Annotated in this window: 48 protein-coding genes, 1 rRNA gene and 1 riboswitch (1 of these 50 running past the window's edge); of the genes, 6 read left to right on the top strand and 43 right to left on the bottom strand. The window is 35.0% G+C overall.

The features are described from left to right. Nucleotides 1-542: ribosomal RNA gene (locus tag FNW38_RS01685) — 16S ribosomal RNA — on the bottom strand; the annotation flags it as partial. Between the two features lie 959 nt (nt 543-1,501). Next, nucleotides 1,502-2,737 (bottom strand): ABC transporter permease, encoded by a 1,236-nt coding sequence (locus FNW38_RS01690; protein WP_143386783.1) that lies wholly within the window; start codon nt 2,735-2,737, stop codon nt 1,502-1,504. A 112-nt stretch (nt 2,738-2,849) separates the two neighbouring features. Between FNW38_RS01690 and FNW38_RS01695 the strand changes: the two genes are divergently transcribed. Next, the gene (locus FNW38_RS01695) at nt 2,850-4,067 is read left to right on the top strand and encodes an exo-beta-N-acetylmuramidase NamZ family protein (protein WP_143386784.1); all 1,218 of its coding nucleotides are present in this window, start codon (nt 2,850-2,852) and stop codon (nt 4,065-4,067) included. 97 nt (nt 4,068-4,164) lie between these two features. Here the strand turns inward: FNW38_RS01695 and FNW38_RS01700 are convergent, their stop codons facing one another. Beyond that, nucleotides 4,165-4,662 (bottom strand): YkgJ family cysteine cluster protein, encoded by a 498-nt coding sequence (locus FNW38_RS01700; protein WP_143386785.1) that lies wholly within the window; start codon nt 4,660-4,662, stop codon nt 4,165-4,167. A gap of 72 nt (nt 4,663-4,734) precedes the next feature. On the opposite strand from FNW38_RS01700, the gene FNW38_RS01705 reads away from it, so the two are divergent. Together FNW38_RS01705 and FNW38_RS01710 are read left to right on the top strand one after the other, a co-directional pair. After that, nucleotides 4,735-5,466 (top strand): class I SAM-dependent methyltransferase, encoded by a 732-nt coding sequence (locus tag FNW38_RS01705; protein ID WP_143386786.1) that lies wholly within the window; start codon nt 4,735-4,737, stop codon nt 5,464-5,466. 32 nt (nt 5,467-5,498) lie between these two features. Then, entirely contained in the window at nt 5,499-6,041 is a 543-nt protein-coding gene (locus tag FNW38_RS01710; RefSeq protein ID WP_143386787.1) for a YfiT family bacillithiol transferase, read from the top strand. 255 nt (nt 6,042-6,296) lie between these two features. On the opposite strand, the gene FNW38_RS01715 is transcribed toward FNW38_RS01710, so the two are convergent. The 7 genes from FNW38_RS01715 to FNW38_RS01750 form a co-directional block, all read right to left on the bottom strand. Then, complete coding sequence (locus FNW38_RS01715) at nt 6,297-6,929, bottom strand: 7-carboxy-7-deazaguanine synthase QueE (RefSeq protein WP_143386788.1); 633 nt, start codon at nt 6,927-6,929, stop codon at nt 6,297-6,299. Between the two features lie 304 nt (nt 6,930-7,233). After that, the gene (locus FNW38_RS01720) at nt 7,234-8,898 is read right to left on the bottom strand and encodes a tetratricopeptide repeat protein (protein ID WP_143386789.1); all 1,665 of its coding nucleotides are present in this window, start codon (nt 8,896-8,898) and stop codon (nt 7,234-7,236) included. Nucleotides 8,899-8,914: 16 nt separating this feature from the next. Continuing rightward, complete coding sequence (locus FNW38_RS01725) at nt 8,915-9,838, bottom strand: PstS family phosphate ABC transporter substrate-binding protein (RefSeq protein WP_143386790.1); 924 nt, start codon at nt 9,836-9,838, stop codon at nt 8,915-8,917. 233 nt (nt 9,839-10,071) lie between these two features. Then, nucleotides 10,072-10,866: an energy transducer TonB gene (locus tag FNW38_RS01735; RefSeq protein WP_143386792.1), complete on the bottom strand. Its 795-nt coding sequence runs from the start codon at nt 10,864-10,866 to the stop codon at nt 10,072-10,074. A gap of 39 nt (nt 10,867-10,905) precedes the next feature. Continuing rightward, nucleotides 10,906-11,454, bottom strand: a complete 549-nt coding sequence (locus FNW38_RS01740; RefSeq protein WP_143386793.1) for an ExbD/TolR family protein — start codon at nt 11,452-11,454, stop codon at nt 10,906-10,908. A gap of 19 nt (nt 11,455-11,473) precedes the next feature. After that, nucleotides 11,474-12,082: an ExbD/TolR family protein gene (locus FNW38_RS01745; protein WP_143386794.1), complete on the bottom strand. Its 609-nt coding sequence runs from the start codon at nt 12,080-12,082 to the stop codon at nt 11,474-11,476. Between the two features lie 72 nt (nt 12,083-12,154). Next, the gene (locus FNW38_RS01750) at nt 12,155-12,973 is read right to left on the bottom strand and encodes a MotA/TolQ/ExbB proton channel family protein (RefSeq protein ID WP_143386795.1); all 819 of its coding nucleotides are present in this window, start codon (nt 12,971-12,973) and stop codon (nt 12,155-12,157) included. Between the two features lie 376 nt (nt 12,974-13,349). Between FNW38_RS01750 and FNW38_RS01755 the strand changes: the two genes are divergently transcribed. Continuing rightward, nucleotides 13,350-14,870 (top strand): helicase HerA-like domain-containing protein, encoded by a 1,521-nt coding sequence (locus FNW38_RS01755; protein ID WP_143386796.1) that lies wholly within the window; start codon nt 13,350-13,352, stop codon nt 14,868-14,870. 60 nt (nt 14,871-14,930) lie between these two features. After that, entirely contained in the window at nt 14,931-15,293 is a 363-nt protein-coding gene (locus FNW38_RS01760) for a cupin domain-containing protein (RefSeq protein WP_143386797.1), read from the top strand. An 83-nt stretch (nt 15,294-15,376) separates the two neighbouring features. On the opposite strand, the gene FNW38_RS01765 is transcribed toward FNW38_RS01760, so the two are convergent. From FNW38_RS01765 to FNW38_RS01840, 16 genes are all read right to left on the bottom strand, one after another. Then, nucleotides 15,377-16,714: an FAD-dependent oxidoreductase gene (locus FNW38_RS01765; RefSeq protein WP_144064591.1), complete on the bottom strand. Its 1,338-nt coding sequence runs from the start codon at nt 16,712-16,714 to the stop codon at nt 15,377-15,379. A 62-nt stretch (nt 16,715-16,776) separates the two neighbouring features. Beyond that, complete coding sequence (locus FNW38_RS01770) at nt 16,777-19,167, bottom strand: penicillin acylase family protein (RefSeq protein WP_144064590.1); 2,391 nt, start codon at nt 19,165-19,167, stop codon at nt 16,777-16,779. 58 nt (nt 19,168-19,225) lie between these two features. Then, nucleotides 19,226-20,512: a kynureninase gene (kynU, locus tag FNW38_RS01775; RefSeq protein WP_143386800.1), complete on the bottom strand. Its 1,287-nt coding sequence runs from the start codon at nt 20,510-20,512 to the stop codon at nt 19,226-19,228. An 804-nt stretch (nt 20,513-21,316) separates the two neighbouring features. Beyond that, on the bottom strand, nt 21,317-22,366 hold the full coding sequence (queA, locus tag FNW38_RS01780) for a tRNA preQ1(34) S-adenosylmethionine ribosyltransferase-isomerase QueA (RefSeq protein ID WP_143386801.1): 1,050 nt from the start codon (nt 22,364-22,366) through the stop codon (nt 21,317-21,319). Nucleotides 22,367-22,527: 161 nt separating this feature from the next. Further along, nucleotides 22,528-23,757: a 3-phosphoshikimate 1-carboxyvinyltransferase gene (aroA, locus tag FNW38_RS01785; RefSeq protein WP_143386802.1), complete on the bottom strand. Its 1,230-nt coding sequence runs from the start codon at nt 23,755-23,757 to the stop codon at nt 22,528-22,530. A 99-nt stretch (nt 23,758-23,856) separates the two neighbouring features. After that, the gene (locus FNW38_RS01790; RefSeq protein ID WP_143386803.1) at nt 23,857-24,183 is read right to left on the bottom strand and encodes a nucleotide pyrophosphohydrolase; all 327 of its coding nucleotides are present in this window, start codon (nt 24,181-24,183) and stop codon (nt 23,857-23,859) included. Nucleotides 24,184-24,531: 348 nt separating this feature from the next. Continuing rightward, entirely contained in the window at nt 24,532-26,034 is a 1,503-nt protein-coding gene (locus FNW38_RS01795; protein ID WP_144064589.1) for an ATP-binding protein, read from the bottom strand. 66 nt (nt 26,035-26,100) lie between these two features. Continuing rightward, the gene (locus tag FNW38_RS01800; protein WP_144064588.1) at nt 26,101-26,517 is read right to left on the bottom strand and encodes a DUF7793 family protein; all 417 of its coding nucleotides are present in this window, start codon (nt 26,515-26,517) and stop codon (nt 26,101-26,103) included. A 4-nt stretch (nt 26,518-26,521) separates the two neighbouring features. After that, complete coding sequence (locus FNW38_RS01805) at nt 26,522-28,927, bottom strand: aminotransferase class I/II-fold pyridoxal phosphate-dependent enzyme (protein WP_144064587.1); 2,406 nt, start codon at nt 28,925-28,927, stop codon at nt 26,522-26,524. A 185-nt stretch (nt 28,928-29,112) separates the two neighbouring features. Then, nucleotides 29,113-29,565, bottom strand: coding sequence for a D-aminoacyl-tRNA deacylase (dtd, locus tag FNW38_RS01810; RefSeq protein WP_144064586.1), 453 nt, complete (start codon nt 29,563-29,565; stop codon nt 29,113-29,115). Nucleotides 29,566-29,640: 75 nt separating this feature from the next. Then, a complete protein-coding gene (rsgA, locus tag FNW38_RS01815) occupies nt 29,641-30,618 on the bottom strand; it encodes a ribosome small subunit-dependent GTPase A (RefSeq protein ID WP_144064585.1) in 978 nt (325 codons plus the stop codon). Nucleotides 30,619-30,826: 208 nt separating this feature from the next. Next, entirely contained in the window at nt 30,827-31,909 is a 1,083-nt protein-coding gene (locus FNW38_RS01820) for a bifunctional 3-deoxy-7-phosphoheptulonate synthase/chorismate mutase type II (RefSeq protein ID WP_144064584.1), read from the bottom strand. Between the two features lie 143 nt (nt 31,910-32,052). Next, nucleotides 32,053-32,967, bottom strand: a complete 915-nt coding sequence (locus FNW38_RS01825; protein ID WP_144064583.1) for a prephenate dehydrogenase — start codon at nt 32,965-32,967, stop codon at nt 32,053-32,055. A 10-nt stretch (nt 32,968-32,977) separates the two neighbouring features. Continuing rightward, a complete protein-coding gene (locus FNW38_RS01830; protein WP_143386813.1) occupies nt 32,978-34,159 on the bottom strand; it encodes an aminotransferase class I/II-fold pyridoxal phosphate-dependent enzyme in 1,182 nt (393 codons plus the stop codon). 120 nt (nt 34,160-34,279) lie between these two features. Next, nucleotides 34,280-35,107 carry a prephenate dehydratase gene (locus FNW38_RS01835; RefSeq protein WP_144064582.1) on the bottom strand — a complete coding sequence of 276 codons (828 nt, stop codon included), beginning with the start codon at nt 35,105-35,107 and terminating at the stop codon, nt 34,280-34,282. Nucleotides 35,108-35,450: 343 nt separating this feature from the next. Next, nucleotides 35,451-36,704 carry a dicarboxylate/amino acid:cation symporter gene (locus FNW38_RS01840; protein ID WP_144064581.1) on the bottom strand — a complete coding sequence of 418 codons (1,254 nt, stop codon included), beginning with the start codon at nt 36,702-36,704 and terminating at the stop codon, nt 35,451-35,453. A gap of 148 nt (nt 36,705-36,852) precedes the next feature. Here FNW38_RS01840 and gldA point away from each other — a divergent pair, with 148 nt between their 5' ends. After that, nucleotides 36,853-37,749, top strand: a complete 897-nt coding sequence (gene gldA / locus FNW38_RS01845; RefSeq protein ID WP_144064580.1) for a gliding motility-associated ABC transporter ATP-binding subunit GldA — start codon at nt 36,853-36,855, stop codon at nt 37,747-37,749. A gap of 193 nt (nt 37,750-37,942) precedes the next feature. On the opposite strand, the gene FNW38_RS01850 is transcribed toward gldA, so the two are convergent. From FNW38_RS01850 to thrA, 17 genes are all read right to left on the bottom strand, one after another. Continuing rightward, on the bottom strand, nt 37,943-39,355 hold the full coding sequence (locus tag FNW38_RS01850; RefSeq protein WP_144064579.1) for a pyridoxal phosphate-dependent decarboxylase family protein: 1,413 nt from the start codon (nt 39,353-39,355) through the stop codon (nt 37,943-37,945). 307 nt (nt 39,356-39,662) lie between these two features. Then, on the bottom strand, nt 39,663-40,619 hold the full coding sequence (gene metF / locus FNW38_RS01855) for a methylenetetrahydrofolate reductase [NAD(P)H] (RefSeq protein ID WP_143386818.1): 957 nt from the start codon (nt 40,617-40,619) through the stop codon (nt 39,663-39,665). Nucleotides 40,620-40,729: 110 nt separating this feature from the next. Continuing rightward, nucleotides 40,730-43,408: a methionine synthase gene (gene metH / locus FNW38_RS01860; protein ID WP_143386819.1), complete on the bottom strand. Its 2,679-nt coding sequence runs from the start codon at nt 43,406-43,408 to the stop codon at nt 40,730-40,732. Nucleotides 43,409-43,509: 101 nt separating this feature from the next. Beyond that, on the bottom strand, nt 43,510-44,511 hold the full coding sequence (locus tag FNW38_RS01865) for a homocysteine S-methyltransferase family protein (RefSeq protein ID WP_143386820.1): 1,002 nt from the start codon (nt 44,509-44,511) through the stop codon (nt 43,510-43,512). Between the two features lie 221 nt (nt 44,512-44,732). Beyond that, a riboswitch (SAM riboswitch) is annotated at nt 44,733-44,851 on the bottom strand. Nucleotides 44,852-44,932: 81 nt separating this feature from the next. Beyond that, a complete protein-coding gene (locus FNW38_RS01870) occupies nt 44,933-45,985 on the bottom strand; it encodes an NAD(P)/FAD-dependent oxidoreductase (RefSeq protein WP_143386821.1) in 1,053 nt (350 codons plus the stop codon). A gap of 133 nt (nt 45,986-46,118) precedes the next feature. Beyond that, the gene (locus FNW38_RS01875; protein WP_143386822.1) at nt 46,119-46,751 is read right to left on the bottom strand and encodes a precorrin-2 dehydrogenase/sirohydrochlorin ferrochelatase family protein; all 633 of its coding nucleotides are present in this window, start codon (nt 46,749-46,751) and stop codon (nt 46,119-46,121) included. Nucleotides 46,752-46,821: 70 nt separating this feature from the next. Next, nucleotides 46,822-47,595 (bottom strand): uroporphyrinogen-III C-methyltransferase, encoded by a 774-nt coding sequence (cobA, locus tag FNW38_RS01880; RefSeq protein WP_143386823.1) that lies wholly within the window; start codon nt 47,593-47,595, stop codon nt 46,822-46,824. Further along, nucleotides 47,588-49,678, bottom strand: a complete 2,091-nt coding sequence (locus tag FNW38_RS01885) for a HEPN domain-containing protein (RefSeq protein WP_143386824.1) — start codon at nt 49,676-49,678, stop codon at nt 47,588-47,590. Before FNW38_RS01885 ends, cobA begins: the two co-directional genes overlap by 8 nt. A 200-nt stretch (nt 49,679-49,878) precedes the next feature. After that, on the bottom strand, nt 49,879-51,123 hold the full coding sequence (locus FNW38_RS01890) for a sulfate adenylyltransferase subunit 1 (protein ID WP_035668363.1): 1,245 nt from the start codon (nt 51,121-51,123) through the stop codon (nt 49,879-49,881). Nucleotides 51,124-51,268: 145 nt separating this feature from the next. Continuing rightward, nucleotides 51,269-52,168, bottom strand: coding sequence for a sulfate adenylyltransferase subunit CysD (gene cysD / locus FNW38_RS01895; protein ID WP_143386825.1), 900 nt, complete (start codon nt 52,166-52,168; stop codon nt 51,269-51,271). 119 nt (nt 52,169-52,287) lie between these two features. Continuing rightward, nucleotides 52,288-52,989, bottom strand: coding sequence for a phosphoadenylyl-sulfate reductase (locus FNW38_RS01900; protein WP_143386826.1), 702 nt, complete (start codon nt 52,987-52,989; stop codon nt 52,288-52,290). A gap of 15 nt (nt 52,990-53,004) precedes the next feature. Next, nucleotides 53,005-53,904: a sulfite exporter TauE/SafE family protein gene (locus tag FNW38_RS01905; protein ID WP_143386827.1), complete on the bottom strand. Its 900-nt coding sequence runs from the start codon at nt 53,902-53,904 to the stop codon at nt 53,005-53,007. A 119-nt stretch (nt 53,905-54,023) separates the two neighbouring features. Further along, on the bottom strand, nt 54,024-54,434 hold the full coding sequence (locus tag FNW38_RS01910) for an RrF2 family transcriptional regulator (RefSeq protein ID WP_143386828.1): 411 nt from the start codon (nt 54,432-54,434) through the stop codon (nt 54,024-54,026). A gap of 189 nt (nt 54,435-54,623) precedes the next feature. Continuing rightward, the gene (locus FNW38_RS01915) at nt 54,624-55,796 is read right to left on the bottom strand and encodes a trans-sulfuration enzyme family protein (RefSeq protein ID WP_143386829.1); all 1,173 of its coding nucleotides are present in this window, start codon (nt 55,794-55,796) and stop codon (nt 54,624-54,626) included. 71 nt (nt 55,797-55,867) lie between these two features. Then, entirely contained in the window at nt 55,868-56,293 is a 426-nt protein-coding gene (locus tag FNW38_RS01920; RefSeq protein ID WP_143386830.1) for an OsmC family protein, read from the bottom strand. 77 nt (nt 56,294-56,370) lie between these two features. After that, complete coding sequence (locus FNW38_RS01925; RefSeq protein ID WP_143386831.1) at nt 56,371-56,727, bottom strand: hypothetical protein; 357 nt, start codon at nt 56,725-56,727, stop codon at nt 56,371-56,373. A 51-nt stretch (nt 56,728-56,778) separates the two neighbouring features. After that, nucleotides 56,779-57,671, bottom strand: the final stretch of a protein-coding gene (thrA, locus tag FNW38_RS01930; protein WP_143386832.1) for a bifunctional aspartate kinase/homoserine dehydrogenase I. It continues 1,522 nt past the right edge of the window; the window shows 893 of its 2,415 coding nt (coding positions 1,523-2,415); its start codon lies beyond the right edge, outside the window; the stop codon is at nt 56,779-56,781.

Raw genomic sequence — 57,671 nt, forward strand, 5'->3', positions numbered from 1 at the left:
ATAACGCTTGGATCCTCCGTATTACCGCGGCTGCTGGCACGGAGTTAGCCGATCCTTATTCTTACAGTACCGTCAAGCTCCCTCACGAGGGAGTGTTTCTTCCTGTATAAAAGCAGTTTACAATCCATAGGACCGTCATCCTGCACGCGGCATGGCTGGATCAGGCTTGCGCCCATTGTCCAATATTCCTCACTGCTGCCTCCCGTAGGAGTCTGGTCCGTGTCTCAGTACCAGTGTGGGGGATCTCCCTCTCAGGACCCCTACCCATCGTTGCCATGGTAAGCCGTTACCTTACCATCTAGCTAATGGGACGCATGCTCATCTTTCACCGATAAATCTTTAAATACATCTTGATGCCAAGTCGTATTACTATAAGGTATTAATCCAAATTTCTCTGGGCTATCCCTTTGTGAAAGGTAGATTGCATACGCGTTACGCACCCGTGCGCCGGTCTCTAGTTCCGAAGAACTATACCCCTCGACTTGCATGTGTTAAGCCTGCCGCTAGCGTTCATCCTGAGCCAGGATCAAACTCTTCATCGTATATTGTGCGAATTCAAATTAATTTGAACTCTTTTTTATATTCGACTAAATTCTCTAGTGGTTTTTTCAAATCTTCCGATTCTATTACTCTTATTCTTTTGTCTTGAAATCTCTTTCAAAACGGCTGTCAATTCAATATGTCTAGGAACGTGTTCTGCTTGTTTTTTCGTCTCGTTTGACTCACATTATGTGTCTCTGGAAGCGGGTGCAAAAGTACAACTTCTTTTTTAACTGGCAAGAAATTTTTGAAGTTTTTTTGAAAATTTTTATTTTCGTTTGCTTCTCGCTTTCTTAGCAGTTTGTCAAGGAACTTCGCTTGTTTTGCGGGGTGCAAATGTAACAAGCGTTTTCTAATCTCACAAGCTTTTTTGAATCTTTTTTTGAAAATAAATTTTCTCCCTTAATTCGTTTTACTTGTCAGTTTATTAAAGAACGTCTGCGCTATTGCGGGTGCAAAAGTACACACTAAATCCGCTTTCACAAGCTTTTTAAACACTTTTTTTTGATGTTTTTTGCACTTTTATTTTAACTCGCTGGAAACTTGCGTTTTGGACACAAAAGTTTTTTTCCTCTCCCCGACCCTCTCCAAAGGAGAGGGTGACTTTACGGGTAAAAAACTGTGGATATCATTACATATAAGCAATCTTATCGTTACCTTCTTTATTTATGGAATTCTTCTGAATAATGGGGATTTATTACTGTTTTGAAGGTTTGTTCCTTTCTGTAGCATCCATAAATAGCATTGATGAATGCTACCTATTATATAAGGTATACCGAATTTTATGAATTTATCAACTGCCCGCGTTAGGGATAGCAGCGAAAAGCCCGCAAGAAAGTGGAGTGAAACGCAACTTGATGAGGACTTGCAGCACATAGCCCGACCCATTATAAAAAAAGAGGCAACTACCCTCGAAGATAATTGCCTCTTTTTTTATAATGGGAAACGCACAAATTATTTTTTAATCGAAACGGATGGCTTTGACTGGTGAAATTTTGGTTATTATATAGGAAGGAATTAATAATACCAAGAAACAAATGGTGACCGTGAGTAGATTTAATAAAAGGATATATCCCCAATTTAGATATACTGGCGCTTGATTGACATAGTAGTTTTCAGGATTCAATTGGATTATGCCGAACTGTTGCTGGATTAGCAATAATAAGATACCGATTAGGTTTCCCCAGAATAGTCCTCTTACTATTAGATAAAAGGCATTGTAGAGAAATATTTTTCTGACTGACCAATTATTGGCTCCTAAAGCTTTTAATATTCCTATCATTTGGGTTCGCTCGAGGATAAGTACTAATAGTGCTACTACCATATTGATCGTGGCAACAAGTATCATGACTACTAATATGACTATAATATTGAAATCGAATAATTGAAGCCACTCAAATATGTAGCTGTATTTTTCGATTATGGTTTTTGTGCCCAGTGTTGATGATGTTTGTTCGTAGACTTGCTCTCCTATTGATTTTATATTATTGAAATCATTTACAAAAACTTCGAAAGCACCTACCTGATCTGGAGCCCATTTATTTATGCGTTGTATGTGGCGAATATCGCCTATAATATATGTAGCGTCGAATTCTTGAAAACCAGAGTTGAAAATCCCTGCTATTTTAAATCTTCGGATGTTGGGCAATTGATTTTGATTTTCTTTGATAAAAAAAGTATTGAAGAAATCACCAACTTTTAGATTGAGTCTGTTAGCCAAAAATTGCGATATCAATACTTCTTGGTTGACATTTTTTGAAAAATCAGGAAGCTTTCCTGAAACAAGATACTCCTTTATATTATCCCATCTATAATCGCTCCCAACTCCCTTGAAGATGATTCCCTCGAAAGCAGTTTCGGTTCTGATAATTCCAGCCTTACTGGCGATAGCTTGAATATGACTCACTCCGGGAACAACCGTGAATTTTGGATAAAAATCCTGTTTTTTAGAAATTGGAACTAATGTAACTTCGGATTGATTGTTATCGTAATTCGAAATAATGATATGTCCGTTAAAAGCCGAAACCTTTTCTCGGATTTTTTGTTGCAACCCAATTCCCGTTGCTACCGAAACTATCATCATAATCATACCAATGGCAATTGCCGAAATTGCAATTTTTATAATTGGCGCAGATATGCTACTTTTATAATCTTTAGCAGTTATGAGTCGTTTGGCTATGAAATATTCTAAATTCAATTTGATTCGATTTCTAATTTGGATTTGCTTCGCCAGTTCGCGTCGCTTGTGCCAAAAATACAGCTAAAACACGAATTACACTAATTGGCATTAATTTTATTTGAACCTATATATGATACCATTCTTCAAGACATTTCTTTACCTTACCTTCTTAATAATCATTTCGACTTCTTGTTCGGCTAGAAAAACAGATTTAAGAGAAAATGTAAAATCAGATTTAGAAAAAGATAATAACAATTCTTCCGCAACAATAAAGACTGGAGCTGACAATTATGAAAACAATCTCCCATTATTACAGAACAAGAAAATTGGAATTGTAACCAACCAGACTGGAATTCTCTCCAATAAAACGCATTTGGTAGATTTTCTATTAGAAAAAAATATTGCTATCCAAAAAATATTTGCACCGGAGCACGGTTTTCGTGGAACGGCTGATGCAGGCGAACATGTAATTGATGGTAAAGATTCTAAAACTGGACTCCCAATTATTTCGCTTTATGGGGACAATAAAAAACCGAAACCTGAACAATTAGCTGGGATCGATATACTAGTTTTTGATTTGCAAGATGTGGGTGCTCGATTTTATACTTATATCTCCTCTTTACATTATATTATGGAAGTTTGTGCCGAAAATAACATTCGGCTATTAATTCTTGACCGACCAAATCCTAACGGAAGTATTGTTGACGGACCCATTTTAGAAACAGCATTTTCAAGTTTTGTGGGCATGCACCCGATTCCTTTGCTTCACGGAATGACAATTGGCGAATATGCACAAATGATTAATGGCGAGAAATGGTTGAAGAATGGCGAACAATGCAAACTGACGGTTATACCATGTCTTTATTACAACCGAAAAATGAATTATAGTTTACCTGTAAAACCTTCACCAAATCTTCCCAATGATCAAGCCGTGAATCTTTACGCTAGTTTGTGCCTTTTTGAAGGCACGAATGTAAGTGTGGGACGTGGTACCGAAAAGCAATTTCAAATTTATGGCTCTCCTTATTTACCGAAAGGCAGTTATAGTTTTATTCCGAAACCAAATTTCGGCGCTCAAAATCCAGTTTACAATGGTATAGAATGTTACGGAGAAGATTTATCAACACATACAAGAGTAAATCGACTGGAATTAAAATGGTTAATTAAAGCCTATCAGACCACATCAGATAAATCAAAATTCTTCAATCCCTTTTTTACAAAATTAGCAGGAACTAAAAAACTGCAACAGCAAATAGAAAATGGAATACCCGAAAAGGAAATCAGACAAAGCTGGGAGAAAGAGTTAATTGAATTTAAAGAAATGAGAGCCAAATATTTGATATATTAGTCGAAAGTTTTAAAGTCAAAAGTCCTAAGGTCGCTTGAAAATCGGATTCAACTTTCAAACTATTGTCTTTACAACTTTAAGACTTTCGACTTTCTGACTAAAAAAGAGGCAATTTCTTCTTCATTTCTTCTACAATATTATAAGCTGCCGGACAAATAGCTACATTTTTCAACGTTAGATCCGTAATTTGCTGAAACTTTTTTCTATCCGTATGCGGGAATTCTCTGCACGCTTTTGGACGGACATCATAAATCATACAAGCATTTTCATTATCCAGAAAAGTACATGGCACACTTTGCAACACATAATCCCTGTCTTCATCGATTCTCAAATATTGCTCGATAAACTGTTGTGGCTTTTGTCGTAAATATTTTGAAACACGCTCAATGTCGGCATCCGTAAATAAGGGCCCCGTAGTTTTACAACAATTGGCACACTTTAAACAATCCGTTTTCTTGAATTCAGCATCATGCAAATCCTGCATCACGTAATCCAAATTCTTTGGTGTCTTCTTTTTCAGCTTATCGAAATACTTTTTGTTTTCGATATGCTTATCTTTGGCTTCTTTAGAAAGATTGTTTACAATTTGTTTCAAGTTTAAAGTTTAAAGTTGAGGCACAAAAGTAACAAACTTAAAACCTGAAACCTGAAACTTTAAACAAAAAAGATGAAAGACCTTTTTGGCAAAGCCATACTTGATTTTCAAACTAATAATTCCCCGGAAGATTTAATCACGGAAACCTCCATTTCTGAAGAGGATGAAATGAGCGTTGCCTATTTATTTCGTTCTTATGATGAAATGCCAAAACTGGAACAAAAAGCCTTACAACTTGCTAAAGGTAAAATTCTGGATGTAGGTTGTGGCGCAGGAAGTCATAGTTTGTATTTACAAGACCAAAGAAATCTTGATGTCCATTCGATTGATATTTCTAAAAATACAATTGAAGCCTGTCAACTAAGAGGTTTAAAAAATGTTCAAGTTCAAAATATTCTTGAAATGGACTCTGATAATCCTGAAAATAAATTTGACACCATTTTATTATTAATGAATGGCACCGGTATTTTTGGTACACTAAAAGACACAGGCAACTATTTACAAAAGCTAAAAAATTTACTCAACCCAAACGGACAAATTCTTATAGATTCTTCTGATATTATTTATATGTTTGATGATGATGAAGATGGTGGAAAATGGATACCCAGTAACGGCTATTATGGCGAATTGACTTTTACAATACGTTATAAAAACCAAGTCGAAGACAAATTCCCTTGGCTTTATCTCGATTATAATACTTTGCAAAATGCGGCTTTCGCCAATGGATTGTACAGCGAATTAATTCTTGAGGGGGAGAATTACGATTATTTAGCCAAACTTTCCATTAAGAAATCTGCAATTTAAAATAAAAATTAAGAAAGAAAAAAACAGTAAACATGGAAAATTCAGCATTGGAAAAATTACGATATCCTATTGGTAAATTTATAGCTCCTGAAGCCTATTCTAGCGAATACCTAACTAATAAAATAGCAGAAATAGCAAGTTTCCCAGAACGATTGAAAAAAGAAGTGATTCGTTTAACCGAGGAGCAACTCGAAACACCATACCGTCAGGACGGCTGGACGATTCGTCAAGTGATTCACCATTGCGCCGACAGTCACATGAATTGTTTCATTAGAATCAAATGGACACTGACCGAAGACAAACCTGTAATAAAATTTTATCACGAAGATCGTTGGGCAGAATTACATGATAATTTAACTATGCCCATCCAGCCTACTCTTTCTTTTCTGGAAGGTTTGCACTTTCGTTTAGCTTATTTAATGAACAGTCTTTCTGAAACTGATTTAGAAAAATCCTTTATTCATCCGGAGCATAACGTCGCATTTCAATTGAAGGAAATAATCGGAACTTATGCTTGGCATGGAAACCATCACTTAGCACATATCACCCAATTGAAAAAACAAAAAGGTTGGTAATTTTAGGAGCTATTTACTTCGTCAGTTCACTTCGTTCGTGTCCGGCTATTTGCTATATCTTTTTTGTCTCATTAAAGAAAAGAGACAAAAAAGGGCAAATGAAATTCACTGAACTCATATAAAAATAAGAATTATGTGAAGTAATCTGGGCTAGGCAATCGGATTGCAAGAAGTAAGCGTTCCGAAAATTAGTTAGCAAATTATATTATCAATTTAAAACCCCAAACAGCAATTGTTGTTTGGGGTTTTAAAGTTTTAAGGGATATTCAAATATTTGTGTGTTTGTAGAGAGACACGCCATTTTGGATTATTCATAACATAATCTACAATTAACGGAGTCATTTCTTCTTTTTTACTCCATTCTGGCTGAAGAAATAAAATGGCATTATCATTAACCTTTTCAGCTTGCTCTTCGGCAAAAATAAAATCGTGTTTATTGTAAATGATTACTTTCAACTCATGTGCATTATCATAAACGGTTTGAGTTGGCAATTTATTTTTCTTTGGAGATAAACAAATCCAATCCCAAATTCCCGTTAATGGATATGCCCCCGAGGTTTCTATATGAACTTTTCTGTTATTTTCTTTTAGTTTTTGCGTAAGTAAACTCATGTCCCACATTAAAGGTTCGCCACCAGTGACTACAACGGTTTCTGAATATTTACTAGCATTTGTAACTATTAAATCAATACCTGTTGGAGGATGTAATTCGGCATTCCAGCTCTCTTTAACATCACACCAATGACACCCCACATCACATCCGCCAATTCTAATAAAGTATGCGGCTGTTCCTGTATGAAATCCTTCACCTTGAATAGTGTAGAATTCTTCCATCAACGGAAGCATGGCGCCTTTATTAACTTCTAATTGTATTTCTTTTGATAACATTATTTAATTTTAAAGTGCAAAGATAGTTAATTAGAAAGGGAGTTAATTTGAAATTTTGAAAATGCTTTTTGAAAACTACTAAACTTAATCACTGTTCCGATTACATCATTATTTTTCATTTTCATTTGGGGTCAATGAAACGGTGTTTAAATTGATGCCCCATTCCGTCTGGTTCTCAAAACGAGATAAAATGAATACTGCGAATAACAGGACTGAGCATAAAATAAATTCTAATGTTTATGGTCCAAAAAAAACGATAGTTCAGTAGAACTATCGTTTTTTATAAATGTAGAAATATTTAAAGTTATTTCAATGATTTCAATGCGTCTAATGCATATTGATTAGCAGGGTCAATAGCAAGTGTTTTATTTAAATATTCTTTTGCTTTTACTTTATCCGTTTTAGAATAGATTACGGCAATATTATTATAGGCTTCTATAAATTTAGTTTTTACTGCTGGTTTAGCTACTTCTTCAGCCCCTTTTTCTGTTGTTTTATCTATATAATCTTGATATGATTTAACCATTACATCATCATTTTCAAGCAATCTATTTGTTCTGGCTCTATACAAATATGCTTCTTGATATCCTGGAGATGCGGCAATTACATTAGCAAAAGCGGCATCGGCTTTTTGTAGAGCAATAGGATCTGCTTTTACGTCTTTTCTGTTGTTATCATAATATAACGATAAGCCATAATAAACATTATCATCTAAATAATTTCTAGAATCTTTATTAGAAGAACTAAGCTCAAAAATCGAAGCGGCTTCTTTGAATAATTTTTGAGTAAAGAATTTTTTACCCACTTCATTCAATTCTTCTGCTGCTATAGGTAAAAGTTCAATTCCCTTTTTGATGATAGCCAACCCTTCCTTAAAAGCAATTGGATCTACAGATAGTCCGTCAGCGCTAGTTCCTTTTTTAATTTTTACCAAACCTAAGGTAATATAATCTTTAGCAATAATCTTGTTTGCTGGATTTGATATAAAACTTTCTAAAGATGTCTTTGCTAAATCAAGATTCCCATTTTCATATGCTGCATATCCTAAATAGCGTAAAATTCTTGGGTTAACATTATCCAATTGTTTCATTTTATTAGCTTCTATTTCTAGTGCTTTGTAATCGCCCACAAGAACAAGAAAATCAGCATGACGCATACGAGAAGTAATAGAATAATCCGTTAAACTCATGTATTTATCATAAAAATCAATGGCAGATTTCATACTCTCCACAGATTTTGAAGGTTTGTTTCTACCAATATTATAATAGGTTTCGGCAAGCTCTCTGTATACAGGCCCGTAATTTGGGTTTACAGCAATTACTTCATTAAATGCTTTGATTGCTTCATCATATGATTTAGCTCCTTTAAGCAAAACACCCAATTGCATTTTAGCTCTTATCAAAGTAGGATCAGCTTGAAAAGCACCACGATATGCCACGTAAGCCTCATTTTGGTTTTTATCTCCATAAAAAGCATTACCCAGTTCAAGTAAAACTTGAGCATCTTGAGAATTGTTAATTTTGGCTCTGCTTAAAATAGCAAGAGCACTTTTATAATCAGGTTTATTAGCAGCCATATAAGCTTTACCTATATAAACAAATTCCTCAACATCTTTCTTTTTCACATCTTTTGAAGCCAATGCAAAATTAGTTTGTGCCGCTGCAATATTCCCGTTGTCTAATTCTAATTGTCCTAAACCAATATAATTAAGTTTAGCTCCTTCGCCAGCGCTTAATCCTTTTTGAAAATAGATTTTAGCACTATCCGCTATATTTTGTGTAAGATACACGTTACCCAAAAGAAACGAGGCTCTTCCTGATGGTTTTGTATTTATAATCGATTTTAAAATCGACTTTGCATTTTCAAATTGCTCTGCGTCAATTGCTTTTTTTGCCTGATTTAAATCTTGAGCCTGACTTACGGTTACCGAAGCCAATAAAGCAACACTAAAAATTTTAAATTTATTCATCTTTATTATAGTTAATTTATTTTTTATCATTTCCACTTTTATTTCTTATTGTAATATTCCTTCCTGGAATACGAATAGGAAGTAATCCCGATTTTAAAATTATCCTTTGTCCTATATCTCCCGCAACGAATGAAGCAAAGCCCATTCCCAAGCCAGAATATCCTTGACAATTTATTACATACAAATCACGTGCCAAAGGATATTTCCTTTCCGCTATATTATTTTGTGATGGCGTAAAGGAATTATCACCTGTAAGTCCTTTTACACTTAAAGTATTCACACTATCAACATACTTTTGCATGGCCGGTAACGGCTGAGAAAGCCAATTAACTCCTACTACTCCAATCATCCCATCATTTTCTGATACATATTTTATAACCTCATCATTAGTTTTAAATGAAAAAACGCCTTTCTCAGGTATAGCTTTTATACCTGCCAGAGAATTCATGTATCTTACTGTACTCGAGTTTGGGTTGTCAAAGACTAATCCTTTAATGGATGCAACTGACTTTCCTTGCATAAAACTAATCACATCTTTTAACGCTACAATAGTATCATTATTATTTTTATTAGAGATAAAAGCAACTGCATCTGTAGCAAAAACTGTTATTTTAGGGGTAATTTTTCTTTGTTCAAAAATTTTCAATTCCTCCATTGTTAAATTTCTAGACAAAATAGCAATTGCTGATTCTTCCTTGAACAAAGAATTAACAGTTTCGGATTCTGATTTTGGAATAAGTTTAATCTTAGCCTCATATTTACTTTCAAATACTGCCACTTGATCCTCAATAATAGGGGTTAAGGTTTCATCCACATAAATAGATGCAGAACCTTTTAGAATAGTTTCTTTGTTCTTTGGACTTTTAGATTGATTACAAGCAAAGAACATTACAATTACTGAAATAAAAATAAAATACGGAAGTTTAGCATAATTTTTCATAATCTAGTGTTTGTTATCATTAATAATTCGAAAAAACCTAAAAGAAGAATACACAATAAGCAATACCCCAAAAGCAATTCTATAATTAGGATGAATTGCAAGAGGAAAATTCTTCATAAAGATAATCAATAAACCTAAGACAAGATAAACTAGAAAAAACAAAATCCCCAAAACGAGAAGAAATCGCTCTTTGAGCGATTTCTTCTGAATATTAATAAGTATGCGCTTTAACATTATTCTGCTGATTGGATAGTAATAGGCAAAGAATAAAGAACCCTTACTTTTTTACCATTTTGTTCACCAGGTGTCCATTTAGGACATTTTTTTAAAACACGAATAGCTTCTTTTCCAGTACCATAACCGATATCTCTAATTACTTTAATATCAGTTAAAGAACCGTCTTTTTCTACTACAAAAGTAACATAAACTTTACCTTTTAATCCTTCTTCTTCAGGAGTTTGATAATTACTACCAACAAATTTATAAAATTTCTCCATTCCTCCAGGAAAATCAGGTTTTACCTCGATACCTGCTGTGTTATAAATTTGAGTATCCTCTTCTACAACTGCACTAGGTCCGCTACCAACTGGTTCAACAGTTAATTCAGCATCAGGATCTCCTTTTATAGTTTCTGCACCTAATTTTTTGTCTTTTATTTCAACAATTTTTGGCGGTTCTTCTGTAACCTCTTCTGCTTTAGCCACAACTGGCTTAACAAATTTTACCTGATCTACTTTTGGAGGAGGAGGAGGAGGTGGTGGAAGATCTTTTTTAACTTCTTCTTTCTTGGGTGGCAACTTTACCGTAGTAATTTTAGTGTCTAATGTTTCAGATTCATCCGAAGAATTAGGAATAAGACTCATGATAAGTGGAGCACTAACAGCAAGAGCGAAAACAATTGCGCCAAGCACAAGAGCTTTAACCGTAGTCTTCGTATTTGTTTTTCTAAGTTCATAAGCGCCATAGGCCTTATTACGACCTTCGAATACAATATCAAGCCATTGGTTTGTGAATATATCTAATTTCATTTTTCTTAGTTATTAGGTTATTGAGTAATAAGATAAACCTTATTTACCTTCTAACAATTTTTGTTCCTCAGGAGTAAAATCATTTACAATCGCATACGTTGGAACGTCAACAATTGCCATTTCATCTAGAATATCTACTAAATTGCGGTAATTTGATTTTTTACTTGGTTTGATAATTACAATCATCCCTTTATCTTTCTTACCTGTGTATTCTAAAACTGATTTTTTTCTCTTCAATAATTCTTTACGAATCCCTTCTTTACCATAAGAAATCTCCTTAGGACCAGCAATTGGAGTTGCCAATAAACCCATATAATATGTCATTTTATTATTATCTCCTAATAATATTGTCATAGTTCGGTTTTCATCAACTTTTATTGGCTTATCCTTATTTTTATCATCTTCCTTATCTGGCAAACCCAAACTCATCGATTGCGGTTTAGACAACGTAGTAGTAAGCATAAAGAACGTGATTAATAAGAAAGCTAAATCCACCATAGCAGTTAAATCTACTTTTGCGTTCGATTTTTTACTTCTTACTTTTCCACCTTTTTTGCCACCACCGTCGCCGGTATTTAATTCAGCCATTTTAGTGTATTTTTTTTAGTTATTTATCTTTTGCTCTCAAACCAGTAACTAGATTGAAGCTATTGATTTTTTGCTCTTGTAAAATATCCATTACTTGCTTAATAGCCGGATATTCTTCTTTTGCGTCACCTTTTATGGCAATTTGCAATTCTTTGTCAGCCACTTCAATATTTGCAATACGAGCATTGTAAATCCACTCTTTCAGTTGATTGTCAAGTGAATCTTTAGGAACACCCGGTTGACCCGCTTTAGCTCTATCAGCAGCTTTCATATCTATAATTTGCTTTAGACTTTGTATTGGTACACCAAAACCATCCATTAATGCAAATTTATTCGAATCATCTTCAGTAAAAGTTACGCCATACTTTTGACCCATTAACTCAAGGGTTCTTTTTCTAACCTCTCTACCTTTTAAGTCAAAGAATACTTTTCCTCCTCCAACAGTAATAGTAGCTAAATCAGTTTCCGGCAACTTCGTTTGAACTGTTGATGCAGGCGTATCTACTGGCAATGCTTCTGGAATCTTAGCTGTAGCAGTTAAAATAAAGAAAGTAAGCAAAAGAAAAGCCACATCACACATAGCCGTCATATCAATAGACGCTGCTTTTTTGGACATTTTTATAGCCATTAATATATTTTTTAATATTTATAAGAAAATAGCACTTTAAATAAGATTGCTATTTTCTTATAAAATAATTAATTATTTTTGTGTACTTCTGTAGTGTCTGTAAGTATTTACAATTGTATTACCCGCCTCATCAATAGAATAAGTCAAAGTATCAATTTTAGAAGTAAAAAAGTTATAAGCTACAATAGCTAACGCTGAAGTCGCGATTCCTGTAGCAGTATTGATAAGTGCTTCAGAGATACCGTTTGCAAGTGCAGCTTGATCTGGAGTACCAGCAGCAGCCAAAGCACCAAATGCTTTAATCATCCCTGTTACTGTCCCTAACAAACCTGCAAGAGTTCCTAATGATACTAATGTAGAAAGAATAGTCATATGTTTTTCTAACATTGGCATTTCTAATGAAGTAGCTTCTTCAATTTCTTTATGGATAGTTTCAGCAGCTGCTTCGCTATCTAATCCTTCTTTTTTAACATCTTGGTATTTCAACAAAGCTGATTTTATTGCATTAGCAACAGAACCTTTTTGTTTATCACAAGTATTTATTGCTCCTTCGATATCACCAGTAGTGATACTTGTTTGTACATTTTTCATAAATTGATCAAGATTTCCTTTACCAGCTGCTTTTGAAATTACTGCAAAACGCTCAAATGAAAACACAATAACCATTAATAAACATCCTAATAAAATAGGTACAATAGGACCTCCTTTATATACCATCGCTAAGTAATTTCCAGGGATTGGGTGACCTGTATTAACACCACCTTCGAAGTTAGCACCATTACCCATTATAAAATTCCATATTATCCATCCAACAAAAACACATGCTACAATAATGATTCCTGAAATCATTCCTCCTCCTTTTGAACCGTTTTCTTTTTTAACGTTTGCCATTTTTTTTTAATTTTAATAGTTTTAAATAATTTATTCTTTAGTTATAATAAACTTGTAGTGGAGCAAATTTATATTTTTAGTTTAAATAAAAAAACTTTTTTTAATTTTATTCTAATTAATTTTATTCGAAAAAAAATATTCGTTAATTTTTAATTTGCATTTATGTCAAAATTCCTAAGCAAATCAGTTATTTTACAAAAAAAAACATGTCTTTTTATGATTTATTGATACAATATTTCAACAACTAGATCGAAATAGTTAAAAATATTTTTTTCCATTATTAACAATAAAAAAGCAAGAAAACTGCAGTTAACACTTTAATTACACGTATTAAAAAAAATAATCCCTTAAAAAACGACTTTAATTCAAACATTTTATGAGCAGAAAAAACGATTTCATACAGGATATTACTAACGGTTATATTTCAAAAGGAGAAAGCATTATTTTAGGTGGAGCGATATTAGACGGCGAGGCTTTGGCTGACGCACATGTAAAAATACCATTAAAAACCTTGAATCGACATGGGTTGATTGCAGGAGCAACCGGGACTGGAAAAACCAAAACCATTCAAGTACTTTCGGAACAATTATCTACTTTTGGAATCCCAGTACTCATGATGGATATAAAAGGAGATTTTAGTGGCATCGCCAAAGAGGGGGAAGAAAAACCCTTTATTACCGAACGTCATGCTAAAATAAAGATTCCGTATAGCGTATCAAGTTTTCCAGTTGAGCTATTGACCTTATCCGAACAGAATGGAGTACGCCTTCGTGCAACAATATCAGAGTTTGGCCCAGTGTTATTCTCTAGAATATTAGGCTTGAATGATACGCAAGCCGGCGTAGTATCAGTGATTTTCAAATACTGCGATGATAATAAAATGCCTCTGTTAGATCTTAAAGACATCAAAAAAGTAATCAATTACATTACAGAAGAGGGAAAAAACGAAATCGAGGAACACTATGGTCAAATCTCTACTTCAACAACTGGCACTATTCTCAGAAAAATAATTGAATTGGAACAGCAAGGAGCTGATCTGTTTTTTGGAGAAATGTCTTTTGATGTAGAGGATTTAATGCGCATTGACGAAAATGGTAAAGGATATATCAACATCTTAAGATTGACTGATATTCAAGATAAACCAAAATTATTTTCGACATTTATGTTGAGTTTATTAGCCGAAATCTACCAACAAATGCCTGAAAAAGGAGATTCAGACCAACCAGAATTAGTTATTTTTATTGACGAAGCCCATTTGATTTTTAATGAAGCCAGCAAAACCTTATTGGAACAAATAGAAACTATTGTAAAACTAATTCGTTCTAAGGGGATTGGAATTTACTTTATAACCCAAAATCCAATGGATATTCCTAGTGGTGTTTTGGCGCAATTGGGTTTAAAAATCCAACATGCTTTGAGAGCTTTTACTGCTAATGATCGAAAAGCTATCAAACAAACGGCCGATAATTATCCTACATCTGAGTATTACAAAACCGATGAAGTTTTGACCAGCCTTGGAATTGGAGAAGCATTGGTCACCGCATTGAACGAAAAAGGAATACCAACACCCCTTGCAGCAACCATGATGCGCGCACCAATGAGCAGAATGGATATTTTAACTGAAAGTGAAATTCAGGAAATCAATAACAAATCAAAACTGGTAAAAAAATATAGTGAACTTATTGACCGTGAAAGTGCTTACGAAATGCTTAATAAAAAAATTACTTCTATTGAACAAGAAGTTGCAGCACAAGAACAAGAAAAAGCAACTGAGAAAGAACAAAACAGTGGACCAAGTACGGCAAGTGTTGTAGGGAAATCGGTTTTAAAAGTATTGACTAGTGCAACTTTTATAAGAGGCGCTTTTGGCATTTTAACAAAAATATTCAAAAAATAAATTCTCCACACCCTTTTAGAATTAAATTTCTTTAAGGGTTTTCAAAAATTAGTTCGAAAAATGAAAAAATATTTTATTCAAAAAACACCATTCGTAATTCCAACAACCGACGGTAAATTGATTGAAGAGCACCACGGAATTGCAACCACAAACAATCCGGAAATTTCGATTGCACACATGATTGCGCCACCCAAATGGAGCGAACCCTATCAAACGCCAGAATTTGAAGAATATACTTATATCATAAAAGGAAAAAAGCAATTTATCATTGCCGATGAAATTGTGATTCTTGAAGCTGGCCAATCCATAAAAATTGAGAAAAACACTCGAGTGCAATATTCTAATCCTTTTGATGAACCTTGTGAATATATTGCCATTTGTAAACCCGCTTTCAATTTTACAAAAGTACACCGTGAGGAATAAATAGCCGGGATAACTGCGGAAATCCCATCTCGTTTTTTTAACGAGATGGATTGAAGCGAATAGCTGGAAAAGCTCCAAAAGAATTATTGTAACAACTCCAATATTTTATTCTCTACCGCTTCGCTATTCCAAATATTTTCAATGTTTTCCATTCTTAAAACTTGCTCCATAATGGCATTTTGATAATCCCCAATCGCTAAAGCTTCAGCGTAAGGACGATCACTAAAAGTTACTCTGCTATAAAGCGGAATCCATTTATCAGGATGTTTATCAGAAAATGATTTTTCAATTTTCTTTTGTAATAGGAATTTTTCGTCAGCTGTTTTGGAACTCATTTCCATAAAATTGCGATAGGAAAGTTCCGCAATTGCATCCGCATTTGGTTTACGAGATTTTTGATATTCAGAAAAAATGGTTTTCCAGTCGTCACCGTACTTTTCAATCATTTCATAAAGTATAGAAATATCTTCAAAGCCTGCATTCATTCCTTGTCCATAGAAAGGAACAATCGCATGACAGGCATCGCCAATTAAGGCAATTTTATCTTCATAAGTCCAAGGATAACATTTCATTGTTACCAACGTACTCGTTGGATTTTTGAAAAAATCTTCAGTCAATTTTGGAATTACATCGATAGTATCCGGTAAATTCTTTTCAAAAAAAGCTTCCACCTCTTTTTGATTTTTCAATGATGCAAAAGAATTTTCTCCTTCAAATGGCATGAACAAAGTACATGTAAAACTACCGTCTAAATTAGGTAATGCAATCAACATATATTCGCCTCTTGGCCAAATATGAAACGAATTCTTGTCTAATTTATGTGTTGCATCGGGATTTGCAGGAATATTCAATTCCTTATATCCAATGGGTAAAAATTCTTGTGAATAATCAAACATACTTTGACGTTGCATGCGGTGGCGAATTCTAGAAAAAGCACCATCGGCACCAAAAACCATATCGTATTTTTTGTCCTGCCAAGCACCTCTTTCGGTTTCACCAATATGTAGCGTCGCATCGTCTAAGGTTACATCCCAAATTTTATGTTCAAAAAAGAATTCTGCTCCTGCGGCTTCCGCCAAATCAATCATTTTTCTATTTAAAGTTCCTCTCGAAATCGAATAAATAGATTCCCCTTCTTGTCCGTAATTTTGAAAATTAAGTTTGTCTACAAGATGAATGGCACGTTTGTCCATAGGAATTGCAATCTCACGTACCGCATCTCCCACTCCAACACCATCAAGCGCTTTCCAGCCTCGGTTAGACATGGCTAAATTGATAGAACGACCGGAAAACTGAATTTGTCTAATATCTGGGCTTCTATCATAAACATGAACCGCATGGCCTGCTTTTCGAAGGTAAATAGCTAATAAAGATCCGACTAATCCGGAACCTACAACCGCTATTTTTTTGGGAGTTTGCATTAATTTTTCATAAAAAGTTAGGCAAAATTACTGATTTATTATTTTAAGGACTTTAAAAACCATTACTTTTTATACGGAATAAAGACCAATTTTGTTGAAGTTCTAACAATCTCCTCCTTGTTCAGTTTCATTCTTCTAAATTTCCCTGCGTTGTAAAGCTCAGCTTGATCGCTATAATGCGAACTTAATGGATTTCCGGATTGTCCCGTTGGCAAGATACTCCAACTGTTTTCTATGTCAGAAAAATCAATAATTCTTCTAGTTGACGGACCACCTTTTACAAGATAATTTCCATCATCCGTAAAATCAAAGAACAAGTTATTAATAACTTCAGTAGAGCCTGAAACTTCGAAAGGCCCCACATTGAAAATTTTTCTTAGCGCCGCCACTTTCCCTAATGGATGCTGGTGTTCTAATGTATGTACTTTATTCCAAGTCCAAGCCGGAACAGAATTTCCCAATTGTTTTTCTAAGGCTGTAATAGCCTCTTTAAAAGATTTTGATAGAATTTGACTTCTGGTTTCTTTTCTATTTTTACTGGCAATATTGTCCCACCAAAGCGACGCTGCATTTGCCATTTGTTTTGCAATTATCTGCTTCATAATATGTGTTCCCAGAAATTGTTTGAAATTAACTTCTCCGAGTTCGTCTTCAAAAGTATTTTTTAAATACAAATAAACCCATTTGTTATAAATCGTTGGTGCTACATCTCCAAGATTATTGGATCCACTCCAAACTTTCAAAATGTCTATAGCTTCTTTTTCATTTTGAGAAAGCACATTATAATTGGCACTCGAAATTAAAGTTGCAACCACTTCTGGAGCAACTGATGACGTATTATCGAAAATCATTTTACTTACCGCTTCTTTGTCCCAATTGGATTTTGGATTTAATAATTGCGTGATTCTTTTGGCTCTGTCTTCAGGAAGATAATATCCAGGATATAAAAACCCGTCTATTGGTTCTGGCTGATTATTGGCAGAATAAACGTAATTCCAATTTGGATTCTCCGCCGAAGGGTTTTTGGAGAAATCCAAATATTCGGTAATATCGTCTTTACCGCTGGCTCCATCAAGAATAAAATTAGTGTTCACGCCCTCATTGTGTTTGTATAATTTCCCTGTTGCCCACCAAGCCACATTTCCTTTGGCATCACCATACATCACATTCAATCCTGGGGCAGCAATTAAAGCCACTCCTTTGTGAAAATCCGCTTTGCTTTTAGCGTGTGAAAGCATGTAAACGGCATCGAGAATCTGAATCGGTTGTTGCGTATAAATCCATGACATCGCAACGGGCTTGTTTTTATTTAAACCATCAATCAAGTCATTCATAATAGGACCGTGACGACTCACTTTTAAATTCAGAACCACATCAGCAGTATCTTTTACTTTTATGATTTTTTTGCTAATTTCATACGCACTGAAACCGTTTGGTGTTTTGTATGCATTGGTATCAGTTGGGTTATTCTCTTCTTGGTACAAATCAATATCATCATTTTCAAACATGGTCAAACCATATGCATATTCGCGGTTGTGTCCCAACAAAGGATAGGGAGTTCCAGCCAAATAACAGCCGTACAATTCGAAATCTGGGGTTACCAAATGTGCTTCGTACCAAGTTCCGGGTTGTGAAAACCCAATATGAGGATCATTGGCAAAAATAACTTTACCGTTTTTGGTTTTCTTTGGAGCTATAACCCAACTGTTGCTTCCTACAAATGGAGGAATTGGCGATTGATCTAAAAGTGAAGCTATTGATTTTGCAATATCGATATATTCCTGCGGAGTTTCTTTGGCATTTTTAATTCGGGTAGTATTGAAAGAGCCATCAATTCCAAAATCTTTAAGATACTCCATTCCGTATTTGTTTCGAATATCAGTCAATAATGGATCTGATTTTTGAGCCATCGCAAAACTAAAAGACATATATCCAAAAATATTATAAACGTCTTTTATGGTGAATTTCTCTTTCTTAACCCCAACTAAACTGAACTCTATAGGAGTTTTTCCTTCTTCTAAATATTGATTAATTCCATCCAAATAAGCCATTGTCAATTGGTAACTTGAACTGTTTTCATCCAAAGCAGCAATCGCTTTTGCAGAAGCTTCTTCGATTCCGAGTCCCGCAAAAAAGGTATCATTTTTCAATGCGACCGAACCAAAAATCTCCGATAATCGTCCCGGAGCAATACGTCGCATCAATTCCATTTGCCACAATCGGTCTTGCGCATGCACATAACCCAAAGCTTCCATCGCGTCCTTTGAATTATTGGCATAAATATGAGGCACTCCAAATTCATCAAAATAAACCGTAGTTTCTTTCTGGATATTTTTTAGTTGTACTTCGCCATCATATTTTGGTTTTAGATAAAATCCGTAACCAATTAAAGCTATTGTTATAATCACTACTAACGAAAGTAAAACGAGAAGGAGTTTTTTAAGTTTTTTCATTTAAAATAAATTACATTTATAAACCCAAATAATTTGAAAGATTAAACAAAAGCATTGGCTATCCAACTATCCCCGATTTCAAGATTTGTCCAAAGTGATACATGTCCTCAAAAGACGTATATAATGGAACTGGAGCTAAACGAATAACATTTGGTTCCCGCCAATCCGTTATTACTCCATTTTCCATAAGATAGTCAAACAAACTGCGTCCTTCTCCATGAAGCAATACTGATAATTGTGACGCTCTTTCAGATGGATTCGATGGTGTAATGATTTCGAAGCTGCTATCCACTTCTTTGTCTATTTCGTGCAGAATAAATTCTAAATACGAAGTGATTTTATCTCTTTTTTGGATTAACGCCTCCATTCCAATTTCATCAAACATTTCTACTGAAGCCAAATAAGGTGCTAAAGAAAGAACCGGTAAATTACTGATTTGCCAACCATCTGCACCATGAATGGGATTGAAAGTTTGTTCCATCTTGAAACGACGCTCTTTATTGTGTCCCCACCAACCGGCGAATCTTGGCAACTCCGGATTATTGTGGTGTTTTTCATGAATGAAACATCCCGAAGCATTTCCCGGTCCTGAATTCATATATTTGTAACTGCACCAAGCAGCAAAATCCACATCCCAATCGTGTAATTCCAATTTTACATTTCCTGCAGCGTGGGCCAAATCCCAACCTACATAAGCTCCCGCTTTATGACCTGCGGCTGTTATGGTTTTCATATCAAAAACTTGTCCTGTGTAATAGTTGACACCACCAATTAAAACCAAAGCCAACTCCTCACCAACTTCTTCAATTTTTGCCAAAACATCTTCTAAACGTATGTTGTGTTCGCCTTCGCGGCGCTTAATCTCAACAATAGCCTCTTCTGGTTTTATCCCGATGTTTCGGGAATGAAAATGCACTTGACTTTGAAACATATATTGATCCGATGGAAATGCTTTTTCCTCACAAATAATTTTATATCTGGTTTTTGTAGGTCGGTAAAAGGAAACCATTAACAAATGAAGATTGACCGTTAACGTATTCATCACCGTAATTTCGCTTGGCAAAGCGCCAACAATTTTACTCAACGGATTAGCAAATCGTTCTTGGTAATCCCACCAAGGTTTTTCTGCATAAAAATGACCTTCTACAGCCAAATTTGCCCAGTCATTCATCACCTCATCTACATACCCTTTAGTACGTTTGGGTTGTAATCCTAGTGAATTTCCTGTAAAATAAATTACCTTTTTTCTATTTACCTGCGGAAAAATAAATTCATCTTGGTATTTATTTAATGGATCTTGTGAATCGAGTTGTTTTGCAAATTCAAGGGTATTTTCGAAAGTCATTGTTTGTATTTTGTTTCGTAAAAGTAGAGAAAAAAGAAGAAAGAGAAAAGAAGAAAGATAAAATGGCTAAGAACATGATTTTCTTCTGATCAATTAGAATATGCTCAAAATAACGGGTGTTGAATATTGAAAAACTCACTGTGTGAGGGCAATGTCATTAAGTTAAGGATTCGTCAGTTCGAGTTAAGTAAAAATTTGCGATAGAAAATTTTTAAGAAGTATCGAGAACCTTTTGATATTAAAGACTTCTCGATACTATTTTGAATAGTAAAGCTATCGCATTACTATTCAAAATCACTACCATTGACGTTTTTTCAAAACTAATATAAAACCTATCGTATGGACACAAATAGTAAAGGTTAAATTTGAACACGAATTCCACTAATTTTCACAAATCTATGCGGCTAATACAGTTCGTGTAATTAATTTCACGAATGAATTCGTGGCAATTCGTGGAATTCGTGTTTATTTTTAGACTTATGTCCAGACGATAGGTATAATACGTCATTTTATATTGCTTTTTTTGTAAAAAAATTAAACCTCGAAGTGACTTGCAAAACCTCTTAACTTAATGACATTGTGTGAGGGATAGTAGCGAAAATCCTTTTTTTCCGCTCCTTTAGCGGAAAAAAGATTACCTCATTTTACTTTTATTTTAATTGGAATTCGGTGAATTTCATTTGTAGCGAATAGCCCGACCCGCTTTTTCAGCGGGACACACCCTTCTTCGACTGCGCTCAGGATAAAAAAAATCTCGCCATTGCTGACGAGATTTTGTTATTTAGAATCTGAAATAAATTCAGATTATATGATCAACATGGCATCACCGTAAGAATAGAATTTGTATCCTTCTTTGATTGCTTCTGCATAGGCCCTTTTCATTAAATCATGTCCGCAGAATGCTGAAACCATCATTAATAAAGTAGATTTTGGCGTGTGGAAATTTGTAATCATACACGTTGGAATCGTAAATTCATGTGGAGGAAAAACGAATTTATTTGTCCATCCATCAAAAGGATTCAATGTGTTTTGTGAAGACACTGAACTTTCAACGGCACGCATAGAAGTAGTTCCTACAGTACAAATACGTTTCTTTTTAGCTTTGGCTTCATTAACAATATCACAGGCTTCTTGAGTAATTTTTAATTCCTCCGAATCCATTTTGTGTTTTGATAAATCCTCAACCTCAACTGGATTAAAAGTTCCTAAACCTACGTGAAGCGTTACTTCGGCAAATTTTATCCCTTTGATTTCTAATTTTTTTAATAAATGTTTCGAGAAGTGCAATCCTGCAGTTGGCGCCGCAACAGCTCCTTCTTCTTTAGCATAAATCGTTTGATAACGTTCCGCATCTTCCGGAGTTACGTCTCTAGAAATGTATTTTGGGATTGGAGTTTCTCCAAGTTCCGTTAATTTATTTCTGAATTCTTCATAAGAACCGTCGTAAAGAAAACGCAATGTTCTACCACGAGAAGTAGTATTGTCGATAACCTCAGCTACTAATGAGTCGTCATCTCCAAAATATAATTTGTTTCCAATTCTGATTTTACGGGCCGGATCAACCAAAACATCCCAAAGTCTTTGCTCAGAGTTTAATTCTCTAAGTAAAAAAACTTCGATTCTTGCTCCTGTTTTTTCCTTGTTTCCATACAAACGTGCTGGAAAAACCTTGGTGTTATTCAGAATTAAAACATCTCCGTCATCAAAATAATCGATAACATCTTTGAACATTTTGTGTTCTATGGTTTGCTTCTTACGATCAATAACCATTAGACGTGATTCGTCTCTGTTTTCAGCTGGATATTCGGCAAGAAGTTCTTTTGGTAAATCGAATTGAAAATGTGATAATTTCATTTGATAAAGTTATGAGTTATGGATTATGAATTATGTCCTTCGTCTGCGCTCAGGATGACAATCTTAATCCGAGTGTGCAAATATACGATTGTGAGATAGGCGTTGTCAAGTGTTTTGCTGTTTATTTTCAAAAGCGGCTGATTGACTACCCTTTACAACTCTTATTTTTCTGAAATTTCGAAGCCTAAACTTTTTAAATCATTCCAAAAATCAGGATATGATTTGGAGACTACTTCCGCATTTTCAATGATTATTGGCACTTTTAAAGCTAAAGGTGCAAATGCCATTGCCATTCTGTGATCGTTATACGTAGCGATTGGTATATTATGATTGATGTCGCTTGAAGCCACAAGCGTCAAGCTATCATTGGTAACTGATATATTCGCCCCTAGTTTTGTCATCTCAATTCGTAGTGCTTCCAGTCTATCCGTTTCTTTAATTTTCAACGTATGAAGACCTGTAAGATGACAACCAATTCCTAACCCAAGACAAGTAACTACTATCGTTTGGGCAATATCAGGTGTATTATTAAGTTCAAAATTTACAGTATGAGGAACAAAGCCAGCTTGTTTTATAAGCGTCATTTTGTTTCCTTCAAAATGCGTTTCAACTCCCATCTCTTTGTAGATTTCAACCAAAGCGGAATCGCCCTGCAAACTGGTTTCTTTATAACTGGTCAATGAAATGGTAGCATTTTCAGCTAAAGCAGCCAAACTAAAAAAGTACGAAGCAGAACTCCAATCGGATTCCACGGTCATTACTTTAGATTCCACTTCTTGTTTCGGATAAACAGTAATCACATTTCCTTCGAAACTGGTTTTGATGTCTAAATCATTCAACAAAGCCAATGTCATTTTAATGTAAGGAACAGAAGTTATTTCTCCTACTAAGGTGATTTCGATACCGTTTTGTAGTTTTGGTGCCACTAATGACAATGCTGATATGTATTGACTGCTTACATTAGCAGGAATATTAACCTTAGAAGCAGTGATTTTTTGTCCTTTGATTCGAATAGGCGGATAACCTACTTCATTTTCATAAGAGATTTGCGCACCCAATTGTTGCAATGCTTCAACCAAAACTTTTATTGGACGCTCTGTCATTCTTTGCGAACCAGTCAAGACCACTTCACGACCTTCGTTTACTGCAAAATAAGCCGTTAGAAAACGCATCGCCGTTCCCGCATGATGAATATCTACTATTTCCTCGTTTCCTTTCAACGCTTTTTGCATTACTTCACTGTCATCTGAGTTTGAAGTATTGGCCAAAGTAATATTGGGAAACAACGCTTGCAACAATAATAGTCGGTTGGTTTCACTTTTTGAGCCGGTAATATTTAATTGGGAATTGTCAATTGTGAATTGTGAATTCGTGCTTAATTTTAAATTCATGTTTTTAATAATGAGTTATGAATTATGAATTATTGTCAAAATAATTCAGGCGTGCAATTTACTACTCCTCATTCACAATTCATAATTTACAATTCACAATTATTTTAGTTTATCGTTGTTTTTGTGACGGTCTTTGTCTCTGATAGATTTCAAATCCATTTTCTTATCGAAAGCAGCTTGCAAATCAATTCCTGTTTGATTCGCCAGACATAAAACCACAAAAACCACATCAGCTAATTCTTCACCAAGATCTTTGTTTTTATCGCTTTCTTTTTCGGATTGTTCTCCGTAACGACGAGCAATGATTCGGGCGACTTCACCTACTTCTTCAGTAAGTTGCGCCATATTGGTCAATTCATTAAAATAACGAACACCATGTTCTTTTATCCAAGTATCTACCTCTAGTTGGGAATTTTTTAAGTTCATTGTTCTCTATTTTTACTTCTATCATTATGGTAACTAACCATCACTTATAATAAGCTAACTTTCATACCAGCATCAAAGATACCAGTTTATATCTTTTAACGAATCCATCTTCTACTTTTGGGACAATTATTCTACTGTAAATGCTAATTTCTGGATCCGTAAAATTTTTGAAACAAAATAAATCGCAAACAAGTGTCTTCGAGTTAAACATCAAAACCGCTTACATAAAACAACTTAGATGTATCTTAAAAATTTAGATATAAAAGTTAAAATCTATATTAATCCAAATTGAAAAAATTATGCATTATGATTTTTTTCAAACTCAAATAACAGCCGCTAAATAGCGCCTTATTTACTAACTAATTCAATTATAACATTATACAACTCTTCTGACTCGAAAGGTTTGGATAAATGCCTATCTATTCCTACAGAAGAACAAGCTTCGATAACAGAACCTGTCACAACTGCGGTTAATGCTACAATTGGAATGTTTTTCTTAGTCTTATCTTCCAAGTTACGAATAATCGAAGTAGCTTCATATCCATTCATTATTGGCATCATAATATCCATCAAAATAATATCAAAATTTTCATTAATAACTGCCTCAACTGCTAAGACCCCATTATCTACAGTAACACAATCGAAATTAAATTTTGAAAGCACTTTTTGCACCAAAATTTGATTGATCCGATTATCTTCCGCTAAAAGAACTTTTATTCTTTCATCTCTTTTAATAGGAATGACTAATTTGTCTTTTTTTGCAATTGATTTTGAAGCTCCTAAATTAGTATTCCCTTTAGCAAAAGGCAAGTTTACTATAAATTTTGTACCAACACCAAGTTTACTTTCCACCTGAATATCGCCTTTCATAATAGTGATAATCTTCTTGATGATAGTCAATCCTAATCCTGTACCTCCGTATTTCCTAGCCGTATCATTGCTTACCTGAATAAATGGATCAAAAATAGTGTCTATACTATCTGAAGGAATTCCAATTCCTGAATCTTTTACTGTCACTTTTATATAATGAAAACCTGCTTCTTCTTTATCAAACTTAATTTTCAATCTGATTTTCCCTTTTACTGGAGTGAATTTTACGGCATTACTAATCAAATTAAATAATATCTGGGAAACTCGAATAGAATCGCCATTAAGTATTACAGGAACTTTTTTATCGATTGCGATTTTAAAATCTATCGCTTTTTCCTGTACCTTAGTAGAAAAGGTATCGTAAATCAGCTGGGTAAGTTTTGGTAAATCGAAGGGTTTTTCATAAAGTGCAATTTGTCCCGATTCAATTTTTGCTAAATCCAAAATATCATTAATAATCACGAGAAGAATATCTCCTGACATCTTTATATAATCCAATTGCTTTTTACTATCAGCGTCTAAAGAAGGATTTTTTAACAATAAATCCGTAAATCCCAAAATACCATTAAGTGGTGTACGAATTTCATGACTCATACTGGACAAGAATTCATCTCTTGCCATGGCTAATTGTTCAGAACGTTCCTTTTCCTCGACTAATTTTTTATTGCTAGTTTCTAATAAATTTTCAGAAACCATAACTGCTTTTAATTCTTCAATATAGGTATTAAATCCCATACAGAAAACATCTAATTCATCCTGAGCATCTGAAATGGGCAAATAATTAAAAAAATCTCCAGCATAACAATTTGAAATATGTTCAATGATAACATCAGTCCTTTTCTTTTTAGATTCAATTTTTTCAGCCAAAAAAAGCAATTCTTTATGAACATCATCTAAACTATCTCCATTTGTAAGTTGTTCTTGAAACTCATCTGCATTGATTGAACGAACCAAAGCTAATATTTCTTCTAGTTTAGTCATTTAATTTCTTCTCATTTATGTTTCATCTAATCTAACTAATTTACAGCTTTTTTTAGGAAAAAATTTTCAAAAAGAAACATTTTTTAAAACGATTAATCTTGCCTCTTTTTTTGCTTTTATTTCCAGTAGCCATTCAATAGCTTTTTCTTTTTTTGTAAAAAACAAAAAAGGAATTTCTGGTTTTTTTAATATCATAAACGCATTAAAAATAGCCTTGGTAAGATGAGAATTGATTATGGCCGCATTAGCGTAAATAAAATCTTGGCCATATTTAGCCGCATAATCTCTAGCTTCTTTATTGACAGACAAAACTTTTGTACCATCCATACACCAATATTGATGTTTATTATTTGAAATTTGATGTCTTAATTCAATTAACTCAACCATAACTTCCAAGGTAATATGAACAGGTTTTTTAAGTTCATTTATTAACACTCCATTTTCAAACCAATATTTTACATATTCATTTTCAATCTCTTCCATTTTTTTACATGTTTGAATAAGCATTAATTATCTCAGAATTAAATGTATCTTGAATTTTTAAATACGAAAATGTAGGAATGGCAACCGCTCCATATTTTTGTTTCTCAAAATCAGCAGAAAAGCCGCAGAAAATAGTTTCTTTATCTAATTGCCTTGCCCTTTTATTAATTTGATATACAATTTGCTGGTAAATTCTATGTGTTTTTATGTAATTATCATCTAGTCCTACAATCATAGGCGAGGAATGTGAAGAACCATTATAAATCCATGCCGAAGCAATTATTTTCTCGTGGTTTTTTAACCGAATAAGTATAAATTCATACCCTTCGAATCGAGATAAAACGGTAGTAATTTTTGAAGGATAATTAAAAAAGTTAAGTCCAAAATTTCTAGATTTCACATTTGAAAACAACTCATAGCATCTTTTAGATTCATCATCCGTCAATGTTGATTTAATAGTAATATCAAATAACGACTCATTTCGTAAGGCATAGTATCTAATTCCTTCTCTTTTTTTACTTGATGGAATCGAAGCCAACATTTCTTCCTGAGTTTTCCAAGTCACATTTTTCAATTGTAAAGAATTAGGCATACTCACTTTTACATAGCCTTCTTCCTCAAAACATTCATGATATTGAAAATCTGATTGAAAATCTCTCAGAATAACGACTGTTGAATCAGTGACTTTTTTAAATTTTTCTACCTCAATAAAAAACTGATTAAAGGCTTGATTCACTAAGGAATGGTTTCCTTTAACATACAAATGTTCGCCTTCTGTGAACAATGAACCCATTGCCAAAGTTTTTGAACATAAATAATAGGGTTCTTCTTCCCTTTGCTTTTCAATTTTTCGAGAAATATTTTCTAAGGCTAACATATCATCTTTATAAAGCGCACTCGTAAAAAATGTAGCTAATATTATTTCATTATTTTCATCTTTAATGATTAAATAATGAAATCCCCAATTTTCTTCTACTCTTTCATTATTTGAAAAAATTTCTTCAATACATCGCAAACCGTTATGCGAATAGTTCCCATTATCCTTAAAAAGACCATCCCATAATTGGGAATCTATTTCATTGATACTGTTATAGGTTTCTACAAAAACATTTCCTGAATCAACTGGTTTTATAGTGTTTTTCCCTTTAAAAGGAATATTAAATGTCTTATAGATTTTCTCTAAATCTTCATTTTCTTCATCTACTGCTAAATGAAAATTTTTACCTATTGAATTTACTAATTGATCAATATGCGCTTTTGTATTATGCCTCGTGAGCGTGAATCGCAATCCTGTTTTATCATTTGGAACAACTGGATACGTTGCGGTATTGACATATAGACCATCAGCCAAAACACGCTGAATTAAATTATGCGTTACCTTGACAGATCCCGCACCTATAAAATAAATTGGAGTTTCATTTGAAGAAGTGTTGGTCAAATTAAGTTCATCTAATTTCGTATTCAAATACTCCATCAACTCTTTTAACTCATTTTGATACGCATGAATGGTATCTGAAAGCAAAATCTCTGCAGATCCTATTGCTGCTCCAACATTTGACGGAGATAAAGGATGGGTATAAGAGAGAATCCCTCCATAAATATCAATTTTTCGATGCATTTCTAAGTCATTAAAGATGGCAATTCCTCCAATACTTCCAAAACCTTTAGCCAAAGTACTGATTAAAACTACCTTTTCACTATGCTTAAAATATTCAAACACACTACCACATCCATTTATACCGGTCCATCCCACACCATGAGCATCATCAAAATACAAATGAAATTTCGGATATTTTTCTAATAAATAAAGGAGCTCTTTTTTATGAGGCAAATCACCATACATAGAATAAACTCCGTCAGCCATATACCAAATCTTATCATATTGATTATAGCCTCTTTTAATAAAATCTTCCAACATTTCCATACTATTATGACGTATCATTTTCACCATAGTACCTTGCAATTTTGTAAATTGACAAGGATATTGTACGCTATAATGTACTTGTTGGTCCAGAATAATTAAATCATTAGGTTCTATAATAGTCCCTATCACCGATTGATGGGCAACCGATGTTGAAGTATATACTACTACGGGATGATTATCGAATATTTTACTTATTAGATTTTCTAACTCTTCTAGATAAGGCGCTTTAACAAAAGCTCTTGAAATGGAGAAATGAGAACCATATCTATCTAATAACTCATGGCTTTTGGCTAAAATATCCGGATGCTTTTCTAATCCCAAATAGCCACAAGTACCAAAGTTGATTAATTCTTCATTATTTATTTTTAAAAATTCTCCATTAAATTCTTCTTCCTGAGAAGAGAGATGCATTATTTTCTTTTTTTTCGCTGTCGTTACTACATGATCAACTACATCATAAGCACTAGTGTGTTTTATCTTTGCCAAAATTTGAGGTTATTAAATTAATAGATTGGGGGAATCTTACTTCAATTACTCCAAAAGTAAACAATAAATCACAATTTAAAAAGTTGGCATTCTTTTTAAAAACAAATAAAGTTGAGTGAAAGGTGAATCGACAATACTTTTAAATAGAAAATTCCCTCAGAAATAGTCGTATTAAACTAAAACAATTATTCTCTGTTTTTACTATCAATAATTATCGTTACAGGACCATCATTTAACAAAAGTACCTTCATATCCGCACCAAAAATTCCTGTCTGAACTTTCTTGCCCAACTCTAATTCTAGACGTTTTACAAAATTTGCATATAAAGGAATGGCAACTTCTGGTTTTGAGGCTTTGATATAGGAAGGACGATTCCCTTTTTTGGTTGAAGCATGAAGTGTAAATTGGCTCACAACAATAATATCGCCCTGAATATCTTTAACGGATAAATTCATCACCTCATTTTCATCATCAAAAATACGGAGATTAGCAATTTTACCAACCAGCCAACTACTGTCTTCCTGTGTATCGGCGTCTTCAACACCAACTAAAGCCAATAATCCTTTTTGAATATCGGCTACAATTTTTTCATCAATGGTTACGGAGGCGGAGGAAACTCTTTGAATAACAACTTTCATTATTTAAGTCTTAACGTTTGAAAGTCGAAAATCAAAAGCCTTTTCTCATTTGACTTTATGACTTTAGACATTTGACTACTCCCTCGTTTTATCACTAATTATTCTGTCTTCATTATGAATATCAGTACGATAATGTTCATCGTCACCTTCGAGAATTTTGAGATAACTTCTATAACGGGACCACGCAATTTCATCTCTTTCTAAAGCTGCTTTAATGGCGCAATGCGGTTCCTCTTTGTGCAAACAATTATTGAATTTACACTGGTCTTTTAATTTAAAAAACTCAGGAAAATAACCGCTCACTTCTTCTTTTTCCATATCCACGATTCCAAAACCTTTGATACCGGGTGTATCAATAATTCTGGCATCAAAAGACAAATCATACATTTCAGCAAAAGTCGTCGTATGTTGTCCTTGCTTACTTGCTTCAGAAATCGTCTTTGTTTTTAAATGTAAAGAAGGTTCCATAGCATTCACCAAGGTTGATTTTCCCACACCTGAATGACCTGAAAACATACTTACTTTACCAATCATCATTTCTTTCAACTCCTCGACTCCTTTCATTTCGGTAGAAGAAACGCGCAAACATTTGTATCCAATTTCCTGGTACACATGCTGCATGTACAATTGTTCGTCAAGCGTAGCTTCGTCAAAAGTATCAATTTTATTAAAAACCAATATCGTTTCAATTCCGTAGGCTTCGGCAGTAACCAGAAAACGGTCAATGAAATTAAAGGTAGTTGGCGGATTATTTATGGTAACTAACAAGAAAACTCTATCGATATTTGAAGCAATAATATGCATCTGGTGCGATAAGTTCACTGATTTTCGAACGATATAATTCTTCCTGTCGTGAATTTTATGAATGGTTCCCGTAACGGTGTCCGATGTTTCTTCGAGTTCATAATCCACAACATCGCCTACAGCAATAGGATTGGTACTTTTGATTCCTTTAATTCGGAATTTACCTTTCATACGGCATTCGATAAAATCCCCTTGTTCGGATTTTACAGTGTACCAACTTCCTGTAGATTTGTATACTAGTCCTGTCATTTTTTAATTTACAATTTACGAATTCGGCTTTTTGATTTAAAACCTTAGACTTTGCAAAGGTAATTCTTTGTTTCCCGTTTATCCCGAAGCTTCGGGATAAAGTTTAAAGTTTTTCACTTTGAATAGCATTGCTCCTAATTACAAATAGAAAATCCCCACAACTTTTTGACAAAAGCCGTGGAGATTTATTTTTGAAAAAAAATACTAATTATGCGTTTAATACTTTTTCTTGGTGACCAATACTTTCTTGGTGAATTGCTTTGAACATTTTAAGAACAAACTCTTCAGTCAATCCTTTTTTCTCCCCTTCTAAAATCATTTTCCCTAGAATTTCGTTCCAACGATTGTTTTGCAATACAGCAACGTTAGCGTCTTTTTTCACTTGACCAATTTCGTCAGCTACTTTCATACGTTTCCCTAATAAATCCAACAAACTAGCATCTAGAATATCGATATTCGCTCTTAATTTAGACATTTTTTGAGTAAACTCATCAGAAACATCGTTTTGTTTTCTTACTTTCAAATCAATAAAGATTTGCTTCAAAGCATCTGGAGTAACTTGTTGTGCAGCATCACTCCATGCATTATCTGGATCAAAATGCGTTTCGATGATCATACCATCATAATTCAAGTCCAAAGCTTCTTGAGTCACTTCAAGAATCATGTTACGATCTCCTGTAATATGGGATGGATCGATGATTAAAGGTAAATCAGGGAATTTATTTTGCAAATCGATCGCAATTTGCCATTCTGGAATGTTTCTGTATTTTGTTTTTTCGTAAGTAGAAAAACCTCTGTGAATCACACCTAATTTTTCGATACCAGCCATGTACAAACGCTCAACACCACCTAACCATAAAGACAAATCTGGGTTTACCGGATTTTTTACCAATACGATTTTTTTAGTTCCTGCTAAAGCATCTGCAATTTCTTGCATTGCAAATGGGTTTACGGTAGTTCTCGCACCAATCCACAATACATCGATATCATATTCCAAAGCCAATTTTACGTGAGCAGCATTGGCCACTTCCGTTCCCATTAGCAATCCAGTTTCTTCTTTGGCTTTTTTCAACCATTTCAAACCTATTTCTCCTACTCCTTCAAATCCTCCTGGACGCGTTCTTGGTTTCCAGATTCCTGCTCTAAAAACACTCACATCTGAATCTTTCAATTCATGTGCAATTTTCAATACTTGTTCTTCTGTTTCAGCACTACAAGGCCCTGCGATCACAAATGGATGAGTCAAATTGAATTCATTCAACCAATTTCTCATTTCTTTCTTGTTTTCCATTTTTTCTAATTTTTTCCCCACCCCAGCCCTCCCCGAAGGGGAGGGAGCCGTAAATGGATGATTGTTGTTAATTATTTATTTATTTTTTCTTATTATTATTTTTAACTGCAAACTGCGACTGAACACTAAATACTGACCACTGCTTACTTTTTCATTCCGTTTAATATTTCTTTTATTTTATTCACACTTTGCATTTCATTGTAAATCGCCTCGTAATCTTCATTTTCCAATAATTCCTTAAATTTTGATAAATTAGAAATGTATTCATCCAATGTTTTTACTACCTGTTTTCTATTTTGTTTAAAAATAGGCGTCCACATTGCCGGAGAACTTTTGGCCAATCGAACCGTACTTTCAAAACCAGAACCAGCCATATCAAAAATATCCTGTTCGTCTTTCTCTTTATTGATTACCGTTTTTCCCAACATGAATGCACTTATATGGGACAAATGCGATACATAAGCAATGTGCTTGTCATGCGATTTCGGATCCATATAACGAATTCTCATTCCCATGTCGGTAAAAAGTTGCAATGCTTTTTCCTGTAATTTGAAAGTCGTTTTTTCCACCTCACAAATAATATTCGTCTTTCCTTGAAACAGTCCTTTTATCGCTGCCGAAGGTCCTGAAAACTCCGTTCCTGCAATAGGATGCGTTGCTATAAAATTCCTTCTTTTAGGATGATTGGCAACCGCTTCGCAAATAGGTGTTTTGGTAGAACCCACTTCAAAAACAATCGTATTGTCACCAATAACATCCAATACTTTTGGCAATACAGTCAGCGCTACATCAACAGGAACAGAAACGATTACAAAATCGGCATGTATTAAATCTTCAAAAGTAGCGCCCGCATCAACAACTCCTAAAGCAATTGCTTCCTGCAAATGACTTTCGTTAGTGTCAATTCCATAAATTTTGGCTTCCGGATGCAGTGATTTAATGTCCAATACCATCGAACCGCCTATCAATCCTATTCCTATTACGTAAATCCTCTCCCCAGCCCTCTCCAAAGGAGAGGGAGCCGAAGCTTGAAATGTATCTATATTACTTTTCGTCATAGTTATTCTGTTAGTTGCTCAAAGCCCCTCCTTCGGAGGGGTTGGGGAGGAATCTTTCTATAGCCTCTTGTACTTTTTCTTCTTTTACACAAAGTGCAAACCGTATGTAACCTTCACCATTACTACCAAAAATTGTTCCCGGCGTAATGAAAATAGATTTATCATATAAAATTTCATCAATAAATTTCTCCGCCGATATAATTCCATCAGGCAATTTTGCCCAAACAAATAATCCAACACCTTCCTTATATACTTTACATCCTAATTTCTCAGCCAGTTGTTCAGTAAGAATTCTGCGTTTTCTATAAATCGCATTCATCGATTCAAACCAAGTCTTGTCACTTTTCAAAGCTTCAATTGCTCCTTTTTGAATCCCGTAAAACATACCGCTGTCCATGTTGCTTTTTACTTTTAGTACTGCATCAATACAAGCTGCATTTCCTAAAACCATTCCAACTCTCCAGCCCGCCATGTTAAAAGTCTTGCTCAAAGAATTCAATTCTAAAGCCACGTCTTTTGCGCCTTCTACTTGCAACAAACTCATCGGATTGTCATTCAAAACAAAACTATACGGATTGTCATTGACTAATAATATCTGATGTTTTTTGGCGAAAGCCACCAATTTTTCAAATAACTGCAAACTTCCTCTCGCTCCTGTTGGCATGTGCGGATAACCGATCCACATGATTTTTACTTTCGCTAAATCTAATTTTTCCAAAGCTTCAAAATCCGGCTCCCAATTATTCGCTTCTTTTAAGTCATAATAAACGGGTACAGCCCCTACTAAATTCGTCACCGAAGTATACGTTGGATATCCTGGATTTGGAATCAAAACGTGATCACCTTCATTCAAGAAAGCCAGCGAAATATGCATAATCCCTTCTTTCGAACCCATCAAAGGCAAAATCTCAGTATTTGGATTCAACTCAACATTGAAGTTGTTTTGATAAAAATCGGCCATGCCTTTTCTTAATTCCGGCAACCCTTGGTAACTTTGATACTGGTGTGCATTTTCTTCTTGCATTGCTAGAACTACTGCATCAATCACCGCTTGTGAAGGCTGCAAATCCGGACTTCCAATTCCCATATTGATAATTGGTTTCCCTTCAGAAGCCAGTTGTCTTACTTCTCTCAATTTTGAGGAGAAATAGTATTCTTCAATTATATCCAGACGTTTCGCTGTAGTAATCATAGTTTTGTGTTTTTCCTCCCCCCAGCCCCCTCCGAAGGAGGGGGAGCCGATACCGAACTAGGGGACTTAATATTTTTTCCTTTTTTGGAATTTGAAATTTGTTTTTTCCTTTTTCGGAGCTTACGGTTTTGTATTTTTATATTCGCCTAAAACTTTAAAGTATTCTGCCATAATGGTCAGTAATGCTTTTGCCTTGGCATAATCTTCGTATTTATCGAAAGTAACATCCACAAAAAAAGAATATTTCCAAGGTGTTTCTATTTTTGGCAACGATTGTATTTTGGTTAAATTCAATTTACAATCGCTCATTACATTCAGAACTGCTGCTAAACTTCCGCGTTTGTGATCCAATTCAAATTTGATAGAAGCCCTGTTTATTTCGTTCTCTTCAACAAATGAATTCTCCTTTTTAATAATCACAAAACGAGTCATATTATTATTTATCGTCTGAATTTCCGGAGCTAAAATTTCTAAATCATACATTTCAGAAGCCGTTTTGCTCGCAATCGCCGCAATTCCTTTCAACTGATTTTGATGAATTCTTCTGGCTGTTTCAGCGGTGTCTTTATCTTCAACCAATTTTATGTTTGGATATTTTTTCAAGAACTCCATACATTGCAATAATGCCATTGGATGCGAATGTACTTCTAGAATATCTTCAATTTTTTGACCTCTCAACGCCATTAAATTTTGGTGAATATCCAAATAATGTTCTCCAATGATGTGCAAATTATTTTTGTCAATCAAGGCGTAATTCGGAATAATTGGTCCCGCAATAGAATTTTCTATAGCCATAACCGCTTGGTCTGATTTTCCGGACAGCAAACTATCCACCAATTCTTCAAAAGACAAACACTCATCTACCTCAACATTCTGATAGTAATATTCTTGTGCTACCTGATGATGGAAACAGCCTTTTATACCTTGTATTGCAATTTTTGTTCTCATATACTCAAAAAAAAATCCTGATTTTCATCAGGATTGTATATTAGTTTTATTTGTTTTTGTTTTTTCAAATAACCATAGCACAATCCCTTACTTCCTAAAGAAGAAATAATAAGTGTTGCTAAAGTAAAAACGGTTATTATTAGACATTGTATGCTCTGTTTTTTAATATTTTCTATGCAAATGTATAAATTATTTCAAGTCAACCAAAAAAAATATTTCATTTTATATAACAAAAAAAGAATTCTTTGTTAAAACTACTTTATATTGCAAAATACATAAAAAAACGACTGCTTTTTACCGATTTCAAAATACCTTTTCAATCAATTCCAGTACGAAAAACAATTTAAGCAGCTATTTTCACCGAAAGCCATTTTTTTCCATCCGCAATTCGGGTTACCAGCATCGCCGAAACTAAGTCACCATTGGCATTCAATAAGGTCGCCATTGGATCTACCAGGGTCCCGACAATCATCGCCGCCGGCAAAGCCTGTTCCATTGGAAATCCATAAACGGTTATCGCCAAAATTTCTCCTATATAACCACCATTTGGAATTCCGCCTTCAACTACCGAAACAATTACCGTGATTCCAATAGCCGTAAGCAGTGTATAAGGATCCGTAAAATCTTTGCCAAACATGGCAAAAATAACCGCAATTTTTATAATTGACGACATACTCGAACCATCTTTATGCAAAGGCGCACCCAATGGAATAACTACATTTCTGATATGACTTGGAATATTCATGTGTTCCGCTCCTTCCAGATTGGCAGGAATTGTCGCAATACTGCTGCAGGTTCCCAATGCGGTTAATGATGGAGTGATATTATTTTTCCAAAACACATTCAATCCTTTTCTTCCTCCAGCGATAAAAGCGTACAAACTAAAAAATACGACAAAGTAAAAAGCGCAAACTGCATAATAAAGTCCCAAAGGTTTTGCATAAGCGCCAAATAATTGCGGTCCAAAAATCCCAACCTGATACGCAAAATAAGCCCCCAAACCTATTGGAGCCGTTTTCATAATCATGTGTAGCAATTGCTTCATCACTTCATTTCCAGAATTTAGGAATCGACTGAAATCTTTCCCTTTTTCACCCGAATGCAAGCTGGAAAATCCAATTAAAAAAGAGAATATGATGAGCGCCAACATATTCTTACGAGATAATAATTCGAAAAAATCATTAGCGGTAAGCAATTGTGTAATTTGAGAACCCGCTGAACTTGCCTGAATAGATTCTAAAGGAATTTTTGAAATGATAATGTCTTGCTGAATAGGAAATAACAATACGCCAACAATCATCAAAATAGCCGAAATCAATACGGTACTTAAAAATACACCTATAACAATCCCAAACAATTTTCCGAGTTTCTCTGACTTTTCTAAACTGGCAATTGAGGATGAAATGGTAAAAAATATCAACGGAATAATTGCCGTAAACAATAAATTCAGAAATATATCGCCCAAAGGTTTAATCACTTCTACTCCTTTTCCAAAAACTAAACCCAATATACTTCCTGCCAGAATTCCGCCAAGTAGTAATAAAATACTTTTGTAGTTTTTCAAGAAACTGCCCGATTGTGTATTTTTTAAATTCATATCCATATAGTTTATGGTAAATATATAAATCTAAAAGAGAATATCATCCCGCTTTGTAAAACTTTGACAAAGGTCTTTTTACCTATTGAACTACAAAAAACAATAAATCAATGATTATTCTGTTTACTTTTGCAACAAATAAAACCCCATGTCAATAGAAGTAAATAATATATCCAAAAGTTATGGTGCCCAAAAAGCACTGGATAACATTTCATTTTCTGTAAATAAAGGAGAAATCGTTGGTTTTTTAGGTCCAAATGGTGCCGGAAAATCGACTTTAATGAAGATATTGACAACGTACATCAATGCCGATGAAGGTTCAGCACTGGTAAATGGACACGATGTAAACACCCAACAAAAAGCGGTGCAACTTTCTATTGGCTATTTACCGGAACACAATCCGTTGTATTTGGATTTGTATGTGAGAGAATATTTAGCTTTTAATGCAGATGTCTATAAAGTAGCCAAATCCCGAATCGAAGAAGTAATTCAACTGACTGGTTTAAGCACCGAAAGTCATAAAATAATAGGGCAATTATCCAAAGGATACCGCCAACGTGTAGGATTGGCTAATGCTTTGTTACATAATCCCGATGTTTTGATTCTTGATGAACCAACAACAGGTTTAGACCCGAATCAATTAATCGAAATTCGTAATGTGATTAAAAACGTAGGAAAAGACAAAACTGTTTTCCTTTCTACGCACATTATGCAGGAAGTTGAAGCCATTTGTGACCGCGTCATCATCATCAATAATGGTAAAATCGTTGCCGATAAAAAACTGGACCACTTAATTTCCGAAGATAAGGAACAAGTTATCGAAGTGGAATTTGACTATAAAATAGAAGAACAACTAATTGCCAAAATTGAAAATCTTACTTCTTATAAAAACACCCACGACATGATTTGGGAATTAACCTTTACAACCGATAAAGACATGCGCCCAGCCGTTTTTGATTTTGCGAATGCAAACGGTTTGAAAACCCTTCAACTCAATCAGAAGAATAAAAATTTAGAAACTGTGTTTAGAGAGATTACTAAATAAGTGATCAGTGTTCAGTTCAGTTTTTAGTTTTCAGTGCAGTTTTCAGATAAAAAAGAGAACTCGTTTAAATACAAAACCCTTAACTTTTTCAACGCTCTTTTGTCATTCCGACGAAGGAGGAATCCCACATGCTGAGATTCCTCCTTCGTCGGAATGACAAGTTGGTCGGGAAATTGACACGGACATTTAAAATTTACTCAATTCCCAACTCTAAAACACTCGCTTTCATTTCTTCAATTGCAATGCGAATATCATTTTCATTCGTGCGCCAGTTTACAAACGAAGCCCGAATTCCTTTTCGGTTTTCGTAAACCGTTGGTGTCATAAATACTTTGCCTTTATCGTTGAGATGCGTTAAAAATAAATTTACTTTATCCTGATTGTGGTCTCCCACCAAAGTAAAACAAACATTATTCAAACGAGTTGGAGCCAACAATTCGAAGTCTTCATTTTGAGTAATGAAATCGTCAAATTGCAACGCCATCGCAACACTATTTTCTATAATATCCTGAAAACCTTGTTTGCCATACGCTAATAACGAAAACCAAACCGGTAAAGCCTTTAAACGTCGAGAGTTTTCAGGTAGAAAATTGAGATAACTAAAATTTTCCAATGGATTTCCTAAATACGGCGCATTCGAATTTTGAAAGGTTTCAATTTGCAAGTTTTTATGTTGTTCTTTTACCAAATAAAAAGCGCTTTCATAAGGCACATTTAGCCATTTATGACAATCAATAGTAATGCTGTCGGCGTTTTTCCAACCATCAACTAAATGGTTGTATTTTGGCAAACAAGCGGCAAAGCCACCAAATGCAGCGTCAATATGCCACCAGAAATTATACTTTTCTTTTAGTTTGGTAATTGCATTGAAATCATCAAAATCGGCAGTATTGACTGTTCCTGCGCTGGAAATTAAAATGAATGGCTTTCCGTTTAGGCTTTCAATATTTTTTTCTAAATCTGCAATGTCTATCGCTTCACGGTTTCCTTCGTTAGTTTTTATCTTGATAAAATTCTGGCTTCCAATCCCTAACATCGCCAAACATTTTACCGACGATGAATGTGGCGTAGCGGTTAGAATATGGATTGGTTCTGAAATTCCATTTTTAGCAAAATCTTTTCCCAATTGATTTCCGAACCATTGTCTCGCCACCGCCAAACAGGTAAAATTAGACATCGTAGCTCCAGTCACAAATCCTCCTAAAAATGATTTTGGTAAATCTAACAATTGCAACAACAGATTAATCGTTTCAATTTCTATTAAAGCCGAAACGCCACCTTGTGCTTTTGTGGCTTGTGCATTTGGATCGTAAATGGTAGTCAGCCAATCCCCAACAATCGATGCTGGAGTTGCTCCACCAGTTACAAAGCCCCAATATCTTGGTCCCGCTTGCGAAACCATTAAAGGTGCTAACCGTTTATTGAACTCTTCCAAAGTAGATAATGCTCCCAAACCGGAATCGTTTAGATTTCTATCTGTAGTTATCGAGTTTTTGGTTGAAGTGGGAATAGTATCAATTGAATGTAGAAAATCAATTCCTTGTCGTTTTACTTTTTCAAGGATCTTTTCAATATCGTTTAAGTCTTGTTGGAGGATTGGGTTCATTTTGGTTAGTTATTAAAACGATTAACAATTTTTATCCTTCTTATTGATTCTTGAGTTAGAACATAGCCCTTATATACGACGAAGGAGAAACCTCTATCGTGTTGAGATTCCTCCTTCGTCGGAATTGACAAATTAGTGGTAACTTAAACTATAAATAGTGTAATAACCACTAAATCCCTAGCCCAGATTACTTCACTTTACTTTTATTTTCATTGGAGTTCAGTGAACTTCGTTTGCAGTGAAAATCCTTTTCTTGTATCGTTGTTTGAGACAAGAAAAGATTGTAACGAATAGCTGGAAATAGCTCCTAGAAAACCTTACTCGCTATTTGCCTAATATTTTCTGATTTTCCCATAGAATAATAGTGCAACACAGGAACACCGGCAGCTTTCAATTCTAAAGATTGTTGAATCGCCCATTCGATTCCCACTTGTCTGATGTCAGCATTGTTTTTGCATTGATCAACTGCGTGAATCAAATCTTCAGGCAAATCGATTCTGAAAATTTGTGGTAATACTTGTAAGTGCCTTTGCACTGCAATAGGTTTAATCCCCGGAATAATGGGCACTGTAATTCCCATTTCTCTGGCTTTGGCAACAAACTCGAAATATTTTGCATTATCAAAAAACATTTGGGTAACTACATAATCAGCACCTGCATCTACCTTTTCTTTCAGTCTTTTTAAATCTGAGATTAATGAAGGAGATTCCAAATGTTTTTCCGGATAACCTGCAACTCCAATGCAAAAATTGGCTTTGTTATCAATATCCATCACATCATGCAAGTACTTTCCGCAATTCAATTGGTTAATTTGTTTGACCAAATCAACAGCAAAATCATTCCCTCCTTCTTTCGGCACAAAAGACTGCTCGTGTTTCATCGCATCACCACGCAATGCCATCACATTATCAATTCCTAAATAATGACAATCCACTAACATATACTCGGTTTCTTCCTTGGTAAAACCACCGCAAAGCAAGTGTGGCACGGTGTCAACATTGTATTTATGCTTAATGGAAGCACAAATCCCTAGTGTTCCAGGACGCATTCTGGTTAGTTTTTTGTCTAATAAACCATTGCCTTTATCGATATAAATATACTCCTCGCGAGAAGTGGTTACATCTATAAATGGCGGTTTAAACTCCATCAATGGATCAATATTATCGTATAATTCCTGAATGCTTTTGCCTTTTTGAGGCGGAATAATTTCAAAAGAAAATAATGTTTCTCCTTTTGCGTCTTCTATATGTTGTGTTACTTTCATGATCCTCCCCCGACCCCTCCAAAGGAGGGGAGAACTCGGGTAATTTTAATTGAACAATATTTTTTATACTCTTTTCGGCTCCTCCCCTTCGGGGAGGCTGGGTGGGGATTTTAGTCTGCTATATTTGGATTCAACCATTTCATCGCCACTTCGGTTGGAATATTTCTTCGTTTGGCATAATCAATTACTTGATCTTCTTTTATTTTTCCGAGTCCAAAATACTTGCTTTCCGGATTTCCAAAATAATATCCTGATACCGAAGAAGCCGGCCACATCGCCATGCTTTCCGTCAAAGTCACTCCTATTTCTTCTGCTACATTAAGCAATTTCCAAATCGTTGGTTTTTCTAAATGGTCAGGACAAGCCGGATAACCTGGTGCCGGGCGGATTCCTTTGTAATCTTCGGCAATCATTGCCTCAGTACTCAAAGCTTCATCTGACGAGTACCCCCAAATTTCTTTACGGATTTTTTCGTGCAAATATTCGGCAAAAGCTTCCGCAAAACGATCCGCCAATGCTTTCACCATTATCGAATTGTAATCGTCTAAATCTCTTTCGAATTCTGCCGCCCATTCATCAACACCAAAACCGGTAGTTACACAAAACGCTCCCATATAATCCGTTTTACCGCTGTCTTTCGGAGCAATAAAGTCCGCTAAAGCGATATTTGGAGCGCCTTTTGTTTTTTGTGATTGCTGACGTAAAGTCAAGAATTTATCTAATACTTTTCCGCTTTCATCACGCAATTCAATATCATCATCGTTCACTTGATTTGCTGGAAAAATTCCGTAGATTCCTTTGGCTGTCAGTTTCTTTTCTCTCAAAATGACTTCCAACATTTCCTGAGCATCTTTAAAAACCGATTGCGCTTGTTCTCCCACAACTTCATCGGTTAAAATAGCCGGATATTTCCCGAACAATTCCCATGTTCTAAAAAATGGTGTCCAGTCAATATAAGGAACCAAAACATCCAAATCTACCTCTATTGTTTTTACTCCAATAAAATTAGGCTTCATTGGGTTGTAATTTTCCCAATCTAATTTCAGTTTATTGACACGAGCTTGCTCAATAGTCAAGAAATTTTTGTCTCGCGAACGGTTCAAAAACGTCTCTCTAAAAGCATCATATTCTGCTCTAATATCACTTGCATATATTTTTTTATCACTGTTTAATAAATTTCCAGCAACCGTTACGGCTCTTGAAGCATCATTGACGTGAATCACTGTTTCTCTGTATTGTGGCGCAATTTTCACGGCAGTATGCGCTCGTGAAGTGGTTGCTCCACCAATCATCACTGGAATTTTTATGTTTCTTTTGTCTAATTCTTTAGCCAAATAAACCATTTCATCAAGTGACGGTGTTATTAATCCGCTTAATCCAATAATATCAACGTTGTGTTCTATGGCTGCAGCGATGATTTTCTCCGGAGCGACCATCACACCTAAATCTATGATTTCGTAATTATTACAAGCCAAAACAACCGAAACAATATTTTTTCCAATATCGTGTACGTCCCCTTTTACAGTTGCCATTAATATACGGCCTGCAAAACTCGAAACACCATCTTTTTCAGCTTCGATAAATGGCAATAAATAAGCTACCGCTTTCTTCATTACACGAGCTGATTTTACCACTTGCGGCAAAAACATTTTCCCACTTCCAAATAAATCCCCTACGACATTCATTCCTGCCATTAAGTTGATTTCGATTACTTCGATAGGTTTTATTGCTGCCTGTCGGGCTTCTTCTACATCAATTTCTATAAATTCATCGACTCCTTTTACTAACGAATGCGTTAATCGTTCCTGAATAGTTCCCGAACGCCATTCTTGAACCGCTTTTTCATTATTCTTTACATCTCCTTTTACATTTTCGGCAAAGTCCAACAGTCTTTCGGTTGCATCATCGCGACGGTTTAGAATAACATCTTCAACGTATTCTAAAAGATCTTTTGGAATTTCGTCGTAAATAGAAAGCATCTCTGGATTCACGATTCCCATTGTCATACCATGTTGAATCGCATGATATAAAAATACCGAGTGCATCGCTTCCCGAACCGTATCATTTCCTCTAAATGAGAATGATACATTACTTACTCCACCACTAATATGTGCATGAGGCAGATTTTCTCTAACCCATTTGGTTCCTCTAAAGAAATCCAATGCGTTCAAGCGGTGTTCTTCCATTCCTGTTGCAACTGGAAATATATTCAAATCGAAAATAATATCCTGCGGAGGAAAACCAACTTTATTTACCAAAATATCATACGAACGTTGGCAAATTTCTACTCTACGCTCGTAATTGTCAGCTTGTCCAGTTTCATCAAAAGCCATAATAATAGCTGCAGCTCCGTAGCGCTTGATGAGTTTGGCGTGATGAATGAATTGTTCTTCCCCTTCTTTTAAAGAAATCGAGTTTACGACACTCTTTCCTTGTACTACTTTTAGACCTGCTTCGATAATATCCCATTTCGAGCTATCAATCATGATTGGAACTCTAGAAATATCAGGTTCCGCAGCGATTAAATTCAGGAATTTTGTCATAGCATATTCCCCATCTAGCATTCCTTCATCCATATTAATATCGATGATTTGCGCGCCACCTTCAACTTGTTCTTTAGCAATACTGAGTGCTTCTTCGTATTTTTCTTCCTTAATTAATCGAAGGAATTTTCTAGAACCTGTAACATTGGTTCGTTCACCAATATTCACAAAAACGCTTTCCGGCGTAATGATTAAAGGCTCTAATCCCGATAATACAAGGTTTCTTCTCTTTTCTACGTGTGCCATTTTTGTTTATTTTTACCGCTAATTCACTAATTTTTTCAAATCAAATGTTCAATTTGTGAATTGTTGGTTATAATTTAGACGCGATAAATCGCATCTCTACGTTACATCGTCGCTGTTGATACCCTAGGTTTATACTCCTTTGCGATATCAGCAATCAACTTGATATGTTCTGGCGTTGTTCCGCAACAACCGCCTATGATATTTACTAAATTATCGTCCAAATATTCTTTGATGAATGCTTGCATCTGTTCTGGCGTTTCATCGTACTCTCCAAAGGCATTTGGTAATCCTGCGTTAGGATGTGCCGAAACATTGAACGAAGTATTATGAGCTAACGTTTGTAGATACGGTTTAAGCAAATCGGCTCCCAAAGCACAATTGAAACCAACACTCAACAATGGAATGTGCGAAACAGAAACTAAAAAAGCTTCCACCGTTTGTCCTGAAAGTGTTCTTCCTGATGCATCCGTAATTGTTCCGGAAACCATGATAGGAATGTCGATATTGCGTTCGTCTTTGACTTCTTCAATAGCGAAAAGTGCCGCTTTGGCATTTAAAGTATCGAAAATGGTTTCCACCAATAATAAATCACTTCCTCCGTCAATCAAGGCTTCGACTTGTTGTTTGTAAGCAATGCGCAAATCATCAAAAGTTACCGCTCGGTAACCCGGATCATTTACATCTGGTGACATACTTGCCGTTCTGTTTGTTGGTCCTATTGAACCGGCTACAAAACGAGGTTTATCCGGATTTTTTGCTGTAAACTCATCGGCTACTTCACGGGCGATTCTTGCCGATTCATAGTTGAGTTCGTAAACCAAATCTTCGAGATGATAATCCGCCATTCCGATGGTTGTACTTGAAAACGTATTGGTTTCAACGATATCAGCTCCCGCTTCAAAATAAGCTGCGTGAACAGCCCGAATAGCTTGCGGCTGCGTGATTGACAATAAATCGTTGTTCCCTTTTAAAGAATGTGGAAAATCTTTGAATCGTTCTCCGCGAAAATCTTCTTCTGAAAAATTGTAGCGTTGCAACATGGTTCCCATAGCTCCATCGAGTACGAGTATGTTTTTTTTAATAGCTTCTTGAATACTTGACATTTTATTTTTTATTGTTGTGTTTTGATGGTTAAAAAAAACACGAATTTTTACTCTTTAGCCCCATTACAGTGAAAATCTTTTTACTTTTTACTGCCAAAAAATGAAACAATTGTAACGGAAAGCAGGATAAATGACGTCAAAAATTGCGCCAATCATTCGTTCTAAAAAAATATCGATATGTTGTCAAGAAAAGGTTTGAGAAATACTATGGAAGTATTCTTGTGTTATCTATCTTAAATACTTAAAAAGTTCAGTATAAAGTAGAATGTAGCACCTTCTTTAAAGATAAAGGGTTGCTAAGGTTTCATCGGGTCTTTCCCTCCGCCTTTCGTGATAACTTTCAATAAATATAGGAACACTGCAAAGTAAAGACATAGCGTTAATAATTGCAAGTATTAACGCTATATTTTTTTTATTAGTTTTATACTATGGCTTTTACCACTGCTTTTGGAGCCTCTTTACGGGTTCCGTCAAATCCGTCAACACCAGAAACTGTAGTATATTTCAACACATATCTCTTACCTGGATTAATAATTTGGTACGCTGCCTGGCACATTAAAGTCGCTTCGTGGAATCCACAAAGAATCAATTTTAATTTTCCTGGGTATGTATTTACATCTCCAATGGCAAAAATTCCAGGAATATTTGTTTGGTAATCCAATGCATTATTTACTTTAATTGCATTTTTTTCAATATCTAATCCCCAGTCTCCGATAGGCCCTAATTTTGGAGTTAATCCAAAAAGTGGAATAAAATAATCTGTTGGAATATTTCGGTGTGCTCCGTTTTCCTCAATATCAATTGATTCTAAATGTTCGGCACCATTCAAACCAATTACTTCAGCTGGCGTGATCATTCTTATTTTTCCTAAATCTTTCAACTCTTGGACTTTTTCTACAGAATCTAATGCGCCTCTAAATTCATTTCTTCTGTGAATCAAAGTCACCTCAGAAGCGACATTAGACAAGAAAATACTCCAGTCCAAAGCTGAATCTCCACCACCGGCAATTACAACTCTTTTGTCTCTGAATTTCTCTGGATTTTTGATGAAATATTTTATCCCTTTATCTTCGTAAAATTCAATGTCTTCGATAAGTGGTTTTCTTGGTTCAAAACTTCCTAATCCACCGGCAATCGCAACAACCGAAGCATGAAATTTCTTTCCTTTATTTGAGGTTACAATAAAACTTCCGTCTTCTTGTTTTGCTATAGTTTCTGCACGTTCGCCCAGCGTAAAACCTGGTTCGAACTGTTTGATTTGTTCCATCAAATTATCAACTAAATCACCCGCTAATACTTCAGGAAATCCTGGAATATCATAAATAGGTTTTTTTGGATACAATTCTGAAAGTTGTCCGCCCGCTTGTGGCAGCGCGTCTAAAATATGACATTTTAGTTTTAACAATCCTGCTTCAAAAACTGCAAATAAACCTGTTGGTCCGGCTCCTATAATTAATATGTCTGTTTTAACCATTGTGTTTAATTTTTTCCTCCCCCCAGCCCCCTCCGAAGGAGGGGGAGACTGGATAGAGTTTCGTTCGTTATTTCTGTTTATTTATTCTCTTTATTCTATGCTCTTTATTCACTTTTCCCTATCCGAACACTGATCACTTCTTCAATGCTTCGGTAATTTCATTCATTTTTTGAACTTTTTCTTCGAAATTTCCTTTCAGCGTTTTGCGATATTCATTTAGGTTTTCGACCATTTTATTGATATCGTCCGGTATTATTTCTTCGAAAAATTCGCGTAATCTTTTGGCTGTTGTCGGTGATTTACCGTTTGTTGAAATGGCTATTTTAACATTTCCTTTGGTTACAATTCCTCCCAAATAATAATCGCATAATGGGGGTGTGTCGGCAATATTGCAAATCAGATATCTTTTTCGTGACAATTCAAACACTCGTTTATTTACTTTTAAATCACTGGTACAGGCAATAACCATGTGCCGTTTCTTCAACATTTTTTTCTTGAACTTGGCTTTAGTCAATTTCACCGAAGGATGTCTTTCAACCAACTCTTCCAGTTCAGGCAAGAACTTTGGTGCAACCACCTCAACATTTGCATTTGGACTGGATTTCAGCATAAACGATAACTTTTCTAAACCCACATTCCCTCCGCCTACAATAAGTACATTGAGGTTGTGTAATTTCAAAAATATTGGATATAATTCGTTCCTCCCCCCAGCCCCCTCCAAAGGAAGGGGAGACTTTGCGGAGCTTCTTTCGTTACTATTTCCCATTTTATTTTTATTTTCATCGGATTAAAATCCGATTTTACAATATCGGTCGTTCCTACGGAACTGTCCTATGTTAAACACTTTCTTTTGATAAGAACTCTTCGTAAAATCCATTCAATTTATTGCTTTCTTTTACCACTTCTCCAATGACAATAATCGCTGGCGCACTTAACTTGTTCTCCGCTACAACTTCTTGGATCGTGTTAATCGTTCCAACTCCCACTTTTTCCTGTGGAGTAGTTCCGTTTTGAATTACCGCAACCGGAGTTTTTCCTTTAGACTCTTTTTGAAACAAAGACACAATTTGCGATAATTTACTCATTCCCATTAAAATCACGACTGTTGCCGACGATTGTGCTGCAAGCGCTACATCATGCGACAAATTCCGGTCTGAAGTTGTGCCTGTTATGACCCAAAAACTTTCGGAAACTCCTCTTTTTGTCAAAGAAACTCCTTGATAAGCAGGAACTGCAATTGCTGATGAAATTCCAGGGACCACAAATGTAGGGATTCCAAAACTTTCTGCGTAATCTATTTCTTCGCTTCCACGACCAAAAATAAATGGATCTCCTCCTTTTAATCGAACCACATTTCCATACGTAAGCGCATTATCTACAATCAACTGATTGATTTGGTCTTGCGAATATTCATGGGCTCCAATTCTTTTACCCACAAATATTTTTAGGGCATTTTTTGGGGCGTGATTCATTATTTCTTCATTGGCCAAAGCATCATACAAAACCACATTCGCTTCAGCAAGTGCTTTTACTCCTTTCAGAGTAAGCAAATCTGGGTCGCCGGGACCCGCACCTACTAAAGTTACCTTTGGTTCTATTGTATTATGCATCCGCTAAATCCTTTGCTCTATAGTGCTCAATATTTGCAAAAAACGAAACTGCTTCTTGAATGTATTTTTTTGCAAATCCTTCAGAAGGTTCGTTCCCTTTGATTTGATATACTAAATCTTTGAAAGATGCATTCAAATTGATTTTATTGCTTTCGATAAAAACAGTATCAAATAAATCGATAATTCCAGCGTGGTGATTCGTTTTTTGGTTTTCAGCAAGCAATAACGCTTTAGCACCGTTAACAAAACCCGCATACGCTAAATAAATTGCATCTGCCCATTTTTTATCTTCAAAAGCTTCTTGCGCGAAAGTTAATTTGTCTTTGGCTTCCAATAGTAATGTAGCCACTAAATCAATAACTACACCGGCACATTCACCTACTCCAACTGCTTTCACATAGTTATCGGCATTTCCCCAATCGACAAAATCAGCTTCGGTAAGGTTTGTTAAATCTGCTAATGGCTTCAAGAATTCATAGAAATATTTCTCTCCTTTGGCATCATAATAATCCAAGAATGATTGTCCGTTGGCATTCGCATCAAAATCATTTAAGATAAAACGCAACGCATCTGGTCCTCTTCTACTTGGAATTTTGATTACTTTATCAGAAAATCTTCCTGCTCCGTTTCCTAAATTCCCCCCACCCAATAAAACTTGAAGTGCTGGCGCCACTAATTTTCCAGAATTGATTGACATTCCCTGAAAACCAATTTGAGCCATATTGTGTTGTCCACAAGCATTCATACAACCACTAATTTTAATTGTGATTTCCTGATTGTTGCTGTATTGTGGATATTCTGTTTCTAAAACTCTTTCTAATTCTACTGCAATTCCGGTGCTGCTTGCAATTCCTAAATTACAAGTATCTGTTCCCGGACAGGCGGTAATATCTGCAGTGCTATCGTATCCTAAGGCTACAAAATCAAGTTTAGCTAATTCCTGGTAGAAAAATGCTAAATCCTCTTCCTTTACGTGACGGATAACAATGTTTTGTCTTAAAGAAAAACGCAATTCATTAGCGGCATAATTTTTAATCAAATCTGCCAATAATCTCGCTTTGTCGGTATAAAAATCACCTAAAAGCACTTTGATACCGATGGCTACATATCCTGCTTGTTTTTGAGGAATCACATTCGATTTTTTCCAAGCTTCAAAAGCAGCTGTGTCTTCGATAACCACTTTTGGCGCTACCAATAAAGGAGCCGGAATTCCACCATCAAAAGCTGCAGTATCAATTTCAACGCTTTGGTATGACAATGCTTTTTTCTCTTCTTCAACCAATCGTAAAAACGCATCTCTTCCTAAATCTTTGATTAAGAATTTCATACGTGCTTTCAATCGTTTGGCTCTTTCCCCGTAACGGTCAAATATTCTCAAAACCCCTTCGGTTGTTGGGATAATTTGGTTTACCGGAATAAATTCAGACAATAATTCAGCATGACTTGGTTGAGAACCTAATCCACCACCTAGCATTACTTTAAATCCTCTTTCTCCATTTACAATTTTTGGAATAAAACCTAAATCGTGCAAATAACTCAAAGCAGTATCTTTATCCGAAGATGAAAATGATATTTTGAATTTACGTCCCATTTCCTGACAAACTGGGTTTCTCAAGAAAAACTGAAACAACGCGTGTGCATAAGGCGACACATCAAAAGGTTCATCCACATCGATTCCTGCTGTTTCACTTGCCGTAATATTTCTCACGGTATTTCCACAGGCTTCTCTCAACGTAACATCATCTTTCTCCAATTCTGCCCAAAGTTGTGGAGTTCTGTCCAAACTTACATAGTGAATTTGGATGTCCTGACGGGTTGTAATGTGTAAACGTCCTGTTGAATATTCATCAGAAACTTTGGTAATACGCAACAATTGTTCGCTTGTCACTTTACCGAAAGGTAATTTGATACGAATCATTTGAACACCATCCTGACGCTGACCGTAAACTCCTCTGGCCAAACGAAGGCTGCGGAAACGCTCGTCGTCAATTTTTCCATCACGGAATAAAGCAATTTTTCTTTCTAAATCGATAATGTCTTTTTGGACAATCGGATCTTCTATTTCGTTTCTAAAACTTTGCATCTTTAGTTATGTTTATCCTCCCCCCCAGCCCCCTCCGAAGGAGGGGGAGCCGAAACTGGAAGTATTATTACATTTTATATTAACTCAATTATTATTTTATTCTTACCGTAAAAAGTAAACCCCTTAACTAACGGGACATTTTTTATCCTGTATGTCTCCCTCCCCTTCGGGGAGTCCCGAAACTTCGGGAGAGGTGGGGATTATTTTATAAAACCAACTCCCGCTGTTGTGTTGGTTGCAGCATCTATTAAGATGAAAGCTCCGTTAGATTTATTATCAGTGTAAGCATCAAAATAAATGGCTTTGCTCAATTTAATGGTTACTTCTCCAATTTCATTTATCGCTAATTGAGTCGCTGGAGTTGTTCCAGAATAATCGGTTGCGATTACGTTTTTTACACTATCAATTTTCGCCAAAACTCTATTGCTATTGTGTTGTACATAATATTTTGCACCTGCCACTAATTTTTTACTGTCCATCCAACAAACAGTTGTTGTGATGTCTTTTTCAATTTTAGGAAGTTCATTAGATTTTACAATCATATCACCTCTGGTTACATTGATGTCATTATCTAATTCGATAGTAATAGAAGAACCAGCCGTAGCTTCATCAAATTGCTTATCAAAAAAGTGAATATTCGTTACTGTAGATTCTGTTAAAGAAGGAAGTACCGTTACGGCATCTCCTACTTTAATATTGTTCCCGTATAATTTCCCGGCATATCCTCTAAAGTCGTGATACTCCTCAGTTTTTGGTCGGATTACTGTTTGAACAGGGAAACGTGCAATCCCGTTTTCATAGATATCATTTGGTTCCAAAGATTCCAAATGTTCCAAAACCGTCTGTCCTGTGTACCAAGGCATATTCTCCGATTTATCGGCAACATTACCACCATTGATTGCACTTAGCGGAATGTAACTTACATTTTGTTCTTTGAAAGCACTTTTTGCATTTAATGCCTGAAAGTCTGCTTTGATTTTGTTGTATACTTCTTCTGAATAATCAACTAAATCCATTTTGTTTACCGCAACAATTACATCTTTTACTCTCAATAAATTATTGATAAAAAAGTGACGGTACGTTTGCTCAATTACTCCTTTACGAGCATCAATTAATATAATTGAAACTTGTGAAGTTGAAGCTCCGGTAACCATGTTACGTGTATATTCTACGTGACCTGGAGTATCGGCAATAATGTAACTTTTCTTTGCAGTCGAAAAATAAATATGAGCCACATCAATCGTGATTCCTTGTTCTCTTTCGGCAACCAAACCATCGGTAGCCAATGAGAAATCTAAGTAATCGTATCCTTTTTGCTTGCTGCTTTTTTCTATTGCTTCAATTTTATCTGTAGTCAACGATTTTGTATCGTATAATAATCTTCCGATTAATGTACTTTTTCCGTCATCTACACTTCCTGCTGTTGCTATTTTTAAAACTTCCATATTCTGAAATTGTATAATGTATATTGTAAAATTGTATTTTGTAAACTGTATGCTGTTGTAAAATTGTATTTTGTATAATGTACTTTGTAAATTCAATCACAAAATACAGTTTTTACATTATACAATTTTTACATTATACAATCTCCTAAAAGTATCCTTGTTGTTTTCTTTTTTCCATCGCAGCTTCAGAACGTTTGTCATCAATTCTGGCTCCTCTTTCAGAAATAGTTGAAGATCTAATTTCACCAACCACTTCTTGGATAGTTGCTGCATAAGAATCAACGGCAGCAGTACAACTCATATCACCCACAGTTCTAAAACGAACAATTCTTTCTTCGATTTCTTCATCTTCTTCTTGAAACACAAATGGAGAATGTGACCAAATCATACCGTCTCTTATGAATACTTTACGTTTGTGTGAAAAGTAAATCGATGGAATTTCGATTTGCTCTTGTTCGATATAACTCCATACATCTAATTCAGTCCAGTTCGAAATTGGAAAAACACGAACGTTTTGACCGTTTTCAATTTTTCCATTAAGAAGATCAAATAATTCAGGACGCTGATTTTTTTCGTCCCATTGACCAAAATCATCACGAACCGAGAAAATACGTTCTTTAGCTCTTGCTTTTTCTTCATCTCTACGCGCACCACCAATGCAAGCATCAAATTTGAATTCTTCAATAGCATCTAGAAGCGTTATCGTTTGCAAACTGTTTCTGCTTGAATATTTACCCGTTTCTTCCACCACTTTCCCTTCGTCAATAGCATCCTGAACATTACGAACGATTAATTCCAATCCTAATTCAGCCACCAATCTATCTCTAAATTCAATAGTTTCAGGAAAATTATGTCCAGTATCTACGTGCAACAATGGAAAAGGAATTTTAGCAGGAAAAAAGGCTTTCTGTGCTAAACGTACCAATGTAATTGAATCTTTTCCACCAGAGAAAAGCAAAACTGGTTTGTCAAATTGAGAAATTACTTCTCTAAAAATGTATATCGCTTCGCTTTCTAAAGCGTTTGTTTTTAATATTGTGCTCATATTGTTTATATTTTCCCCTCCCCGACCCTCCCCGAAGGGGAGGGAGACCGGACGGAGCTTCGTTCGTTTATTTTTTTCTATTCTCTAAAATCTAAAATCTGATTTCTGCCCTCTAATCTCTATTTTTGGTGTAAACCACATTCTTTATGACTCGATTCCCATGACCATCTTCCCGCTCTTATATCTTCACCAGGAGCAATCGCCCTGGTACATGGAGCACAACCGATACTTACAAATCCTTTTTTATGCAATGCATTTTGAGGCACATTATTATCATCAATATATTTTTGAACTTCGGCCAAAGTCCATTTCAATAAGGGATTAAATTTGATAATATTAAAATGGGCATCGTATTCAAAGGCTGCCAAATCATTTCTATTTTCTGATTGTTCCGCACGTAAACCGGTAATCCAGATTTCATTCCCTTTTAAGGCTTTAGTCAACGGAGCCACTTTTCGAATAAAACAACATTCTTTTCTATTCTCAACTGATTCATAGAAACTGTTTGGACCTTTTTTATTTAATAATTCCTCAACTGCGCTTGCTTCTGGAAAATAGGTTTTAATGTCTATTTTATATTTTTTTATTGTTCTATGAAAAACATCATACGTTTCTTGAAATAATCTTCCTGTATCCAAAGTAAAAATGGTTATCGGTAAATCATTTTTTGCAATTAAAGCCGTAATCACTTGGTCTTCCTGCCCGAAAGAAGTTGAAAAAACCACTTTATCCTTGTATTCATTAGCTAAAAAAGCAAGCGTTTCCTCAATGGAGAAATCTTTTGTTTTATCTAATAAAGCTTGTACTATTTCTGTGCTCATAATTCCGTTTATCTTTTATAATAATTTTGACAAGGTTCTTAAACTCAAAATGATAATTAAAACACCTACCAAAATCATCATCGGTTGTCTTTTGATTTTATTGACTAATAAAGCAGCAATTGGCGCAGCAATAACACCACCTAAAATCAACCCTATAATAACTTGCCATCCTTGTATTCCTCCAAAAATCATAAATGTTATTCCACTTGCAAAAGAAACCGCAAACTCGGCAGCGTTCACAGAACCGATAGTATATCTAGGATTTCGACCACGTCCTAATAATGTAGAAGTGACAATTGGCCCCCAGCCTCCACCACCAACAGCATCCATAAAACCTCCAAAAGAAGCCAAAATACCGAGGCGTTTCGTTTTCTTTTTAATGATGTTTTTTTGCATTGCTTTTCTGATGATTATAACAGCCAAAGCGATCATATAAACGGCAATAAACGGTTTTATTGCATCTCCATCAATTACATCAGACAATAAATAAGCTCCGGTTATAGAACCCAAAACACCTGGAATCAATAAATGTTTCACTAATTTTTTATTAATATTTCCAAACCTATGATGAGAAATCGCAGAGGCTCCTGTAGTAAACATTTCAGCAACGTGAACTCCTGTACTACTGATTGCAGGAGGAATTCCGTAAGCCAATAAGAAAGAAGTTGATGTCGCTCCATAACCCATCCCTAAAGTTCCATCCACCAATTGTGCAAAGATTCCAATAGAGAAAAAGATTAAAAATTCCTGATTAAACCCACCCACAAAACCATTCCAGGAAAATTCAGCGTGGTGGTTATACACTAATGTAGATATCAATCCTATCAATAAAGTAACTGGAATAACAACCCACAAACGTTCTTTGAATGTTACTTCGGTTTTTACAGCCACATTATTTTCTTTCAGTTTACCCATGTCTTTTATAATTCAACTATTAATTTATTTTAAATCCATTACCCTATCGGAATGGTAGATTAAAGTGCAAAAATAATACATTTTGTTTAACTACAAAACTTATTTTAAAAAAATGTTTGTTAAAATGTAATATCTGCTAATGAATTGTTTTCCAATATCATGAGTGTATTGTCCCGTACCTCAGTCATTAGCTTATGAACGGAACAATTTACCTCATCAATGCAATCATCACATTTTTCATAAAAGTTATGACTCACACAAGGCAAAAGTGCTATAGGTCCTTCAAGAATCCGATACACATGAGCCATATTTATATCTTTTGGCTCTTTAATCAGATAATAACCACCACCTTTTCCTTTTTTGGCCCCCAAAAAACCAGAATAGCGTAATAACAGTAAAATACTTTCTAAAAATTTTATCGAAATATTTTCACTTTTTGCTATATCCGCAATTGGAACCGGGGTTTGGTTCTCTTGGCGCGCCAAAAATGATAAAGCTTTTATTCCGTATTTAGTCTTTTTTGAAAGCATTTTAAAAAGATATAAGATTGAAGATTAACGATTTTTGATCTCAGATTTTAAAATAATCTGAAGTCTACCTGTCTTTTATTGTAACAACAAAAATATACTTTTTGATTTAAGAATAGCGAATGGAGATTAACGATTTTTGAATGCACATCAATCTACAATCAAAAATCGTTAATCTCCAATCTGAAATCCCTAAGAAAGTGCCTGCTCCAAATCAGCAATTACATCTTTCACTGTTTCCAATCCTACCGAAACACGCACCAAACCTTCAGTAATTCCTACCGCCAATTTTTCCTCAACAGACAATTTGCTGTGTGTTGTTGAAGCCGGATGCGTCACAATGGTTTTAGCATCTCCAATGTTGGCCGACAGCGAACATAATTTTATTTTATCCAAAAATGCTCGACCAGCTTCAATACCTCCTTTGATTTCAAAAGCAATAATATTACCTCCCAAAAGCATCTGTTTTTTAGCGATTTCATATTTTGGATGCGATTTCAAGAATGGATATTTCACACTATTCACATTCGGATGACCTTCTAAAAACTCAGCTACTTTCAAAGCATTCTCGCAATGTCTTTCTACGCGGATTACCAAAGTCTCTAAACTTTTAGACAATACCCAAGCATTAAACGGCGATAAAGCGGGCCCTGTATTTCTGGAAAACAAATAAATTTGACGAATCAATGCAGCGTCTCCAACAGTAATTCCTCCTAAAACACGTCCTTGTCCGTCCATCAATTTGGTAGCCGAATGAACCACTAAATGTGCTCCGTATTTAATCGGTTGCTGAATGTATGGAGTTGCAAAGCAGTTGTCGATGATCAAAATCAAATTGTGTTTTTTGGCAATATCACCCAACAATTGCAAATCAATTACATCTACACCAGGATTGGTTGGCGTTTCCGCATACAATATTTTAGTATTGGGTTTGATAAAACTCTCGATAGTTTCCGGCTGATTAATATCAAAATACGAAGTTTCAATATTCCACTTTGGAAAATAAGTCATAAACAAAGCGTGAGTTGAACCAAAAACACTACTTGCAGAAACGATATGATCACCTGAACTCAACAAAGCTGCAAACGTAGAATAGATTGCTGCCATTCCTGTAGCGAAAGCATAACCCGCATCGGCACCTTCCATTTTGCAAACCTTTTCTACAAATTCTGTAGTATTGGGGTTGCTAAAACGGCTGTAAATATTACGCTCTTTTTCTTCCGTAAAAGAAGCTCTCATATCTTCGGCATCCTCAAATACAAAACTAGATGACAAATACAAAGGCGTAGAATGCTCCTGATATTGTGATCTTTCTAATTGGGTGCGTATCGCTTGGGTTTCAAAACCAAAATCTTGTTCGTTCATTTTATTTTTTAGTTTAAAGTTTAAGTTTTAAAGTTGTTGGAATCGCAAAATACCAACAACTTTTATTTAAACTATAATGATTTATTATTCAAAACTACTTTATAATGTATCGTTGCGTTTGGCTCCAATGTTTTTGAAACCGAACAATATTTCTCGAAAGAAAGTTGTGCTGCTCTTGCTGCTTTTTCTTCATTAATTGGACCTTCCAGATAAAACACAATATGAATATCCTTGAATGGTTTTGCCTCTCCTACTTGAACGCGCTCCCCTTCAACCTCAGCTTTGAAAGAGGTAATTTCTTGTCTTTGTTTTTTAAGTATCGAAATCATATCAATGGCGCTACAACCTGCAACACCCATTAATACTAATTCCATAGGACTAGCCCCCATATTATCTCCCCCAAATTCAGGTCGACTATCTACATTTACTATATGTCCACGTTCGTTTTTTAATTCAAAGTGAAAGTTGTCGTTTACTCTGTCTAATGTTATTTTCATTTTTCCCCTCCCCAACCCTCCCCGAAGGGAAGGGAGCCAAGACTGGAGGCAGTCCCTTTTTTAATTATTTATATTTTTTATAACACGAATAGAAAAAGTAATACTGAAATAAGCCAGAATATAAAATTAAACCAACCATCTATAAACAAAGACTTATCCATTGTCCAAAAGGTATCAACACTATTTCTTTCATATTTTAAGTAGAATAATTTACTTAAAACATAATATACAAACTGTGCAATCAATGGTATAAATAATGAATTAACAGCTGTATTTTTTGCAAAACCAATACAAAAACATATTAAAGCTATTAAAAACAATATCATATTTAAAATTAATAGTTTAAAAAACCATTCTTTATTATCTAATTTACTTTTATCAAATAAAAACAGAATTAAAACATTCATTCCAATTATAATAAAAATGACATTCATATTATATGCTTTTTTTACTGAACACTCAAAACTGATCACTGATCACTTTAATTACCCTTTATCCGATAATCTCAAAATATCCCCAAAAACGCCTCTCGCCGTCACAGCTGATCCAGCTCCTGCGCCTTGAATTACAATGGGTCTGTCACCATACGATTCCGTGTAAATTTCGAAGAAAGAGTCAGAACCTTTCAATCCCCCTAAAGCCGTATCCGAAGGTACCGAAACTAATTTCACTTCTAGATTCCCTTTGTCGTTTTGCAAATCACCTGATAATTCACCTATGTATCGCAACACGTGATTTGGTTTTTGTTCGCTTTTAATTTTATCATAAATAGGATCAAACTCCTTCAATTTATTCAGAAAATCAGAAACATCCCCTTCACGTAAATGCTCTGGAATTAAATTCTGAATGTTGATTTCTTCAAATTCATTTTGCAAATCTAATTCTCTTGCCAAAATTAATAATTTTCTACCAACATCATTCCCACACAAATCTTCTCTTGGGTCTGGTTCCGTATATCCATTATCAATCGCTTCTTTCAATATTTCACTAAACGGCGCCTCTTTTGCAGAAAAATTATTGAACAAATAACTCAATGTTCCCGAAAAAACCCCTTTAATCTTCGTGATATTTTCTCCTGAAAGATGCAATAATTTTATCGTGTCTATCAGTGGTAATCCCGCTCCTACATTGGTTTCATACAAATAACTCTTTTGATTATCCGCTAATACTTTTCGCAATTTTTTATAAAAACTATAACTTAATGTATTCGCCACTTTATTAGAAGAAATCAAATCAAAACCATTCTCTATCAAAGGAATATAATTTTCTACAAATACAGCACTTGCCGTGTTATCAATAGCAATTAAATTCTCTAAGTGATGCTCATTTGCGTAAGCGATAACATCATCAATTGTATACGAAAACCCATTATTCTGGA

This window comes from Flavobacterium gawalongense (genome assembly GCF_007097265.1).
In the GTDB taxonomy this organism is placed as follows: domain Bacteria; phylum Bacteroidota; class Bacteroidia; order Flavobacteriales; family Flavobacteriaceae; genus Flavobacterium; species Flavobacterium gawalongense.

Bases quoted from the DNA above. Each gene is read 5' to 3' on its own strand.
- FNW38_RS01695 (WP_143386784.1), top strand. From the start codon at position 2,850: ATGATACCATTCTTCAAGACATTTCTTTACCTTACCTTCTTAATAATC.
- FNW38_RS01705 (WP_143386786.1), top strand. From the start codon at position 4,735: ATGAAAGACCTTTTTGGCAAAGCCATACTTGATTTTCAAACTAATAAT.
- FNW38_RS01710 (WP_143386787.1), top strand. From the start codon at position 5,499: ATGGAAAATTCAGCATTGGAAAAATTACGATATCCTATTGGTAAATTT.
- FNW38_RS01715 (WP_143386788.1), bottom strand. From the start codon at position 6,929: ATGTTATCAAAAGAAATACAATTAGAAGTTAATAAAGGCGCCATGCTT.
- FNW38_RS01720 (WP_143386789.1), bottom strand. From the start codon at position 8,898: ATGAATAAATTTAAAATTTTTAGTGTTGCTTTATTGGCTTCGGTAACC.
- FNW38_RS01725 (WP_143386790.1), bottom strand. From the start codon at position 9,838: ATGAAAAATTATGCTAAACTTCCGTATTTTATTTTTATTTCAGTAATT.
- FNW38_RS01735 (WP_143386792.1), bottom strand. From the start codon at position 10,866: ATGAAATTAGATATATTCACAAACCAATGGCTTGATATTGTATTCGAA.
- FNW38_RS01740 (WP_143386793.1), bottom strand. From the start codon at position 11,454: ATGGCTGAATTAAATACCGGCGACGGTGGTGGCAAAAAAGGTGGAAAA.
- FNW38_RS01745 (WP_143386794.1), bottom strand. From the start codon at position 12,082: ATGGCTATAAAAATGTCCAAAAAAGCAGCGTCTATTGATATGACGGCT.
- FNW38_RS01750 (WP_143386795.1), bottom strand. From the start codon at position 12,973: ATGGCAAACGTTAAAAAAGAAAACGGTTCAAAAGGAGGAGGAATGATT.
- FNW38_RS01755 (WP_143386796.1), top strand. From the start codon at position 13,350: ATGAGCAGAAAAAACGATTTCATACAGGATATTACTAACGGTTATATT.
- FNW38_RS01760 (WP_143386797.1), top strand. From the start codon at position 14,931: ATGAAAAAATATTTTATTCAAAAAACACCATTCGTAATTCCAACAACC.
- FNW38_RS01765 (WP_144064591.1), bottom strand. From the start codon at position 16,714: ATGCAAACTCCCAAAAAAATAGCGGTTGTAGGTTCCGGATTAGTCGGA.
- FNW38_RS01770 (WP_144064590.1), bottom strand. From the start codon at position 19,167: ATGAAAAAACTTAAAAAACTCCTTCTCGTTTTACTTTCGTTAGTAGTG.
- kynU (WP_143386800.1), bottom strand. From the start codon at position 20,512: ATGACTTTCGAAAATACCCTTGAATTTGCAAAACAACTCGATTCACAA.
- queA (WP_143386801.1), bottom strand. From the start codon at position 22,366: ATGAAATTATCACATTTTCAATTCGATTTACCAAAAGAACTTCTTGCC.
- aroA (WP_143386802.1), bottom strand. From the start codon at position 23,757: ATGAATTTAAAATTAAGCACGAATTCACAATTCACAATTGACAATTCC.
- FNW38_RS01790 (WP_143386803.1), bottom strand. From the start codon at position 24,183: ATGAACTTAAAAAATTCCCAACTAGAGGTAGATACTTGGATAAAAGAA.
- FNW38_RS01795 (WP_144064589.1), bottom strand. From the start codon at position 26,034: ATGACTAAACTAGAAGAAATATTAGCTTTGGTTCGTTCAATCAATGCA.
- FNW38_RS01800 (WP_144064588.1), bottom strand. From the start codon at position 26,517: ATGGAAGAGATTGAAAATGAATATGTAAAATATTGGTTTGAAAATGGA.
- dtd (WP_144064586.1), bottom strand. From the start codon at position 29,565: ATGAAAGTTGTTATTCAAAGAGTTTCCTCCGCCTCCGTAACCATTGAT.
- rsgA (WP_144064585.1), bottom strand. From the start codon at position 30,618: ATGACAGGACTAGTATACAAATCTACAGGAAGTTGGTACACTGTAAAA.
- FNW38_RS01820 (WP_144064584.1), bottom strand. From the start codon at position 31,909: ATGGAAAACAAGAAAGAAATGAGAAATTGGTTGAATGAATTCAATTTG.
- FNW38_RS01825 (WP_144064583.1), bottom strand. From the start codon at position 32,967: ATGACGAAAAGTAATATAGATACATTTCAAGCTTCGGCTCCCTCTCCT.
- FNW38_RS01830 (WP_143386813.1), bottom strand. From the start codon at position 34,159: ATGATTACTACAGCGAAACGTCTGGATATAATTGAAGAATACTATTTC.
- FNW38_RS01835 (WP_144064582.1), bottom strand. From the start codon at position 35,107: ATGAGAACAAAAATTGCAATACAAGGTATAAAAGGCTGTTTCCATCAT.
- FNW38_RS01840 (WP_144064581.1), bottom strand. From the start codon at position 36,704: ATGAATTTAAAAAATACACAATCGGGCAGTTTCTTGAAAAACTACAAA.
- gldA (WP_144064580.1), top strand. From the start codon at position 36,853: ATGTCAATAGAAGTAAATAATATATCCAAAAGTTATGGTGCCCAAAAA.
- FNW38_RS01850 (WP_144064579.1), bottom strand. From the start codon at position 39,355: ATGAACCCAATCCTCCAACAAGACTTAAACGATATTGAAAAGATCCTT.
- metF (WP_143386818.1), bottom strand. From the start codon at position 40,619: ATGAAAGTAACACAACATATAGAAGACGCAAAAGGAGAAACATTATTT.
- metH (WP_143386819.1), bottom strand. From the start codon at position 43,408: ATGGCACACGTAGAAAAGAGAAGAAACCTTGTATTATCGGGATTAGAG.
- FNW38_RS01865 (WP_143386820.1), bottom strand. From the start codon at position 44,511: ATGTCAAGTATTCAAGAAGCTATTAAAAAAAACATACTCGTACTCGAT.
- FNW38_RS01870 (WP_143386821.1), bottom strand. From the start codon at position 45,985: ATGGTTAAAACAGACATATTAATTATAGGAGCCGGACCAACAGGTTTA.
- FNW38_RS01875 (WP_143386822.1), bottom strand. From the start codon at position 46,751: ATGGGAAATAGTAACGAAAGAAGCTCCGCAAAGTCTCCCCTTCCTTTG.
- cobA (WP_143386823.1), bottom strand. From the start codon at position 47,595: ATGCATAATACAATAGAACCAAAGGTAACTTTAGTAGGTGCGGGTCCC.
- FNW38_RS01885 (WP_143386824.1), bottom strand. From the start codon at position 49,678: ATGCAAAGTTTTAGAAACGAAATAGAAGATCCGATTGTCCAAAAAGAC.
- FNW38_RS01890 (WP_035668363.1), bottom strand. From the start codon at position 51,123: ATGGAAGTTTTAAAAATAGCAACAGCAGGAAGTGTAGATGACGGAAAA.
- cysD (WP_143386825.1), bottom strand. From the start codon at position 52,168: ATGAGCACAATATTAAAAACAAACGCTTTAGAAAGCGAAGCGATATAC.
- FNW38_RS01900 (WP_143386826.1), bottom strand. From the start codon at position 52,989: ATGAGCACAGAAATAGTACAAGCTTTATTAGATAAAACAAAAGATTTC.
- FNW38_RS01905 (WP_143386827.1), bottom strand. From the start codon at position 53,904: ATGGGTAAACTGAAAGAAAATAATGTGGCTGTAAAAACCGAAGTAACA.
- FNW38_RS01910 (WP_143386828.1), bottom strand. From the start codon at position 54,434: ATGCTTTCAAAAAAGACTAAATACGGAATAAAAGCTTTATCATTTTTG.
- FNW38_RS01915 (WP_143386829.1), bottom strand. From the start codon at position 55,796: ATGAACGAACAAGATTTTGGTTTTGAAACCCAAGCGATACGCACCCAA.
- FNW38_RS01920 (WP_143386830.1), bottom strand. From the start codon at position 56,293: ATGAAAATAACATTAGACAGAGTAAACGACAACTTTCACTTTGAATTA.
- FNW38_RS01925 (WP_143386831.1), bottom strand. From the start codon at position 56,727: ATGAATGTCATTTTTATTATAATTGGAATGAATGTTTTAATTCTGTTT.